48 protein-coding genes, 2 tRNA genes and 1 other RNA gene (1 of these 51 running past the window's edge) are annotated in these 57,671 nt (G+C 69.0%); 28 read left to right on the top strand and 23 right to left on the bottom strand.

Annotated features, from left to right (window positions below; genetic code table 11):
* On the bottom strand, positions 1-2,028 hold the 5' portion of the coding sequence (locus LR393_RS11735) for a hypothetical protein (protein ID WP_231483884.1). 87 nt of this gene lie to the left of the window's left edge; the window shows 2,028 of its 2,115 coding nt (coding positions 1-2,028); its start codon is at positions 2,026-2,028; its stop codon lies beyond the left edge, outside the window.
* A gap of 1,154 nt (positions 2,029-3,182) precedes the next feature.
* Between LR393_RS11735 and LR393_RS11730 the strand changes: the two genes are divergently transcribed.
* The 3 genes from LR393_RS11730 to LR393_RS11720 all read left to right on the top strand — a co-directional run bounded on the left by LR393_RS11730 (position 3,183) and on the right by LR393_RS11720 (position 6,245).
* Positions 3,183-5,261: an alpha/beta hydrolase gene (locus LR393_RS11730; RefSeq protein ID WP_231483883.1), complete on the top strand. Its 2,079-nt coding sequence runs from the start codon at positions 3,183-3,185 to the stop codon at positions 5,259-5,261.
* Positions 5,246-5,836: an LppA family lipoprotein gene (locus LR393_RS11725; protein WP_231483882.1), complete on the top strand. Its 591-nt coding sequence runs from the start codon at positions 5,246-5,248 to the stop codon at positions 5,834-5,836. The genes LR393_RS11730 and LR393_RS11725 overlap by 16 nt, the downstream gene beginning before the upstream one ends.
* Before the next feature lie 70 nt (positions 5,837-5,906).
* The gene (locus LR393_RS11720; protein ID WP_231483881.1) at positions 5,907-6,245 is read left to right on the top strand and encodes an Imm51 family immunity protein; all 339 of its coding nucleotides are present in this window, start codon (positions 5,907-5,909) and stop codon (positions 6,243-6,245) included.
* A 322-nt stretch (positions 6,246-6,567) separates the two neighbouring features.
* Here the strand turns inward: LR393_RS11720 and LR393_RS11715 are convergent, their stop codons facing one another.
* Complete coding sequence (locus tag LR393_RS11715) at positions 6,568-7,377, bottom strand: aminotransferase class IV (RefSeq protein WP_231483880.1); 810 nt, start codon at positions 7,375-7,377, stop codon at positions 6,568-6,570.
* A gap of 72 nt (positions 7,378-7,449) precedes the next feature.
* Here LR393_RS11715 and pabB point away from each other — a divergent pair, with 72 nt between their 5' ends.
* The 3 genes from pabB (at position 7,450) to LR393_RS11700 (ending at position 10,198) form a co-directional block, all read left to right on the top strand.
* On the top strand, positions 7,450-9,474 hold the full coding sequence (gene pabB / locus LR393_RS11710) for an aminodeoxychorismate synthase component I (RefSeq protein ID WP_231483879.1): 2,025 nt from the start codon (positions 7,450-7,452) through the stop codon (positions 9,472-9,474).
* A gap of 102 nt (positions 9,475-9,576) precedes the next feature.
* Positions 9,577-9,756, top strand: coding sequence for a DUF5302 domain-containing protein (locus tag LR393_RS11705; protein ID WP_231483878.1), 180 nt, complete (start codon positions 9,577-9,579; stop codon positions 9,754-9,756).
* 154 nt (positions 9,757-9,910) lie between these two features.
* The gene (locus LR393_RS11700) at positions 9,911-10,198 is read left to right on the top strand and encodes a Dabb family protein (RefSeq protein WP_231483877.1); all 288 of its coding nucleotides are present in this window, start codon (positions 9,911-9,913) and stop codon (positions 10,196-10,198) included.
* A gap of 4 nt (positions 10,199-10,202) precedes the next feature.
* Here the strand turns inward: LR393_RS11700 and LR393_RS11695 are convergent, their stop codons facing one another.
* From LR393_RS11695 to LR393_RS11685, 3 genes are all read right to left on the bottom strand, one after another.
* Positions 10,203-11,861 (bottom strand): serine/threonine protein kinase, encoded by a 1,659-nt coding sequence (locus LR393_RS11695; RefSeq protein WP_231483876.1) that lies wholly within the window; start codon positions 11,859-11,861, stop codon positions 10,203-10,205.
* 58 nt (positions 11,862-11,919) lie between these two features.
* Positions 11,920-12,675 carry a hypothetical protein gene (locus tag LR393_RS11690; RefSeq protein ID WP_231483875.1) on the bottom strand — a complete coding sequence of 252 codons (756 nt, stop codon included), beginning with the start codon at positions 12,673-12,675 and terminating at the stop codon, positions 11,920-11,922.
* 620 nt (positions 12,676-13,295) lie between these two features.
* Complete coding sequence (locus LR393_RS11685; RefSeq protein WP_231483874.1) at positions 13,296-13,634, bottom strand: hypothetical protein; 339 nt, start codon at positions 13,632-13,634, stop codon at positions 13,296-13,298.
* Between the two features lie 191 nt (positions 13,635-13,825).
* Here LR393_RS11685 and LR393_RS11680 point away from each other — a divergent pair, with 191 nt between their 5' ends.
* Positions 13,826-14,641, top strand: a complete 816-nt coding sequence (locus LR393_RS11680; RefSeq protein WP_331282940.1) for a helix-turn-helix domain-containing protein — start codon at positions 13,826-13,828, stop codon at positions 14,639-14,641.
* Positions 14,638-14,844, top strand: coding sequence for a DUF397 domain-containing protein (locus LR393_RS11675; RefSeq protein ID WP_231483872.1), 207 nt, complete (start codon positions 14,638-14,640; stop codon positions 14,842-14,844). The genes LR393_RS11680 and LR393_RS11675 overlap by 4 nt, the downstream gene beginning before the upstream one ends.
* Before the next feature lie 89 nt (positions 14,845-14,933).
* On the opposite strand, the gene LR393_RS11670 is transcribed toward LR393_RS11675, so the two are convergent.
* Positions 14,934-15,809, bottom strand: a complete 876-nt coding sequence (locus LR393_RS11670; protein WP_231483871.1) for a hypothetical protein — start codon at positions 15,807-15,809, stop codon at positions 14,934-14,936.
* Between the two features lie 191 nt (positions 15,810-16,000).
* Entirely contained in the window at positions 16,001-16,393 is a 393-nt protein-coding gene (locus LR393_RS36980; RefSeq protein WP_407937310.1) for a hypothetical protein, read from the bottom strand.
* A gap of 733 nt (positions 16,394-17,126) precedes the next feature.
* Between LR393_RS36980 and LR393_RS11660 the strand changes: the two genes are divergently transcribed.
* Positions 17,127-18,923 (top strand): S9 family peptidase, encoded by a 1,797-nt coding sequence (locus tag LR393_RS11660; protein WP_231483869.1) that lies wholly within the window; start codon positions 17,127-17,129, stop codon positions 18,921-18,923.
* Between the two features lie 92 nt (positions 18,924-19,015).
* Here LR393_RS11660 and LR393_RS11655 read toward each other — a convergent pair whose 3' ends face one another.
* The 7 genes from LR393_RS11655 to ffs form a co-directional block, all read right to left on the bottom strand.
* The gene (locus LR393_RS11655) at positions 19,016-20,083 is read right to left on the bottom strand and encodes an aspartate-semialdehyde dehydrogenase (RefSeq protein ID WP_231483868.1); all 1,068 of its coding nucleotides are present in this window, start codon (positions 20,081-20,083) and stop codon (positions 19,016-19,018) included.
* Positions 20,080-21,351: an aspartate kinase gene (locus tag LR393_RS11650; RefSeq protein WP_231483867.1), complete on the bottom strand. Its 1,272-nt coding sequence runs from the start codon at positions 21,349-21,351 to the stop codon at positions 20,080-20,082. Before LR393_RS11650 ends, LR393_RS11655 begins: the two co-directional genes overlap by 4 nt.
* Positions 21,352-21,505: 154 nt before the next feature.
* On the bottom strand, positions 21,506-22,240 hold the full coding sequence (locus LR393_RS11645) for a DUF5063 domain-containing protein (RefSeq protein ID WP_231483866.1): 735 nt from the start codon (positions 22,238-22,240) through the stop codon (positions 21,506-21,508).
* On the bottom strand, positions 22,233-22,832 hold the full coding sequence (recR, locus tag LR393_RS11640; RefSeq protein ID WP_231483865.1) for a recombination mediator RecR: 600 nt from the start codon (positions 22,830-22,832) through the stop codon (positions 22,233-22,235). The genes LR393_RS11645 and recR overlap by 8 nt, the downstream gene beginning before the upstream one ends.
* 79 nt (positions 22,833-22,911) lie before the next feature.
* The gene (locus LR393_RS11635) at positions 22,912-23,739 is read right to left on the bottom strand and encodes a serine hydrolase domain-containing protein (RefSeq protein WP_231483864.1); all 828 of its coding nucleotides are present in this window, start codon (positions 23,737-23,739) and stop codon (positions 22,912-22,914) included.
* Complete coding sequence (locus tag LR393_RS11630; RefSeq protein ID WP_231483863.1) at positions 23,736-26,522, bottom strand: DNA polymerase III subunit gamma and tau; 2,787 nt, start codon at positions 26,520-26,522, stop codon at positions 23,736-23,738. Before LR393_RS11630 ends, LR393_RS11635 begins: the two co-directional genes overlap by 4 nt.
* A 110-nt stretch (positions 26,523-26,632) precedes the next feature.
* Positions 26,633-26,729: signal recognition particle sRNA small type (gene ffs / locus LR393_RS11625), an RNA gene on the bottom strand.
* 130 nt (positions 26,730-26,859) lie between these two features.
* On the opposite strand from ffs, the gene LR393_RS11620 reads away from it, so the two are divergent.
* The 4 genes from LR393_RS11620 to LR393_RS11605 all read left to right on the top strand — a co-directional run bounded on the left by LR393_RS11620 (position 26,860) and on the right by LR393_RS11605 (position 28,647).
* Positions 26,860-26,947, top strand: a tRNA-Ser gene (locus tag LR393_RS11620).
* A 154-nt stretch (positions 26,948-27,101) separates the two neighbouring features.
* Positions 27,102-27,434, top strand: a complete 333-nt coding sequence (locus LR393_RS11615; RefSeq protein ID WP_231483862.1) for a type II toxin-antitoxin system VapB family antitoxin — start codon at positions 27,102-27,104, stop codon at positions 27,432-27,434.
* Between the two features lie 39 nt (positions 27,435-27,473).
* Complete coding sequence (locus LR393_RS11610) at positions 27,474-28,040, top strand: LytR C-terminal domain-containing protein (RefSeq protein WP_231483861.1); 567 nt, start codon at positions 27,474-27,476, stop codon at positions 28,038-28,040.
* A 106-nt stretch (positions 28,041-28,146) separates the two neighbouring features.
* Positions 28,147-28,647 carry a DUF4262 domain-containing protein gene (locus LR393_RS11605; protein ID WP_231483860.1) on the top strand — a complete coding sequence of 167 codons (501 nt, stop codon included), beginning with the start codon at positions 28,147-28,149 and terminating at the stop codon, positions 28,645-28,647.
* A gap of 22 nt (positions 28,648-28,669) precedes the next feature.
* On the opposite strand, the gene LR393_RS11600 is transcribed toward LR393_RS11605, so the two are convergent.
* Both LR393_RS11600 and LR393_RS11595 read right to left on the bottom strand, forming a co-directional pair.
* Positions 28,670-29,659, bottom strand: coding sequence for a hypothetical protein (locus LR393_RS11600; protein WP_231483859.1), 990 nt, complete (start codon positions 29,657-29,659; stop codon positions 28,670-28,672).
* Positions 29,649-30,068 carry a hypothetical protein gene (locus LR393_RS11595; protein WP_231483858.1) on the bottom strand — a complete coding sequence of 140 codons (420 nt, stop codon included), beginning with the start codon at positions 30,066-30,068 and terminating at the stop codon, positions 29,649-29,651. Before LR393_RS11595 ends, LR393_RS11600 begins: the two co-directional genes overlap by 11 nt.
* Positions 30,069-30,470: 402 nt before the next feature.
* On the opposite strand from LR393_RS11595, the gene LR393_RS11590 reads away from it, so the two are divergent.
* On the top strand, positions 30,471-30,809 hold the full coding sequence (locus tag LR393_RS11590) for a hypothetical protein (protein ID WP_269327084.1): 339 nt from the start codon (positions 30,471-30,473) through the stop codon (positions 30,807-30,809).
* Positions 30,810-30,900: 91 nt separating this feature from the next.
* Positions 30,901-31,830 (top strand): DUF4388 domain-containing protein, encoded by a 930-nt coding sequence (locus LR393_RS11585; protein WP_231483856.1) that lies wholly within the window; start codon positions 30,901-30,903, stop codon positions 31,828-31,830.
* 275 nt (positions 31,831-32,105) lie between these two features.
* Here LR393_RS11585 and LR393_RS11580 read toward each other — a convergent pair.
* Both LR393_RS11580 and LR393_RS11575 read right to left on the bottom strand, forming a co-directional pair.
* Positions 32,106-32,192: transfer RNA gene (locus LR393_RS11580), tRNA-Ser, on the bottom strand.
* A 93-nt stretch (positions 32,193-32,285) separates the two neighbouring features.
* On the bottom strand, positions 32,286-32,738 hold the full coding sequence (locus LR393_RS11575) for a nucleoside deaminase (protein ID WP_231483855.1): 453 nt from the start codon (positions 32,736-32,738) through the stop codon (positions 32,286-32,288).
* An 81-nt stretch (positions 32,739-32,819) separates the two neighbouring features.
* Between LR393_RS11575 and upp the strand changes: the two genes are divergently transcribed.
* Together upp and LR393_RS11565 are read left to right on the top strand one after the other, a co-directional pair.
* Positions 32,820-33,455, top strand: a complete 636-nt coding sequence (upp, locus tag LR393_RS11570; RefSeq protein ID WP_231483854.1) for a uracil phosphoribosyltransferase — start codon at positions 32,820-32,822, stop codon at positions 33,453-33,455.
* Positions 33,456-33,587: 132 nt separating this feature from the next.
* Positions 33,588-33,755 (top strand): hypothetical protein, encoded by a 168-nt coding sequence (locus tag LR393_RS11565; RefSeq protein ID WP_231483853.1) that lies wholly within the window; start codon positions 33,588-33,590, stop codon positions 33,753-33,755.
* 74 nt (positions 33,756-33,829) lie between these two features.
* On the opposite strand, the gene LR393_RS11560 is transcribed toward LR393_RS11565, so the two are convergent.
* Positions 33,830-34,600 (bottom strand): lysophospholipid acyltransferase family protein, encoded by a 771-nt coding sequence (locus tag LR393_RS11560; protein ID WP_231483852.1) that lies wholly within the window; start codon positions 34,598-34,600, stop codon positions 33,830-33,832.
* A 427-nt stretch (positions 34,601-35,027) separates the two neighbouring features.
* On the opposite strand from LR393_RS11560, the gene LR393_RS11555 reads away from it, so the two are divergent.
* From LR393_RS11555 to LR393_RS11530, 6 genes are read left to right on the top strand one after another with little or no spacing between them, the layout of a single operon-like run.
* Entirely contained in the window at positions 35,028-35,306 is a 279-nt protein-coding gene (locus LR393_RS11555) for a hypothetical protein (protein ID WP_231483851.1), read from the top strand.
* A gap of 3 nt (positions 35,307-35,309) precedes the next feature.
* Positions 35,310-35,690, top strand: a complete 381-nt coding sequence (locus tag LR393_RS11550; protein WP_231483850.1) for a hypothetical protein — start codon at positions 35,310-35,312, stop codon at positions 35,688-35,690.
* Positions 35,691-35,709: 19 nt separating this feature from the next.
* Positions 35,710-38,622, top strand: a complete 2,913-nt coding sequence (locus LR393_RS11545; protein WP_231483849.1) for an ATP-binding protein — start codon at positions 35,710-35,712, stop codon at positions 38,620-38,622.
* Entirely contained in the window at positions 38,619-40,835 is a 2,217-nt protein-coding gene (locus LR393_RS11540) for a DUF1700 domain-containing protein (RefSeq protein WP_231483848.1), read from the top strand. Before LR393_RS11545 ends, LR393_RS11540 begins: the two co-directional genes overlap by 4 nt.
* 37 nt (positions 40,836-40,872) lie before the next feature.
* Entirely contained in the window at positions 40,873-41,382 is a 510-nt protein-coding gene (locus LR393_RS11535) for a hypothetical protein (RefSeq protein ID WP_231483847.1), read from the top strand.
* A 4-nt stretch (positions 41,383-41,386) separates the two neighbouring features.
* Positions 41,387-42,415 carry a C40 family peptidase gene (locus LR393_RS11530; RefSeq protein ID WP_231483846.1) on the top strand — a complete coding sequence of 343 codons (1,029 nt, stop codon included), beginning with the start codon at positions 41,387-41,389 and terminating at the stop codon, positions 42,413-42,415.
* A gap of 1 nt (position 42,416) precedes the next feature.
* Here the strand turns inward: LR393_RS11530 and LR393_RS11525 are convergent, their stop codons facing one another.
* The 3 genes from LR393_RS11525 to ppk2 form a co-directional block, all read right to left on the bottom strand.
* On the bottom strand, positions 42,417-46,160 hold the full coding sequence (locus tag LR393_RS11525; protein ID WP_231483845.1) for a hypothetical protein: 3,744 nt from the start codon (positions 46,158-46,160) through the stop codon (positions 42,417-42,419).
* Positions 46,161-46,176: 16 nt separating this feature from the next.
* The gene (locus LR393_RS11520; RefSeq protein ID WP_231483844.1) at positions 46,177-46,986 is read right to left on the bottom strand and encodes a 4'-phosphopantetheinyl transferase family protein; all 810 of its coding nucleotides are present in this window, start codon (positions 46,984-46,986) and stop codon (positions 46,177-46,179) included.
* 102 nt (positions 46,987-47,088) lie between these two features.
* Positions 47,089-47,994, bottom strand: coding sequence for a polyphosphate kinase 2 (gene ppk2 / locus LR393_RS11515; protein ID WP_345718864.1), 906 nt, complete (start codon positions 47,992-47,994; stop codon positions 47,089-47,091).
* A 391-nt stretch (positions 47,995-48,385) separates the two neighbouring features.
* On the opposite strand from ppk2, the gene LR393_RS11510 reads away from it, so the two are divergent.
* From LR393_RS11510 to gndA, 3 genes are all read left to right on the top strand, one after another.
* Positions 48,386-49,813 (top strand): hemolysin family protein, encoded by a 1,428-nt coding sequence (locus tag LR393_RS11510; RefSeq protein ID WP_231483842.1) that lies wholly within the window; start codon positions 48,386-48,388, stop codon positions 49,811-49,813.
* Positions 49,814-50,148: 335 nt separating this feature from the next.
* Positions 50,149-50,748, top strand: a complete 600-nt coding sequence (locus LR393_RS11505) for a hypothetical protein (RefSeq protein ID WP_231483841.1) — start codon at positions 50,149-50,151, stop codon at positions 50,746-50,748.
* A 162-nt stretch (positions 50,749-50,910) separates the two neighbouring features.
* A complete protein-coding gene (gene gndA, locus LR393_RS11500) occupies positions 50,911-52,386 on the top strand; it encodes an NADP-dependent phosphogluconate dehydrogenase (RefSeq protein WP_231483840.1) in 1,476 nt (491 codons plus the stop codon).
* Between the two features lie 48 nt (positions 52,387-52,434).
* Here the strand turns inward: gndA and ilvA are convergent, their stop codons facing one another.
* Positions 52,435-53,685, bottom strand: coding sequence for a threonine ammonia-lyase IlvA (gene ilvA / locus LR393_RS11495; RefSeq protein ID WP_231483839.1), 1,251 nt, complete (start codon positions 53,683-53,685; stop codon positions 52,435-52,437).
* A gap of 199 nt (positions 53,686-53,884) precedes the next feature.
* On the opposite strand from ilvA, the gene LR393_RS11490 reads away from it, so the two are divergent.
* Positions 53,885-55,276, top strand: coding sequence for a hypothetical protein (locus tag LR393_RS11490; protein WP_231483838.1), 1,392 nt, complete (start codon positions 53,885-53,887; stop codon positions 55,274-55,276).
* A 179-nt stretch (positions 55,277-55,455) separates the two neighbouring features.
* On the top strand, positions 55,456-57,495 hold the full coding sequence (locus LR393_RS11485; protein WP_231483837.1) for a S9 family peptidase: 2,040 nt from the start codon (positions 55,456-55,458) through the stop codon (positions 57,493-57,495).
* Positions 57,496-57,671 lie beyond the last annotated feature (176 nt).

Here is a 57,671-nt window from a genome sequence, read left to right as displayed (position 1 = left end):
GTAGGCATTAAAACTCTTATTGTAACCGAAGTAGCCGATGCCATCATCAGTCATGGTCAGATCTCTCTGTTTACAACGCTTTATCAATGAAGGCGTGAGATCTGCAATTACGTAGCAGAAAGCCGGTATGCTTTCAGGCGCGTTCACTGGCCGGCCGGAAGCTGTCCGAACAATTCCGGCGCGCACGAGCTCCAAATAGTTGAGGCATTGCTCAATCGGATCTTTTTCCGAGCCGGCCGCCATGTCATTACGCATGGGACGTTTGATTTCGATTATGGATATCGACGCACTCTTGGCCGGTTCTCCATCGGCAATTAGGACACGATCAAACTGGCGAACGGCGAATAGATCCGGCTCCTTCGTGGAAGCGGAACCCGTAACCGGCATGGCACTCAATGTTTTATCTGAAGCAAGATAATTATGGAAGGTGAGCCGTTCATCGATAAGCCACAGGTTATTTGAAGCGAAAGATGCGTCGTTCGAAGTCGTGCCCATAGACATGATCAGATTATGAACCACATCCTCCCGAGAGTATTTTTCGTCGTCCTGTTTTTCAATTGCCTTGGCTAGAATCTCAATTATTACCTTGCGGTGAGATACATACCCGGCAAGATCTGACATCTTGATGTCCTCAACCTTGGCAAGATATCCCTTCAGACGCTCCTGATATCCATCGGTGTCGAAGTTCAGCAGGTTTATATCAAGGACCTCTTGCCCTTCTTTCAGAACTTCTAGCTCAATCTCCCTTAAGCCCTTGTGGAGCTCCAGCTCCAATTCTCTTTCATTGATCTTTGGATCGACCGTGAAGCCATTTTCGTCAATTCTTTGCAAAACGGGACGGTAGCGGGGGGCCTTGTTTTCGATGAACGCTTCGACTCGATCACGTATATCGTTTTGTGCACCGACAAGGCTCGCCATCAGAAAGGTCTGGATCTCAGACAAAATCTTCTCTCTGATTTCCGACTGCGAGATATCGACCTCCTCCATATCATCAAAAGCATCCTGGTCTTCATTTCTTCCCGGACTGGGCAACTCGTCCAAGTCGAACCCCGTCCTCTCGGACCGAACCTTATTATCCAAGAATGGGGAAACTAAGTAGCCAGAATAAGTAAATTTCCCGTGCTCATCTGTGAGCGCGCCGTGCAGACCCGGCAATTTTCCCGAGATGTTCTCGGAAATAACGACTCGGTTTGCAGCACACCAGTTGAGCTGCGGCACGTCTTGAGATCGAGCCTGAACCTTCAAATGCACAAGATCAAACCTTTGCCCGCGCACCTCAATGTCCTGGATTGATTCAACGGACTGAATGAAATCCGAATATTTAGCCTTTAGATCTATAGTCTCACCATTATCGACGACGAGAATATCCGGGACTCCACGCTGCCTGACGAAATACCAAAGACAATGCTCCAGCAGGTCACGCGCAATCGTGTCTGGAAGCTTTCTGGATTCACTCTGATACTTCTTGTGAAAGTTGACGAGATGAACGATGGTTTTAGGCGCAGCGTTCGACCCGGCGACCGCGGGCCATTCTTCACGCGAGATACCTTCTTCAGTGCTGAACCTAAATTTACGACACTTGAGCCCGTCTTCTGCTCTATAAATACTTTCTACGTCCACATGATCAAACGCCTTCAACCAGAGCAGTCGCCCTACACCTCGGCAGCCCTGGCTTTGCTTGTATTCACTGTCGAGAGTCTGAAAGGATTGCATATTTTCGTTATCAAATCCTGCGCCGTTGTCTTCGATAACGAATCCAATGATGGGCTCGCGAGCACTACGACCAAAGGTTGCCAGATCCCCAGGGAAGGGCTGCATAGTCCGTTCAATGGTGATCGTTATCTTGCCACTAGATAGATTGTCGAAGGTCGCGTCGATTGATTGAATCGCGTTGACCACAGCCTCAAACAAGGGCAATAAGCTGTGCGCTTTCGGTAGCGGCGTGTTCCTCAGTCGCCCACTTAGCGATGCACTGATCAGCACAAATCCCCCGTTGGGTAGTCCACGACCGCCACGATAATAAAACACGATTAGGCTACGCCAACTCTTGAGCAAGTGGGAGCCTTTCGAGACGTGTCCTCATTAGTGTCATGTCGCGACAATTTCGTCGCACCCAGAATCCTGGCGGCCACGTCAGTCACCCATCGGCACCCGCCCCAGTCAGCACCAAGGGTCATGGTGTCCCACCTGTCCCCACTGTCCCGAAATCGCCTTCACCTGCGCCGATGGTCAGCCGGTCGGGGATAGCTAGGCCCGAGTATCCCCAGCCAGTCTCCCTGTCGAACAAGCGTTCAAGGAGCGCTCGGCGATAGGCAAGGTGATGCGCGGTGGAGCTCGGAGTACCGCAACAGGTCCACCCTCAGGAGCGATCACGCGCGCGGATCCCGCGATCCCGGTGGTCGCCACCCTCCGTTGGTCCGGGGCTGGTCTCGGCTGGTGCCGGCCTCCGCCCAGGGCTGGACCGACGACGCTGCGCTGATCACTTGGACAGCGCCGCGAGGGATGACGCTGCTTGAGGGGTGGGTGTCCCTGGCTGACGCGTTCCGCGGCGCTGCCGCCAGGGCGCACCTTCTCGCCGCCGGGATACCGGCAGAACGGCTGGAGGCCGCTCAAGAGACGGCCAGGTGCTCCCAGTGCGCCTACGCAGAGTGGTTACGAGCTGAGGAGACTGCGCTCAGCCAGCCACCACACCGAGAGGGAAAGACCGGCTGAAACAGGCGCGCCGACTGTTTCAGCCGGTTCCGGAGTGTCGGGAGAATCTGGGGAGATGATCTTGGATTGCAGGCCGCACCCGGCCAACGCAGACCAACGGATCCCAACGCTCTGAACTGCGGAAACCTAGTGCTCCCGAGATGGCGTCAGCCTGCTAACGCTATTCGGGACGAAGAGGCCGCAGGTTCAAATCCTGTCACCCCGACAGCAAAACTGCCGGTCAGTCGCACGTCGACTGACCGGCGGTTGTGGTTTGTGGCCCTCGCACGACCCGGTGTGCGACACCTGGGCGATCCCAGCGACTTGAGCCGTACCGACTTCACCGATCCGGGCAGTCCGAGACCGGGCGACTGGGCACCGACAAAACCGATCCTGCGTCACGACGTTCTTACCCTGAGTGCCGTTTGCCTCATTTGATACTCTCTGACCTGCGGTTATGGGAGGGGTCCGATGAAATCGCGGGTGGGACGATGGCCATTGGCTGGGCGCAGGTACGCGAGTGGAAATCGTCCGAGGTGGAATTGGCCTCCAGGGCCCTGATGACCGTCGAAGAACAGCTGGTGCATGTCGGCGAAGACCTGGCCAAGGTCTTTCCCGAGCACTGGGACGGCGGCGCCGCGACGGCCGCTCGAACCGCGCTGGAGCAGTACAAGGAACTCCTCGAAGACCGGATCGCCGAGGTCACGGCTGTCCGGCGGGCGCTCGACGACGCGAGTGACGCGGTGCAGGGCGTCGAGCAGGCCGTGAGCATCGCGGAGAAGTTCGCCGAGGACAACGGCCTGGAGTTCGTCGGCAACAGCGTGTTGGACGTCCGCGGTGTCACCGATGTCTTCGAGACCGAGCACGACGCCGACCTGGCCCGCGAGATGCGCACGCGCCTGGTCGGGGAGTGCGTCGCCTACGTCGAGGAGGCGGTGCGCCGCGGCCAGGACATGGACACCGATCTCGGCAGCGTGCTGAACGGGCAGGTACTCAGCGGAGCCCTGGCCGCGATCGACTACCGCAGCCCCGACGATGCGGAAACGCGCGGTGAGAAGGCGGGTGCGGCCGACATCTACGGCCAGCCCGCGAAAGACGCCACACCGGCCCAGGTCAAGGCCTGGTGGGACGCGCTCACCGAGGACGAGCAGAAGGAGATCGAGGAGAAGCACCCGGAGTGGCCCAATAACCGCAACGGGCTTCCCTCCGATGTGCTGGACCGGGCCAACAAGGCGATGCTCCCGAAGTACCAGGAGCAGGTGAAGAACGACCTCGAGAAGGTGCGTGACAAGCTCCGGCACACGCTGCCCGACGACCTGGCGCGGCAGTACGAGCTGCGCCGGCAGCTCGGCATCCTGGAGAAGAAGCAGGCCTCGCTGAACGAGGTGCAGAAGATGATCAACGACGCCGACCAGGTGGCCGAGGAGACCGGCATCCCGAGCGATCTGATGGTGCTCAGCCTGGACATCAGCAAAGAACGCGCCCAGGCCGTGATCTCGCACGGAGACCCGGACACGGCCGACCACGTCGGAGTGTTCACTCCCGGCCTCACCTCGACGGTGGACGGGATGGGCGACTACGTCGAGCACATGCGCAACATGCGGGACAAGGCCGAGACGAGCCTGAACCGCGACGCCGCGACCAAGGGTGAGTCGGTCGCCATGATCACCTGGCTCGGCTACCAGGCCCCGCAGATCTCACCGGAGAGCCTCGCGAACCTGGACGGCACCTCGGTCGCCTCGTCGGGCACGGCGAAGGCGGGCGGCGCCTCACTGGCGAACTTCTTCCAGGGCATCGATATCAAGAACTCCGGCGCCGACATCACCGCCCTCGGGCACTCCTACGGCTCCACCACCACCGGGTACGCGCTGCAGCACGCCGGCACCGGCGTCGACCGGGTCGCCTTTTTCGGCTCACCCGGGCTGGGGACCGACGACGTGAACGACATCAACGTGCCCACCGGCCAGATCTACTACGAGGAGGCCCGGCAGGACGGGGTCGGCGACCTCGAGGCCTTCGGCAAGGACCCGACCGAGATGAAGGGCGTCACGCAGCTGAACCCGGAGGCGTACGACGATTCGGACGAGGGCCACCTGAACGCTGTCACCGGGCACACGGCCTACCTCGACGAGGGCTCCACGAGCGCCCACAACCTCGGGTCGCTCGTGGCCGGTCAGGAGGAGAAACTCGTGCTGGGCAACGACAATCCCCAGACCGGGGAGGCCTGGAAAGACCGCCTGGACAGCGCCGTGGACACAGCTCGTGAGATCCGCGACCTCCCCCGTAACCTCAGCGAGGCGGTCGTCGCCGGTGCCGAGCGCACGGCCGAGGCGGTGCAGAACGGTGCCCAGCGAACTGTCGACCTGGTACAGGAAGGTGCCGAGCGCACGGCCGACACGGTGCAGGAGGGGGCCGAGCGCGCCGCCGACGTGGCTGAGGAAGGCGCCCGCCGACTCGCCGAGGGTGGTCTCGAGCTGGCTCAGGAGGGCAACGAAATGCGGAAGGAAGCCGGCAGCATCTACGAACAACTGACCCGCGGGCTCGTCTCCGGACCGTGGGAGAAGCGGTGAGGCCGGGCCGGTTCCGGGCCCGCCGGGCGGGCCTCGTGATCGCTGTCGTGGGAATCGCCCTGATCGGGGCCGGATGTGGAGAGACAAGCATGATCAGCGAGTCGTCGTCGAAGGAAGAGGCCCTGCGGGAGCTGCAGAGCCGGCCCTCGTTCGAGCAGGCCGATCGGGACCAGAAGGCCATGCTGGGCGAGATCCGTTCCGTGTATGAAGATCTCGCGCCCACGGTGAAGTGGGACCGGCCTGGGCCGCGGGTCGTCTCGGGCGGCACCTGCCTGGCGCCCTTCCGGCAGATCGACGGGGTCCGGTCGTACACCTACGACGCCGGTGTCGGCGAGGGCAACACCCCTGATGCCGTCTGGCCCGAGGTCAAGCAGAAAATGCTCGACATCGCCGCGCAGTACGGGTACACCGAGGTCAACCAGATCAGCGACGAGCCCAGGAAAAGGGTGTTGACCGTGGGCAACGGCATCGGCGGCACGCTCGAGGTGGGCGAGTACGACAACACCACCATCACCGTGTCGGGCGCCTGCTACCTGAAAGACACCAAGGCGACGGAGGAGACGACTTCCTCGTAGCGCGTGCCCTGTTCGTGACCGGACACGTTCTCCCGGCCATTCTGTCGGTGGTGCCTGCCAGGATTCCCGTATGGATCCCCTGAAACTGATCGAGACCAGCCCCGGCAACTTCTCTCTGATCATGAACGCCGGGGGCACGCCCGCCGATGTGGTGGTCGGCGAGTCGGGGCACGAGCCCAACGGCTACTTCTGGGGCGGCATGGCCCAATGGCTGGTGCGAACCCAGGTACCGGAGGTGGAGGGGCGGGTGAAGTTCGACCCCGAGGCCGGCATGTTCTGCGCCTACGGCCCCGACCGCGAGGCGCTGGCCGTGCTCGGCACCGCCCTGGCCGCGGTCGTCAACGCCCCCGACCTGCTGCCCGCCCTGATCGCGAAGGGTGAGGCCGAAGGCATCGACTTCGACGACTGACGAGACCTCCGGCGGGACGGCCGACAGGGCTGAATGCGAGACCAGTAGCCGGACCGACCCTTGGCAAGACTGGTGGCAAGCTCGACGCCCTTCTCCGGTATCTCCGGCTTCGGCTTCGGCTTCGGCCAGGGCGCGTCCGGAGGTTGTAGCTCTCGGACTACAACCTCCAGGCCGGCATCGGCACGCTCCGGTCGGTCAGCTCGTGGGGTCCGGTCGGCAGTTCCGAGCCCATCAACGGGCCGTACTTCGGCACCTCCGTGCGCTCCCTGTACGACCTGGCCAACGCCGACGGGTAGGCCCCGACCGCGGCCGATCACTTCGGTCAGGGCAGAGGACGCGCGAGCTCCCGTAGCACTGCCTGCCAGGTGGGTGCCTGGTGGGCAGCGCCGGCGTTCAGGTCCAGGCCGCGCCAGCCGGTCACCGCCCGGATACCGTGCAGAGCACTCACCGACCAGACCTCCAGGCCCTCGAGTGCGACCGGTGGCACGTTCTCGGAGCGGGTCTCGACGCCCCGCCGTTCGGCGATCCCCTCCAGAAGCCGCCAGGTGACACCGGGCAGAGTCGCATCGCTGCGCGGAGGGCTGCAGAGCACGTCCCCCCGCCACCAGAGCAGCGTGCTCAGCGCACCCTCGAGCACCGCCCCGTCCGGTGACACCAGCACCGCCTCCCCCGCCCCCGCCAGGGCCGCCCGACGTCGCAGGTCCGCCAGCCGGGGCAGGTCCGGGCCCTTGACGCCCGGCCGGGTCCGCGGATCCGGCACCCCGGGCCCCCACAGCACCACCTCCGACGACGGTTCGGGGGCGGGACGGATCCACAGCGTCAGCTCGTCACCGGTGCGGTCGACCCGCGGGAACCACCGACCCGACCGGGGCAGAACGGCCAGGACATCGTCCATGAACCGGTTCGCCCACCCGGAGGTGAGGGACGGCACCGAAGGCGGATGGTCGTCCATCATTGAAACGCTCCGGACGAAACGTGCTCGGTGCTCATCGATGCCGCGACAGCGGCCTTCGTCGACGAGCCACGAGTCGGCGACCGGCGGCCCGGGCCCGGCCGGACGGGTGGCGGGCACGAACTCCCCCGGCCCTCGCCAGAGCAGGGGGCCGGGCGGGATCTCGCCGAACGGCTTCATCAACGGAGTCCAGAATCTTCAGGAAGTGACTGGGCCGTAAGATACCTGGCCCGACCCCGCCCGAGGAGCCCGATGACGCCCGACCCGCAGCCGGTCCGGACGCTGCTCGTGGACAACTACGATTCCTACACCTACAACCTGTTCCAGCAGCTGGCGGTGGCGAACGGCACCGAGCCAATCGTGGTGCGCAACGACGAGTGCGACTGGGACACCCTGATGTCGCGCATCCAGGGGACTTTCGACAACATCGTGATCTCCCCCGGGCCCGGGCGGCCGGAGAACCCGGAAGATTTCGGCCTGTCGGCGGCCGCGATCACCTGGGCCCGCACCTCGGGCCTGCCCCTGCTCGGGATCTGCCTGGGCCATCAGGGCATCGCCGTGGCCTTCGGGGCCCGCACCGAGCCCGCCCCGCGCATCATGCACGGGCAACTCAGCCGGGTGCGCCACGAGAGCCCCCTGTTCGCCGGGATCCCGCAGCACTTCGAGGTCGTCCGCTACCACTCCCTGGCGGTGCCGGAGCCCCTGCCGGCCGGACTGACCGCGACGGCCTGGTCCGAGGACGGCACCGTGATGGCGCTGGAGAATTCCGGGGCAACGCTTTTCGGGGTTCAGTTCCACCCCGAATCGATTCTCACGCAGCACGGATCCCGGATCATCGAGAATTTCCGCGACCTGACCGACGTCCACCATTCGGTTTCTGTCACCGAAAAAGCCTCCACGACAATGGACGAGAAAGAACGCACGCCGTTACGCCTCACCGTTCACCGGCTTCCGGGGCCGATCGACGCGGAGTCCCTGTTCGCCACCCTGCACCGGGGAGACGGGGCCGTCTGGCTGGACAGCGCGCGCACCGGACGGTTCTCCTACCTGGCCTGCGCCCCGGGTGGAAAGCTCTGGGAAATGCTGACCCCCCAGGCAGATTCGTTCGATCGAATCCAGCGACGACTGCGGTCGTTCAGCATCGACGAGCCCGATCTGCCGTTCGACTTCACCGGTGGCTACGTGGGATATCTCGGCTACGAGTGCGAGGCCGACCCGGCGACGGCCGGCCCGCACGCATCACCCCACCCGGATGCCGCGCTGGTGTTCGCCGACCGTCTCGTCGTGCTCGACCACGAGCAGGATGAGGTGTTCCTGCTGGCGCTCGACCTGAGGTCCGACCCTCGGGACGACGCCGGGCAGTGGATCAACCGGACCCGGCACATCATCGAGAACCTGCAGCCGCTAGAACCTCTCGCCGATCCACCCGCTTCTGTCGCCCGCCCGGTACGAGGCCGCCGCCAGTACCTGGCCGACATCCAGACCGTGCGGGAACACCTGGAGCAGGGCGACACCTACGAGGTCTGCCTCACCACCCGCTTCGACACCACCACGACGGAATCGCCCCTCACCGTCCATCGGCGCCTGCGGAAGCTGAATCCGGCTCCCTACAGTGCTTTTCTGGACCTGGGCGGGATCAGCGTGTCGTCCTCGTCGCCCGAGCGGTTCCTGCGGATCGACCGTTCGGGGCGGGTCAGCGCCAAGCCGATCAAGGGCACCCGGCCCCGGGGCTCCTCCCCCGACGACGACCGGCGCCTGGCCAAGGAACTCGAGAACGACGTGAAGGAACGCGCCGAGAACCTGATGATCGTGGACCTGCTGCGCAACGACCTCGGACGGGTGTGCCGGCCCGGTTCGGTCGTTGTGCCCGCCCTGATGCAGGTCGAGTCGTTCAGCACGGTGCACCAGCTGGTCTCGACCGTGGAGGGCGATCTGGCAGACGGGCGCGACGCGGTGGACTGCGTGCGGGCCGCCTTCCCGGGCGGATCGATGACCGGCGCCCCGAAGGTGCGCACCATGCGCATCCTTCAGCAGCTGGAGGGCCGGGCCCGGGGCGTCTACTCCGGCGCGATCGGGTTCCTCGGGGTGAACGGCACGGCGGACCTCAGCATCGTGATCCGCACGCTGGTGCACGACGGGAACGCCGTGAGCGTGGGAGCGGGCGGGGCCGTGACCATCCTCTCCGATCCTGAGCAGGAATGGCAGGAGGTGCGGCTCAAGGCCGACGCCGTGCTGCGGGCCGTGGGTGCGGTCAGCAGCGACGAGGGTCCTTCCTGAGGCGGCTGGTCCACGTGGGTGGAAATGCGCTGGCGGCTCCGTCGGTAGGCTGTCACCCTAGATCGGCGGGGTATGGATGCCGACCCGAAGAGGAGGGCACTCATGACTGACGACAAGCAGGTCAGCTCAGACACGAAGCGCAAGTTCCGCGAAGCTCTGGAGCGCAAGAACGCCAACGGCGGGCAGCACCAGGGCGAGGTCCAGGGAAACGGGAAGGTGGGCGGGTCCCACGGCCCCGAGACCTCGGGCTCTCAGCAGATGTTCCGACGTAAGTCTTCGTAGTTCCGATCGGTTCCGATCCGTTCTGACGAGGAAGGCGTCACCCGGAATCACCGGGTGGCGCCTTTCGTCACATCACGGCCCTCTCGGCCGGTCAGGTGGCACCGGGTTAGCATCAGCCGACCCGTGAGGCACCGCCACCAAGGAGAGTCGTCGCATGATCCGCAACGTCGTGACGGGCCGGCTCAAGCCGGACGCCGACACCACCCTTCTCGACGAGGGCCTGGCCGGCATCCTCGCCCTGGGCATTCCCGGGATGACCGACGTGAAGGTCGGCCGGGACGCCGGACTCCGCCCCGGGAACTGGGATTTCACCATCGTGGCCGACTTCGCCGATGTCGCCGCCTATCGGGCCTACGACGAGGACGAGGAACACAACCGTCTGCGCCGGGAGATCTTCGGGCCGCTGTCCGCCGAGATCGCCCGGATCCAGATCGAGTTCTGAGCGCTCAGCAGCCCTGCTCCGACTGGCTCTCCCGGCTGACGAAAAGGCTTGCCCCGACGTGACTGTTGTCGGGTACGGAGAACGGTCCCCGCTCCTTGAGCGGGTCCAGCGGCACCACGATCACCTCCAGCCGGTACTGCATCCCCAGGGGGTCGAACGGCAGGCCCACCGGCGGGCGCAGCTTCCAGCGGGAGAGTGATGCCGGGTGCTGCCAGCCCCGGATCGGCGTGATGTGCCGGACCCCGTCGCCGGCGCTGAGGTTCTCCACGGAGAACAGCAGCGTGCGGCCCGGCGGCAGGTGCGCGGTACCGCTGATCCCGGGGCAGCGGCCGATCCCCGCCCCGTTGCGCGGGGTGACGAAGGCGGCTTCCTTACTGGTCGAGGGTTTTCCGGGCCAGGGAGTAACCGCGACCCCGAATGACGGACGAGGTGGCCGCCCCTGCGGGTCGCCGGCGGTTTGCGGCCCCCCGATGATGGACGACGTACTCGCCGGCCGTGGGGTGTCGGTGAGTTGCGGTGTCTGCCGGGTGAACAGCAGGGGCGCCAGGATCAGGCCGATCGAGAGCAGCGGGATCAGCACCAGGGCGGCCAGGAACACGCTGGGGCGCGCCCGCCGGGCTGTCGCCAGAGCGCGTAACTGCCCGGCCCAGGCGCGGGGATCGGCCGGGCGGTCCGCCGGGTCGTGGGCCAGCAGCCGGGTCAGGTGGTCGGCGAAGGCCCGGGGGTCGCGCACTTCGGCATCACGCGCCACGATCTCCGCCCGTCGACGGGCCCGGTCGGGAGCGAACGGGTCGCGGGCGTGCGGCGGGTTCTCCCCGACCACGCAGAACCAGGCCAGGGCCCCGAGCGAGTACAGGTCGGAGGCCGGGTCGCGGGCCGCCATCGGGTCGGCCAGCACCTCCGGCGCGGTGTATGCCGGACTGTGCCGGCCGGACAGGTCGCGGCCGTCGTCCACTCGCCGCATCGTGCCGATGTCGACCAGCACCACCCCGCGCGACGGGGCGAGGATGCAGTTCGGCGGCTTCACATCGCGGTGCAGGCTCGGATTACCCGCCGAGGCGGTGCGCGAGTGCAGCGCTCCCAGGGCCGCGGCGACCTGCTCGACGTAGCGCAGCCGGGTCGTCAGGGTCTTTGCGGTGGCGGGTGTGCCGGCGAGTTCGTCGGCCAGCGTCGGGCCGGGCACCCACTCCATCACCACGTACGGAGTCACCAGTGGGCGCGGCCCCGGGACGGGGAGTGGCGCGTGCTGCAGATGTGGCGGGGGCCCGACGAACACGTCCAGCACGCTGACCATGTGGTCGATCCGCATGATCAGCAGCAGGGCCCGGAGATCTTCCCACCGGCGCAGATCGGCCGGGGTGGGCCAGTCGTCGCCCATGTTCGCGGGCCGTCGCAGCCGTTTCACCGCGACCTGCAACGGCGAGGTCAGGTCGCCGCGGTACCGGGCGCGCCAGATGTCTCCCTCGCCGCCGGACAGGCCCGGGCCAAGGAGCTCGTAGCGGTCCGGATCACCCGGGGGCCCGGCGAACCATCCGTTGGGCTGCGCCCCGCCCACCATCCGGGACCGGTCGTCGGTGGCGAGCAGGCCGGAGACGTCGATCGGGCCGCCGGCCGGTTCCGTCCGGTCGCCCCCGAGGGTGACGGCATCGGGCGACAGCGTCACGGGGACCGGCTCCACCGGTCCGAACATTTCCGGCCCGGGGATACCGGACCCGGGGAGCTCAGGCCGGCGCATCGAGTGCCTGCACGTCGGCCACCGTGATCGTGCCGCTGTTGATCGCCCAGCGGGCCAGCGCCGGACGGAAGTCCTCGTAGACCTTCTCCAGGCTGAACGTGACCAGGGCGGCCACCCCCTGGGCGGCGAGTTGCCCGCGCAGCCGGCGCAATACGGTGCGGGCGTAGTCGGGGCTGCGGCCCACCCGTTCCCCGACCTCCCGGTAGGTGGCGGGGGTGGCCCGGCTTCCCGTGCGGGTGAGCAGGGGTTCGCAGAGCGCGGCCAGCAACCGGCGCTGCGGTCCGGTCAGGCCGACCGCCACACCGTCCACCGTCTCGACCGGATCCAGCACCGGCCGCGGCCGGTCGGGGGTGAGGTCGCGGACGTCGACGTGCACGGCGTACTCGCGACCGAACCGGCCGGTCACCACAACCAGGAACTCGGGGAACGGCATGGACGTGGTGGCGGCCCCGGGCTCCAGCATCCGTTCCGTTCCGACCAGCGGGCGGAGCACGAGTTGCTTGCTGCGGGAACGGTTCCGGATCAGTACACAGTCGTCGAGCGTGCGCAGGGTCGCCGTCAGCCGGGAGACGTGCTCGTCGGCGGGCCGGTGGGCGATCCGGACGGCCGCGTCGGCACCCCGGCCGATGGTGAGTTCCTGCCCGGACAGCAACACCCGCCGGTCGGTGCCGTAGCTGACGATCGCATAGGGCGACACCGCGGGTGGCGGGGCCCACTGACGCGGCACCCTGATCCCGGTCATGACCACCTCCGGGGGAACTCGCCGGCCGGGCCGGCACAGGCTTGACACACGACCAATAGTTTTCCGCATCCTCCGAGTGCTTGTCAGAACAACTATCGGACTGACCCCCCGGAGTTCGACGAACGGGTCCTTCGACTGAACTCGACTGAGGGTAAACACCCTCCCCTGAAAACCTTTCAGTTGCCCGGAGCAATGGTGCCGACCCCGCCCGGCCCTCGGGAAAACGTCAGGGGCTGATCAGACCCCGCTGGCCCGATCAGCCCCTGACGTCCGTGGATCTACTCGCCCGTACCCGGAAATCTTTCCCGGACCGTGCATTTCGTGCGGCCGTCCGGACCCGGTGGATCCGGGTCGGCGGATCACCCTGCCGATGCGATGCTTTCGTCCCGCAGCCGGGCCAGCCGGCTCATCGGGGCCAGGAACTCGTGGACCAGCGGCCGGTCACGCCCCTGCCTCCGAGCGGTCGCGCACGGGTACACCGCGCCGCAACACGCACAGAAGCCCCCGGTGGGCCGGTGATCGACCGGGCCTCCGTCGGGGTGCTGACGTTCCGGACCCGGGCGGCCCGTACCCACTTCCAACGACGATGCGGATGACGAGGAGGTCATGGCGACCACGGCTCAGATCACCGCCGTCAGTTCACGCAACGACGCGTCGCCCATGCGGTACTCGGCGGTCCAGCCGATCGCCACATAGGTGGAGCCGTACTGGGTGGACCAGACCAGATCGTCCGCCGCCAGGCGGGTGCCGCGTGGATGAATGATCCATTCACGCAGCTCGTCGCGGTTCATCACCGCCAGGGCGCGGGACCCGAACCAGACCGTGACCGTCCCCGGCTCCACCTCAAGATGCAGCGAGCCGATAGACCAGTCCCGGGCATTACGCAGATCGACCTCGACCCGGCCGACCCACTCCCCGGCGCCCGGTCTTTCACCTTTCAGAGCTGCCTGCTCCTGCATGGGCGTAAACCCCCGTTGTGTGGCCTGGACCGATGCCTGGAACACATCGGCTCTCCCCCCGCCATTGAATAGTCTCAGCCGTTACCCCGAGCCACTTCAATGTAACGTTTTGTGACGGGGGGAGCGTGACGACATTCGCGCCCTCGACTTGTTACTCGCCCGTTGTTCAGGAAAATGCCAAACTCGCCGCCATGAGCAGTGGGTCGGGCATGGGGCGGCGTTCCCTCGGGCGGCAGCTCCGAAGGCTACGGGAAATGGCCGGCAAGAAGCCGGAAGACGTGCGGTCGGTCGGATCGCGTCAGAAGATCTGGCGAATGGAGGCCGGAAAAGGGCCCTTCAAGTACGCCGACATCCGCGCTCTCTGCTTCATGTACGGCGCCGACGAGGCCATGACCGAACGACTCACCGACCTGGCGGCCCGGGCCGACGCGGAAAACATCTGGGAAGACTTCACCGATGTCCTGATACCGGGGTTCGGGTTGTACCTGGATCTCGAGCAGTCCGCGGCGGCGATCAAGACCTATGACGCTGAGTTGATTCACGGCCTTCTCCAAACCCCGCTGTACCACGAACATCTCACGATCGGTGAGGGCATGGCGGAAAATGCGCGGCGACGTGACGCCGAGTTACGCATTACTCGTATGGAAACGGCTTTCGGCGGGGCCGACCCACCCCTCGTCACGGCTGTCATCGGCGAATCGGCGCTGCACCGGATCATCGGTTCGGCTGACATCATGCGCGAACAACTGCGCTATCTTCGTCGCCTGAGCGACGAGAAGACCAATGTCGAGGTTCGGATACTTCCCTGGTCCGGCGGTGCGCACCCGGGTTTACGCGGTGGGGCTTTCACCCTGCTGGAATTCACCGAACCAGACACCGACGTGGTCTATCTGGAGTCCCAAGCAGACGCCCGGTACCTGGAAAAGGAAAGCAAACTCCGTACCTACCGGGACGTCTGGGAAACGCTCAGGCAGAAATCCGTCCGACTCGAGGAGTACACGACATGAGTACGCAGACACCTTGGATCAAGGCTCAGGCCAGCGGCGGCGGAGGCCAGTGCGTGGAAATCCGGCGCAACGGACACGATGTCGAGGTGCGTGACACCAAGGCACACGGGAACGGCCCGACTCTCCGGTTCGCCCCGGTCGAGTTCTCGGCCTGGATCGACGCCGCCAAGGGCGGCCGGCTCGACGGCCTCAGCAGTCACTGACCTTTCGCACGGGTGAGGGCCGGGGAGCGGTCGCCCGCTCCCCGGCCCTCGCACTTTCCCGCTGCCGGAACAGTTCTCAGCCAGTGAAATCAGTTGGCGGGAACCGGGATCGGGGTGGGGTCGGTCGGCAGCGGGGGCACCGGCAGGGAACCGTGAATCTGGTTCTGCGCCTGGCACTTGCTGGTGCAGTTCGTCGCCCCCTGGGAGAGCTCGATGGCGTCTTCACCGAGCACGCCACCCAGCCGGCCGCCGGAGGTCACCGACCAGCGCGTCACCGAGCCGTCCTGGTAAAGCTTCGTGGCCACCTGCGGGCTGTCCTTGCCCAGCAGCATCTCGTGATAACCGGTGCTGCTCTGGGCCGTGGTCACCGGGTCCTTGCCGTCGCCGAAATTGATCTTCCCGGTGAACTCGTTGACGAAATAGAAGAGCTTCGGCCCGAGGGTGTGCACGATCTCCACGTTCGACCCGAACTCGGGCTCCTGCTGGAAGATCCCGCCCTGGGCGAAGTCCTTGGCCTGGAACTTCATCTTCCCGCCGGCGGCGCTGAGGATGATGGTGGCGTCGTCGTCCTTCACCTCGAGCCGGTCGATCTTCACCGTGCCGATCTGCGCCGGCGTCAGCACCGGCACCTTCGAGGCAAAGACGACGGTGGGCTCGGTGACCATGCGCTCCGGGTCGGCCGCACCGGTCAGCGTGTAGTTGTAGACGCCCAGCGTCGAGGGGTTGACGTCGAAGCCCACGTGCTTGCCCCGCACGGCGATCGGGCCGGCCACGGCCAGATCCTTCAGCTTCACGTCCTTACCCTCGGCCGGGTTGTACGTGGTGCCGTTGACCGTGACCGCGAAGTCACCCTTGGGGCTGGCCTTGGCCTGCGCCGCACCGGCGGGCACCAGGGTGAGGGCGGCACCACCCGCGATCAGCGCGGCGGTGGCCAGGGCGAGCGAGCGCGGCTTGCGGATGATCATGAGAACTCCTGTCGAGGGTGCCGGCGACACCCGTGTCGCCGCCGGCTCACCTCAGTTCTCTCGCACCCGGTGGCGTAAGCGGTATGCGCCGATGGTTCTAGTACCCCCGCCGCTTACCCCTGAGCGGCCATCACCAAACCTTAAACACTGCACTCTTACTGCACTTCCATTTCTTACGGACGGTGACGGGTCTACTTGTTCTTCCGGAGACCGTTCACACCGCGCAGCCCCACGCCACCGACACAGAATGCGCACCCGACACAGTCGCGACAGCCGATGCAGAAGGCACACCCGACGCAGTCCTGACAGCCGACGCAGGCGAAGGTGCCGTAACACCGCCGGATCCCGATCCCGAGCACGGTGAACAGACTGAGCAGCACGCCGAAGCTGCCGCTGGTGCCGATGCTCCCGGCCACCCCCGCGCTGCCGCTGGTCGCGATGCTGCCGGCCACGCCCGCGCTCCCCGCGACGGCGACGCTGCCCGCCACCCCGGCGCTCCCGGCCACCGCCACACTGCCCGAGACTCCGGCACTGCCGGTCACCGCCACGCTCCCGGCGACCCCGGAGCTCCCGGTCACACCGATGCTCCCGGCGACCCCGCTGGAACCGGCCACCGTGATGCTGCCGGCCACCCCCTGCGATCCGGACGTGTCGATGCTACCGGTCACCCCGCTCGAACCCGAGACGGTCGCCCCGCTGGAACCGGTGACACTGCTGTCCACGCCACCCGAACCGGCGACCACACCCCGGGAATCCGGGACGGCGCCACTGCCCGTCGAGTCGCCCGAACCGGCCACGTCGCTGTTCACCGCCGCCTCGCCACCCTGGTCGCCGCTGTTCCCGTCGCCGTTATTACCGTCGTCGAACGACCCTGCCACACCAGCATTCTCCATCGACCCAGCCTCCCCGTCCCGCTACCCGGCCCCCAGCATCCCCCACGACAAGGGCAGACCACACCCCTCGTGACCGGGGACAGACGACATCCCCCGTGACCGGGGACAGACAACATCCCCGTGATCATGCAAAACCTCCCCGGCGTTCTAGAACTCTAACCACCACCACAGTTCTAGAAGTCCGGGGAGGCTTTGCATGATCACGAAGAGGGAAGAGGAGGACGCGGAGCGGTTGACCTCGGTGCCGGCGCATTGCGGTGTGGTGAGGTTCAAGATCTGGGCCGGGCTGCCGATATGACCATCACGGTGCTCCGCCGTGGATTGGCTCGACCCACTGCGGCGGAGTGCCACCCAATCCGTCGCCGAGCGGGACACCCCCGGCGAATCAGGTCGCGCACGCCCGCTGCGTGCAAGGATTCTCGCCATGACCGCGCCGAATCCACAGGACAGTCCACTCCCCGCCTGGGAACGACGCTTCCGGGCCGGGCGCATCGCGATGCCGGTCTGGGCGACGGACGCACCCGACCGCTGCTTGGTGGTGGCCACCCACGAGGGTGTGCTGGAGATGCACAGCTGGAGCCCCGAGGCGGGGCTCACCCGGCTGACCGCGCGGAGCGAGGGTACGGCGCACGGCGAGATCGACCCGTCCGGTGAGTGGATCTGGTGGTTCGACGACGCGGCCGGCAACGAGCACGGCATCTGGCGCAAGCAGCCGTTCGGATCGGCCCCGGGGGCCGACGAGATCGCGATTCCCGGCCTGGAACCGTCATATTCGGCCGGTCTGGCGCTCGGCCGGGGTGGTCTGGCGGTGATCGGCCAGAACGACGACGGCTACGGCACCCGGATCCAGATCCAGGAACCCGGCCGGCCGCTGCGACTGATCTACGAGCACACCGAGGACGCCGGGGTGGGCGGCCTGAGCGAGGACGGCACCCTCCTGGCCCTGGCCCACAGTGAGCACGGCGACTCCCGCCACACCGCTCTGCGCGTGCTGGCGGTGAGCGACGGCTCGACCGTGGCCGATCTCTGGGATGGCCCCGGAAAAAGCCTGGAACCATTGGGTTTCGCCCCCGTGACGGGCGATCCGCGGCTACTGGTGCTGCACGAGCGCCGGGGCCGGGGCGAACTGCTGGTCTGGGATGCTGTGGCGGGCACCGAGCTCGAGGTGAAACTCGATGTCTTGGGCGAGATCTCGGACGCCGAATGGTTCCGTGACGCGTCCGCACTGCTGGTGAGCGTGGACCACGAGGCCCGCACCCGGCTCTACACCTTCAGCCTCGTCGACCTGACCACCACCGCCGTGGGCCAGTCCGACGGAACCGTGATGGACGCGACCACCCGCCCCGGCGGCGAGGTCTGGGCCCTGTGGTCGTCGGCGGCGCTGCCCGCGGCCGTACGCAATCTGCACGGTGACCTGGTGCTGGCTCCTCCGGGCGATCCGGCCCCGGCCTCGGTACCTCTTGAAGACGTCTGGGTCGACGGGCCGGGCGGGCGCATCCACGCCCTCCTGCGCCGGCCAGTGGGTGCCACCGAACCGCTGCCCCTGCTCATCGACATCCACGGCGGCCCGACCGCGCACGACGGCGACTGGTTCCGGGCCTACCCGAGCGCCTGGGTCGACCACGGCTTCGCGGTGCTCCAGGTGAACTACCGCGGCTCCACCGGGTACGGGTCGCAGTGGCGCGACGCCCTGGAGAAGCGGGTCGGGCACATCGAACTCGAGGACGTCGTCGCGGTCCGCGACCATCTGGTCGAGGTAGGCGTGGTGGCCCCGGACCGGGTGGTGCTGGCCGGGGCGTCGTGGGGCGGCTACCTCACGCTGCTCGGGCTCGGCCTGTACCCGGACCGCTGGGCCGTGGGGGTCGCCGGGGTACCGGTGGCCGACTACCTGGCGGCGTACGAGGACGAGATGGAGGCGCTGAAAGCCTTCGACCGCTCGCTCTTCGGTGGTTCACCGGACGAGGTGCCCGAGAAGTACCGCGACTCCAGTCCCATCACCTACGCGGAGAAGGTGGCCGCCCCCGTGCTCGTACTCGCCGGGGAGAACGACCCGCGCTGCCCGATCCGGCAGATCGAGAACTACGTCGGGGTGCTGGCCGAGCGGGGTGCGGAGCACGAGGTGTACCGGTACGACGCGGGGCACGGCTCCTTGGTGGACGACGAACGGGTGCGTCAGGTGCGGGCCGAGATCAATTTCGTCCGGCGGCATCTGCCGGCCTGACCGACCCGTCAAGGGGAGCCCATCCGCGTCCTCAATTGAAACTACTGCGGGCCGGTACCTTTCGGTACCGGCCCGCAGAGGTGCAGGTGAGATCAGAACTCGGAGGCGATCAGCTCGGCGATCTGGGCCGTGTTGAGCGCCGCCCCCTTGCGCAGGTTGTCACCGGTCACGAACAGGTCGAGCGTGTTCGGGAAGTCCAGCGCCTGGCGCAGCCGCCCGACGATGGTCGGGTCACCGCCCACGGTGTCGGCCGGGGTCGGGAACTGCTTGCCGTCCGGGTCGTCGACCACGAGCACGCTCGGCGCGGCCTCGAGTGTCTGCCGGGCCTCGTCCACCGTGATGTTCTCGGCGAAGGTGGCGTGCACCGCGAGGGAGTGCGTGGTGACGACCGGCACCCGGACGCAGGTGGCGGACACCTTGAGGTCGGGGATACCGAGGATCTTGCGGGACTCGTTGCGGACCTTCAGCTCTTCGCTGCTCCAGCCGTCACCCTTGGCCGAACCGGCCCACGGGACGACGTTCAGGGCCAGCGGGGCCGGGAACGGCGAGGGACCGTCACCCAGCTTGGCGGTGATCGCGTCGCGCACGTCGCCGGCCACCGAGCCGAGGGAACGGTCGGCCGCGACCACCTCGAGCTCGTCGTGCAGCCGGTCGATGCCGGGCTGACCGGCGCCGGAGGCGGCCTGGTAGGAGGCCACCACGAGCTCGGTGAGCGTCCACTTCCGGTGCAGGGCACCGAGCGCGTCGATCATGGTCAGCGTGGTGCAGTTCGGGTTGGAGATGATGCCGCGCGGGCGGTTACGGGCCGCCTCGGGGTTCACCTCGGGCACCACCAGGGGCACGTCCGGGTCCATCCGGAAGGCGCCGGAGTTGTCCACGACGATCGCGCCGCGCTCGACCGCGATCGGGCCCCATTCGGCCGAGATCTCGTCGGGCACATCGAACATCGCGATGTCGACGCCGTCGAACGCCTCGGGGCTGATGGCCTGCACCGCGACCTGCTCACCGCGCACGCTCAGCAGCTTGCCGGCCGAGCGGGCGGAGGCGATCAGGCGGATCTCGCCCCAGACGTCTTCGCGTTCGGTCAGGATGCCGAGCATGACGGTGCCGACAGCACCGGTCGCGCCGACGACGGCGAGAGTGGGCTTGCGGGTGCTCATCGTCCGGTACCTCCGTAGACCACGGCCTCGCCGTCGGCGCTGTCCAGGCCGAAAGCGGTGTGAATGGCGCGAACGGCGTCGTCCAGCCGCTCGGCGCGGGTGACCAGCGACAGCCGGATCTCCGACGTGCTGATCATCTCGATGTTGATGCCGGCCTCGGCGAGCGCCGCGAACATCTGCGCGGAAACCCCCGGGTGGCTGCGCATTCCGGCGCCGATCAGCGAGACCTTGCCGATCTGGTCGTCGTAGCGCAGGGATTCGAAGCCGATCTGCTCCTGGGCCCGGTTGAGAGCGTTCATCGCCGTCTGGCCGTCGGTCTTCGGCAGCGTGAAGGAGATGTCCGTCAGGCCGCTCACGGCCGCGGACACGTTCTGCACGATCATGTCGAGGTTGATCTCGGCGGCGGCGACCACCTGGAAGATCTCGGCGGCCTTGCCGGGCTTGTCCGGCACGCCGACCACGGTGATCTTCGCTTCGCTCCGGTCGTGTGCGACCCCGGAGATGATCGGTTGCTCCACCACTGCTCCTTCGACGGGCTGGTCAGTGACCCAGGTGCCCTCGCGATGACTGAATGACGACCGGACATGGACCGGCAGGTTGAACCGACGGGCGTACTCGACGCAGCGCAGGTGCAGCACCTTCGCCCCGGAGGCCGCCATCTCCAGCATTTCCTCGCTGGTGATCCGCGCGATCTGCTGGGCGGACGGGACGATGCGCGGGTCGGCCGTGAAAATGCCGTCCACGTCGGTGTAGATCTCGCAGACATCGGCCTCGAGCGCGGCCGCCAGGGCCACCGCCGTGGTGTCGGAGCCACCGCGGCCGAGCGTCGTGATGTCTTTCGTGTCCTGGCTCACACCCTGGAAACCGGCGACGATGGCGATGTGCCCCTCGTCCAGCGCGGCCCGGATGCGGCCGGGGGTGACGTCGATGATGCGCGCCTTGCCGTGCACGCCGTCGGTGATGACACCGGCCTGGCTGCCCGTGAACGATCGGGCCTCCTGACCCAGCGCGGCGATCGCCATGGCCACCACGGCCATCGAGATGCGCTCACCGGCGGTGAGCAGCATGTCGAGCTCACGGGCGGGCGGGAGCGGCGACACCTTCTCGGCGAGTTCGATCAGGTCGTCGGTGGTGTCACCCATCGCAGAGACCACGACACAGACGTCGTGCCCCTGCTTTCGCGTGTCCACGATCCGCCGGGCGACCCGCTTGACGCTTTCGGCATCCGCGACGGAAGAACCACCGTACTTCTGCACGACCAAGCTCACCGGGTCGCTCCTTGCTACTCGTGAAGGGAGTTTCGGACGTGGCTATCCTACCTGCGGCCGGAATGGCGACCGGGACAGTATTTCGGCAGGTGAGATGCACGGCGGATGCCGGGTTGCTCCCCAGATCGTGCGGGCAGAACCGGTCTTCGCCGGATCAATCGAGGTTGAGAGCCTCGAACTCCGCATTGGCCACCGTGTCCGTGTCGACGTCGAGCCGCAGGTGCCCGAGCATGCTCTGCAACACACGCAGCGCGCTCGTGGCCCGCACCCCCCACGTGGACAGGTAGGAGAACTGCCACCACCACAGCGCCTCGTCCACCCGGCCGTCGCGATAGTGCCTCAGCCCGTGGGCCAGGTCGGCGGCGACGTCGGCCAGGTCGTCGGACAGGATGCCGCGGATCAGCTCACCCGACGTCAGCGGGTCGACGATGTCGGCGTACTCGTCCAGGCCGTCGAGCAGGTTGGCCAGGCCGGTGCGCAGCGGGTCGATGTCGGGGTCCGGGCCCGCGTCGGGCTCGAACCGCTCGCTCGGGACCACATCGGTGATCGCGCCCAGCCGGGCCCCGCCGAGCAGGATCTGGGAGACCGCCAGCAGCAGCACCGGGATCGCCGTGTCGGGCGAGGAGCCGGCCGCCACCTCGGTGAGGGCGTTCAGGTAGGTCTGCGCGTCGGTGGCCGTCTCCTCGGCCAGTTGGTGCAGCTCGCGGGCCTCGTCGGCCCGCTCGTCGGTCAGGTCGATCGACGAGCTGCCGCGGGTGCGTGCCTGCGGGATCGCCGAAGCGCTGGCCTGGTGACGGCCCCGCGGGCCGGTGAGCCGGCCGAACGCGTCGCGCTCGGGGCGCAGCGGGTCTGAGCCGTTCCTGCGTGACTTCTCGTTCTCGTCAGACATCGAGCAGTCTCCTCCCCTCGAAGGCCCGGCCCAGCGTGAGCTCGTCGGCGTACTCCAGGTCTCCCCCGACGGGAAGACCGGACGCCAGCCGGGTGACCCTCAGACCCATCGGCTTCAGCAGCCGGGCCAGATAGGTAGCTGTGGCCTCGCCCTCCAGGTTCGGATCGGTGGCGAGGATGATCTCGGTGACCTCACCGGAGGCCAGCCGGGTAACGAGTTCCTTGACCCGCAGATCGTCCGGGCCCACGCCCTCGATCGGGCTGATGGCGCCACCCAGCACGTGGTAGCGGCCGCGGAACTCACGAGTCTTCTCGATTGCGACGACGTCTTTCGACTCCTCGACCACACACAGCACGGTGCCGTCCCGGCGGGCGTCGCTGCAGATCCGGCACAGCTCCTCCGCCGACACGTTGCCGCAGGAGACGCAGAACCTGACCTTGTCGATCACCTCGGTGAGGGCAGCCACCAGCCGGCGCACGTCCACCGGGTCTGACTGCAGGATGTGGAACGCAATGCGCTGCGCGCTCTTGGGACCGACGCCGGGAAGATGCCCGAGTTCGTCGATCAGGTCCTGCACCACGCCCTCATACACAAGCAGGAGCCTACGTGCTGCACCGGGCGGCGTCGCCCATCCCACGCCTGCAGTCGCGGTGGGACGTCCCCCGGACGAGTTACCCCGGCCCGCCGATCACCGCGTCGGTGAGGGGCGGCCAGGCCTGCTTGGACCAGTCACCGAAGTCCCGGTCGGACAGGCAGACGCAGGCCAGGCCGTGGTCAGGGTCGGCCCACAGGAAGGTTCCACCCGCCCCGAAGTGGCCGAACGCCTGCTGCGAGATCTGGGTGCCGGCCCAGTGGCCCGGCCGGGCGAAGTTCCGCTCGAAACCCAGACCCCAGTCCAGCGGGTCGAACCGGCCCAGGCCGGGAAGGATCCCGGACAGCCCCGGGAAGTGCACCCGCACGGCCTCGTCCAGGGTCTGCCGGTCGATCAGCCGCGGGTTCAGCAGCTCGGCGGCGAATTTCGCCAGGTCGGCCGCCGTGCTCCGGCCGCCCGCCGCGGGTGATCCCGGCAGCGAGGTGGCGGTCATGCCCAGCGGCGTCAGCACGGCCTCGATCAGGTAGGTGCCGAAGTCGATGCCCGTGACCTCGGTGAGGTGCCCGGCGAGCACCTCGATGCCCTGGTTGGAGTAGATCCGCCGGGATCCCGGCCGGGTCACCGCGGCCGAGCCGGAGTCGAACCCGTACCCGGCCGTGTGCGCCAGCAGGTGCTCGACCGTCGCCCCCTCCGGGCCCGCCGCGTCGGAGAGCGCGAAGGCCTCCTCCTCCAGCGCCACCAGCACGGCGTAGGCCGTCAGCAGTTTGGTCACCGAGGCCAGGGCGAACTCGTGGTCCTGGTCACCCCGGGTCTCCACCACGGTGCCGTCGGCCGTGATCACGGCGGCCGACGTGTTCGGCACGCCCCAGAGCTGTTCCCAGTCGTCGATGCCGGCGAGCGCGCTCACAGGTCGCGCTCCTCGATCACGCGGCCGCCGAGCAGCTGCTCGATGGCCTGGACGCCCACCAGCGGCGGGTTGTCGAGATCCTCGCCGCCCGTGTCCTCATCCAGGTCGACGACGTTCTTCCGTTCCCGGGCCGCGACGTTCACCGTGCCCGGGGCGGGGTCCGCCGGCTTCGGGGCCGGGTTCGGCCGGTTCTGCGGCCGGCCGCCCCGCGAGGGTGACCAGCTGCTGTCCGGCGGGGCCTCGTCCTCCCGCATCGGCTCGTTCAGGTCGGGCGGGATGTCGTCGTAGGGCGAGGCCGCGGGGGTGGGCATGGCGTGCTCGTCGTCCGGTGCGGCGGTCTGGCCGCGCTTGTCCTGCGGCTTCGCGACCGGGTTCGGGCCCGTCTGCCCTTCGGCCGCCCGGGCGGCGGCCGCCGCGGCTACGGCCCGGGCCGCGGCCGCACCGACGGAACGGACCGGGGCCTCCTGGATGACCTCGCGGGTGGCCAGTCCTACGCCTCCGGACGACTCCGGGGCGGCCGGGGACGTCAGACCGGCCGGCGGTTGCTGGTTCTGCGACACCTCGGTCCAGGCCGAGGCCGACGGAGGACTCGGCGGGGAGCTCGGGGCGGAGCTCGGGGCCGGGCGCTCGGCCCAGCCATTCCGGGGACCCTGAGAGCCCTGAGAGCCCTGAGTTTCCGGGGCCGGGCGGGGCTGCGGGGCGGAGTGCGGAGCTACCTCGGCCGGCGGGGCCGAACGGGCGGACGTGGTCGGTCCCGACGGCGCGGACGGTCCCGACGGCGCGGACGGTCCTGCGGCGGGCCGGCCGCCTCCCGCCTGGAACTCCGAGGTCACGGCGGCCTCGACGATGCAGTCCAGGCCGAGCACCTCGATCAGGGCCTGACGCACGAAGTTGGGGTGCGGGCCGCGGCCGAACGACTGGGCGCGACCGGCCGAGTCGAAGCCGAGCAGCAGCCTTTTGCCGTCGTAGTCGAGCACCTGGGCGTACTGCGAGACCAGGCTCCAGGTGGTGCGCTTGATCGAGGCGACCGCGTTGAGCACCTCGGTCCAGTTGCGCCGCACGGCCTCCAGGTCACCGGTGCCATTTGAGGACGGCTGGGTCGCCTGAGGATTTTGGGTCGCCTGAGGAGCCTGGGTCGGCCGAGAGGCCTGGGCCGGCTGCTGGACCGGTTGCTGCTGGACGGGCTGTTGCTGGACCGGTTGCTGGACCGGTTGCTGGACCGGTTGCTGGACCGGTTGCTGCTGGACGGGCTGCGCGGGTGCGGCTGGGGTCTGTGATGCGGCAGCCGGCTCCGGAACGCTCTCCCGGTGCGGTGGGGTCGCCGGTGTCGACGTGCCCACCGGGTTCCGGGCGATCGGCTCGGACGAGGCGGCCGGAACGGCCGGGGCCGCGGTCACTGATGCGGTGGAGGTGTTCGTCGTCCTCAATTCCGGGACGGCCGGGGCACCCGCGGAGGCCGCCCCCGGACCGTTCTCGGGTACAGTATCGGTTCCCCCCTTGCCGATCGCCGCGCGGACGGCGGCGAGGCCGGAGGACCGGGACGGGGGGCCGGGCGACTCGGCGTAGGCCGGACCCGACGACCCGGCCAGGGGCGCTCCGGGGGCCGCGGCCACCACGGCCCCGGAACCGATGCGCTTCTCCAGCCGGTCGAGACGGGCGCCGAGACCCCGCTGCTCGTCGTCGGCCGCGGGCAGCAGCAACCGGGCGCACAACAGCTCCAGCTGCAGGCGGGGTGAGGTGGCACCGGTCATCTCGGTGAGCGCGGCATTGGTGACGTCGGCGGCCCGGGACAGCTCGGAGGAGCCGAACCGGCCGGCCTGGCTGCGCATCCGTTCCAGCTGGTCGTCGGGCATGCCGCGGAAGACCGCGTGCCCACCGTCCTTGACCGCCGCGACCACCAGCAGGTCACGCAGCCGCTCGAGCAGGTCCTCGACGAACCGCCGGGGGTCGTGCCCCGACTCGATCACCCGGTCGATCACCCGGAAGACCGTGGCGCCGTCCCCGGCAGCCAGGGCGTCGGCCACGTCGTCGAGCAGGGTGGAGTCGGTGTAGCCGAGCAGGCCGATCGCGGTGGCGTAGGTGAGACCGTCTTCTCCCGCGCCGCCCATCAGCTGGTCCAGCACGGAGAGCGTGTCACGCACCGAACCGCCGCCGGCGCGCACCACCAGGGGCAGCACGCCCTTGCCGGCGGGCACCCCCTCCTGCTCGCAGAGCTCGGCCAGGTACTGCACCAGCCGCTCCGGCGGGACCAGGCGGAACGGGTAGTGGTGCGTGCGCGACCGGATGGTGCCGATGACCTTCTCCGGCTCGGTCGTCGCGAAGATGAACCGGATGTGTTCCGGGGGTTCCTCGACGATCTTCAGCAGGGCGTTGAAGCCCTGCGGCGACACCATGTGCGCCTCGTCGATGATGAACACCTTGTAGCGGTCGCGGACCGGCGCGAAGGCCGCGCGCTCACGCAGGTCACGGGCGTCGTCGACACCACCGTGGCTGGCCGCGTCGATCTCCACCACGTCCAGGCTGCCGGGACCGCCACGGGCCAGGTCGACGCAGGACGGGCAGGTACCGCAGGGCGTGGGAGTGGGACCCTGCTCACAGTTCAGGCAGCGCGCCAGGATGCGCGCGCTGGTGGTCTTGCCACACCCACGCGGGCCGGAGAACAGGTAGGCGTGGTTGACCCGGTTCTTCGTCAGGGCGACCGAGAGCGGCCCGGTGACCTGCTCCTGACCGATCACCTGGGCGAAGGACTCGGGCCGGTAGCGGCGGTAGAGAGCGGTCGTCACGGCCGTCAGCCTAGGACAGTTGGGGTGGACGCTTCAGGCTCGAATCCAAGATGTGGAGAAGTCCACCTGATCGCCTGCGGTCCGATCGCCGGCGGGCCGGACCCGGGCATGAAAAGGACCCCCCGCACACCCGCCAGAGCCTGCCTACCCTTGCTGCCTTCCGGCCCTGGGGGAGTTCAGCTGGGTGACGCCGCACGAGGGGTCTGCGCACCACTGTACCGAATCCCGGCCCGGGGCTGAACCAGCCCCCCGCCCGGGAGCCTCCCGGGAGTCCTTCGGCCACGCCGGGGGACCCCGCGTGCACAAGCACTCCCCGGATCTGGCTAGACTCTCCCACGGAGGATTCGCCTAGTGGCCTATGGCGCTCGCTTGGAAAGCGGGTTGGGTTAACGCCCTCAGGGGTTCAAATCCCCTATCCTCCGCCAGCTACGGCGGCCTGTTTCTGCACCTCAGCGTGCAGGAATCGGCCGCCGTACGTCGTTCGGGCCCCGGCTCCGACCATCTACGGATCGTCGCAATTCGGTTGCACAACGCCATGAAAGTGGCGCAGGCGACGACAGAGACGACACAATCCTGAGGGTGATTTTCAAGGCAGTCGGCGAGGGCCGTCCGTATCCCGATCACGGGTACAGCACGTCCAAGCAGTGGTCCGACGTGCCGCCCAGCCAGGTCCGGCTGGACGACCTGGTCACCACCAAGCGCACCCTGGACCTGGATGCGCTCCTGTCCGAGGACTCCACCTTTTTCGGCGATCTCTTCGCCCATGTCGTTCAGTACCAGGGTGAGCTTTACCTGGAAGATGGTCTGCACCGCGCGGTTCGTGCCGCGCTGCACCAGCGTCCCGTGCTGCACGCCCGGGTCCTGGTGATCGATGCTCAGGACGGCCAGGTGGGGGCTGCGCCCCGGGGCTGACCCGGCCGACCCGTCCGTGCCCGAGGGGGGCGTTGGCCGATGGGGTCCAGCACACATGTCCCGACCCGCGAGGAGAGGGCCCGGCGCCGGCGCCGCCGGCAGGGCCTGACCTTTACCGCACTGTTCCTCGGCGTCCTGCTCGCCGGCGTGGGAGCCCTCGGGAACTCCCTGGGCTGGTGGGTCGTCACCGCACCGGGGCGCAACCGTCCGGTCTGCCCGGAACAGACCGTCAGCCGGCCGAACCAGACCTCGGTGAACGTCTACAACGGCACCGACCGGCGGGGCCTGGCCGGGGCGGTCGCCGACGAACTGCGCCGCCGGAAGTTCCGGGTGGTCGACGTCGCCAACGCCCGGGACGGCGCCCAGACGATCGCGGTCACCGTCCGGTACGGCTCCGGTGACAAGGTCCTGGCGCGCACCGTGGCCCGGCAGTTCCCGGGCCGGGTGAAACTGCTGCCGGACGGACGGGCCCGCGACGACCACTCCGTGGACGTGGTGATCGGCAAGCGCTACAAGGCGATGCGGGAACGCACGCAGGCCGCCGCGGCGATCGCCGCGGGACCCACCCCGCGCGGCTGCCGGATCTCGACCGACTCCTCCGTGTAGGCGGGACGACGGCCCGGTCCTCCGGCCCGGGCAAGACTGTCGGTGGTGGCGCTTAATGTCGTCAAACGTCATCAGGTGGTGTGGAAAGACATCACCGAACGGGTTGATGAGCAGGCGGGGGGTCGCCATGTGTCTGAAGTGCGATGGGTGGAGCGATGAGGCCATCCTGGAGAAGAGCCGGAGCGACATCGAGCTCCACGGCTGGGGCTACGTCCATGTCGAGGGCGGCGGCGGGAGCCCCTGCCTCACCTACACGGTGGGGATGACCCGCTTCCACGGGCATCCCGAACTGGTGGTCACCGGGCTGGACGCGTGGCAGGCCACCACGCTGCTCGACGACCTCGCCGACCAGATCCGGTGCGGGCTCCGGCTGATCGCCGGTGACCAGCTGGTCGAGCACTGCTGTGAGATCCACCAGCTCCAGCTGGTCGGGGTGGACGACCCGCGCCGGCTGGTGCAGGCCCAGAAGATCTACGCCAGTGCGGCCGGCCTGGTGCCGGCCCTGCAGGTGGTCTACACCGACGACCAGGGGCACTGGCCCTGGGAGTTCGACTGGACCGGGGGCACCTGGTGGCAGCCGCTGCTCGGCCGGCCACCGCACGCCTGATCCACCCTTCCGGACGGGCCCGTTACACCTGGGCCCGTCCGCGCTGGCGCTCCTGCGCCTCGTCGAGATCGATCCGGAGTGGACGGGAGGGCAGGAACGACGGGATGTGCCGGGCCGGGCGCGGGGCCCCGATCCCGGTCCGGATCCCGTTCGGCGAGGTCTCCGGCACCGTTCCGGGCGCCGGCACGGAGGTGGGCACGGCGCTCGGGGGCACCGTGACCGCAGAGGTGGGGGCCGGGCCGGCCTTGATCACGCCGAGCCGGGCCAGCTGGTGGATCGCGACGGTGGTGGCGAAGACGCCGTGCCCGAGCATCCAGGCGATGTCGAGAGGGGTGGTGGTGCCGTTGGCCAGGGCGGCGATGTTCCACTGGGTGGCCGTCAGGCGGATCCGCTCCACCGGCAGCTGGGGCGAACGCTGGATCGGCGCGTCCATCCGCACGCCGCGGGTCATCCGGCCCAGCACCGCCTTCCGGCGCTCGACCTCGGTCAGGACCTCGGCGACGCTGAAGGTGCGCACGGGTTCGCACCAGTGCCAGGCGCCGGGGCGGAACCGGGCGACGGCGCCGGTCGCGTCGGGCACCACGGCGCCCAGGGTGACCAGGGCGGCGTCCGCCAGAGCGGTCCGGCGCAGCACCTCGGCGTCGAACGCCGAGGTGGCGTCGCCGCTCAGCAACTGCGAGGCGGCCGAGACGGCCGCGTCGATGCGGCCCCGGCGCAACGACGACACCAACCGGGCCCAGCTGCGCTCGTCGGTGTAGGTCGGCCGCAGCAGCAGCGCCTCGATCCCCGGGGTGAGCACCGACTCCACGTAGCCGATCCGGCCGCTGACCAGGTAGACCGTGCCGCCCCAGCGACCGTTCAGGTAGAGGGCGCCGGTGGCCTGGTCCTCGGCCAGGTCGAAGAGCCGGTCGTACGCGGTCTCTTCGGACTCGGGCGGTGGTGCGACCGGTGGCGGCGTGCTGTCGCCGGCCCGCCCCCGGCCGGTCCAGCGCCCCCAGACGCTAGGAGCCATGGTCGGGTTCGATCGCCGGAGGCTGGATCGCGTGGCGCAGGAGCGGGCCGAGGGCGCGCAGTTGCTGCCGGGCCAGCGCAAGGTTGGTGCGGGCCCGGTCCAGGGTCACGACCACGAGCAGCCCGTCCACCCCGGCCTCGGGCAGGGGCGTGATCAGGTGGTGCTTACGCCCGAAGGTGATCGTGACGTCCTCCAGTTCGTCCGGGTCGCCGAGGCTGGAGGTCATCAGGCCGATGACCTGGACAACATCGCTGGCCGCGGCCGAGATGGTCGCCGCCACGGCCCCGTCGTCGGGCGCCTCGGCCGTGGTGTCGGCCTCGGTGGCCGGCTTCCCCACGACGGTGTCCAGCACGAAGGCAGAATCCGGCTCGACCAGGCAGGCCGTGACCAGACCGTCGAGCCCCTGCAACCGGGCCAGGACAGCATGGACCGCATCTGAACCACCCGATGGAACGCCCAGGGGGGACGGTGGTGCATTCACCGGCATCAAACCCTGCTCAGCAGCTGCTCTGACAACCGGCAAAGCACTATCACATCGCTATCACGAGGCACAGATATCGAACTCGATTCTCTTTCGTCTTCTACCCGACTTCTTGACGCTGCCCCCGCCTGAGTGCAGTATTCTGCCGCTTACGAATTGTTACAAGCGCCCCGATAGATCAGGTTCGATCAGCTACCCACCGGCCACTTCGATGAACTAGCGAGATGCGCCGAAACGGGCACTCTGACCTTACCCGACACACCCTTGTGTCAACGTCGAAATGAGACTGGAGATCTTCCTGTGGACATCGATACCGCGCTGAAAGAAGCGATGGAGATCGACGGAGCGCTGGGCGTCAGCCTGGTCGACTACGGAAGTGGAATGTCGCTCGGAAGTCTGGGCGGCGGCAAGTATCTCGACCTGGAGATCGCGTCGGCGGGCAACACGGAGGTTGTCCGGGCCAAGATGCGCACCCTGGAGTCGCTCGGCCTGACCGAGACGATCGACGACATCCTGATCACCCTGGGCCGCCAGTACCACCTGATCCGGCTGGTCCGGGGGCAGGCCGCAAGTGGGCTGTTCATCTATCTGGCGCTGGACAAGACCAAGGCCAACCTGGCCCTGGCCCGTCATCACCTCAAGCGCATCGAGGGCGAGCTCACAATTTGACCCCCGCCCGGTCCGGTTCGCGTCGGCCCACCCTGGTCGTCGCGAACCGGTCGCTCCGCCAACCCCTTTCGAAGAGAGTCGGCTCCCCGCGATGACGGTCCAGGAAACCGAGCATCCGGCCATCGACGTTCTCCGGGTGCTCGCCATCAGCCGTAGTTCGGGTGCACTGGAAGTGCGTGGTGTACCCGGCGGCGCCTTCTTCCTGCACGAAGGCGACGTCACCTACGCGGAGACCATCGGCGTACCCCCGGTACCGGAGACCGGCGACCCCGAACTCCCCTCGCTGATCCGCTCGAACATTCTCGAGGCCGGCGTCGAGATGCTCTCGGCCCCGCGGGTCGAGGGTGACCGCCCCCTCTTCCGGCCCGGCCGCAAGCACTGGACCGGCCGGCGCTACCGCTTCGCCGTCGAGCATCTGCTGGCCGAGATCACCGATCTGATAGACCATTTCAGAGCGCTCGGGGTGGCCCCCGACGACGAGGTGAGCCTGTCCTGGCTGCCCCGCGGGAAGACCGTCGTCATCGACGCCCAGCAGTGGGCCCTGACCTCCCGGCTGACCAGCGCCCAGAGCCCGCGCACCCTGGCCCGGCGTTCCGGCATCCCGCTCAGCGCGACCCTGAGCAGCATCGCCTCGATGATCACCTCCGGGGTCGCCCGGCTCGTGCAGGCCGATTCCGTAGCAACCGATCTCGCGCCGGCCGAGGTGACGGGCCCGCCCGCCGAACCCCCGGTCCTGCCGCCCGAGACCGGGCCGCTGGAGACCGATCGGGTCGTCTCCGCATCGTCCATCCTGACCGCGTCGAAGCCGATCACGACCCCACCGCCCCCCGACCGGCTCCCCCGGCGCCGGCCCCGCCCGATCGACGCGGATCCGGCCGGTGACAGCCTCTCTCCCACTCCTCCGGCTACCCCCGAACGACCGGCGGAACCACCGCGTCCGGCCGCTCTTCCCGAAGACCTGGACCCGAACAGCCGGGTGGCCATCGCCCTTCGAGTTCTCGAAGGACTCAAACGGCTCTGACCTTGCCGTTAATAAATCCGACCTCGCCGGATCGTCATTCACAGGGGCGGACGCGTTCACCAGTCACTGCACAAATCCGCAGCCACTTCAGCAACGGGCGTGACTTCCTTCGGAAGGCCTCTCGGCAATCACACTGATACGGACGGGCATCGCCACTGCAATCCTCGGCGACGCCGCTTCTAAATCCGTGATCAGGAATTCCGGATAAAGAACCTGAGGCCAAACGCAATGAAGGGTGTGGCTCTCCAGTACTGGAGAGCCACACCCTTCAACAGCGGTGGCGGTGGGATTTGAACCCACGGAGGGCGTAAACCCTCACACGCTTTCGAGGCGTGCTCCTTCGGCCGCTCGGACACGCCACCGTGGAGAACCTTACCGAACCAGGGGCCGCTTCATCCAATCCGCCCCCGGCAGTTCTCGCCGCGTCCAGGCCCAGAAGCCCGAAAGCCCTTGTGCTACCGGCGTTCCGCGAAGAAATTCGTCAGCAGGCCGGCGGCCTCGCCACCGCGCACCCCACCGACCACCTCGACCCAGTGGTTCAGCCGCGCGTCCCGCACGATGTCGCGGGTCGAGCCGGTCGCCCCGGCCTTCGGGTCCCAGGCGCCCAGCACGACCCGGGAAACCCGGGCCAGGACGATCGCCCCGGCACACATGGCGCAGGGCTCCAGGGTCACCACCAGCGTGGCGCCGTCCAGCCGCCAGCTCCCGGTCGCGGCGGCGGCCTGACGCAGCGCGAGGAGCTCGGCGTGGGCGGTCGGGTCCTGGACCGCCTCCCGCTCGTTGCGGCCCCTCCCCACGACCCGCCCGGCGCGATCCACGACCACGGCCCCCACCGGCACGTCCCCGGTCGCCGGCGCGAGCGCGGCCTCCTCCAGGGCCAGGCCCATCCAGGCCTCCAGCTCACTCATCGAGACCTTTCCTTCCTCTCGACCCGGATACGGGACTCAGGCCACAGGGCCCCAGGGCCCGGACACCGGTAGGTTGCCCGCATGCGCCTGCACGTCGTCGACCATCCTCTCGTCGCCCACAAACTCACCACGCTCCGGAACCGGGAGACCGACTCGCCGACGTTCCGTCGCCTGGCTGACGAACTGGTCACTCTCCTGGCCTACGAGGCCACCCGTGGGGTCCGGGTGGTGGAGCACGAGATCTCCACCCCGGTGGCCCCGGCCACGGGCGTGAAACTGACCCAGCCCAAACCCCTCGTCGTGCCGATCCTGCGGGCCGGCCTCGGCATGCTGGAGGGCATGACCCGGCTGATCCCGACGGCCGAGGTCGGCTTCCTCGGGATGATCCGGAACGAGGAGACCCTCGAGGCCAGCACCTACGCCAACCGTCTTCCGGACGATCTGACCGGGCGGCAGGTCTACGTGCTGGACCCGATGCTCGCCACCGGCGGCACGCTCGCCGTGGCGATCCAGTACCTGATGGAGCGCGGCGCGGACGATGTCACCGCCATCTGCCTCCTTGGTGCACCGGAAGGCGTCGAACATGTCCGAAAGGCCGTCGGCGAGGAGGCTCCCGTGCAGATCGTTCTGGGCGGAATGGACCCCGGGCTGAACGAACTCGGCTACATCGTCCCTGGTCTTGGGGACGCGGGCGACCGCTTGTACGGCGTAGTGTGATCGCCGCCGCTACTATCAACCTCAAGCCGAGGTTGAGACTGGCGCAGTAGCCATGCGTGACAAGCTCGACACGGATAGAACATACTCGTAGCGCTACATTTGTCCTGAGTACACCACTCTGGGGAGGCCGCAGTGACGAGGACCCGGCGAGCGCTCGTGGTCATCCTGGTTGTCTTCTTGATCTACGCGGTCGTCAACGACCCGCGCCAGTCCGGAAACTTCGTGGGCGACATCTGGGACTGGCTTACCAGTGCCGCAGACTCGATCGGGACGTTCTTCGACACGATGCTGTCGAACTGACGTTCCCTCAAGGACGCCGGCTGACATCTGTCAGCCGGCGTCCTTGTTTTGCCCTGGGTCCACAGACCCGGGGGCTACTTCTTCCGCTTCGCCTGGGCCTTGAGGCGCTTGGCCACGGCGGCGGCCGTGTCCAGCTTCCGGCCCTCTTCCGGGGTCGGTGCCGACCCGCCGCGGTTGGCCGGCACCCACCAGCGGTCGGCGTCGTCCGCGGGCTGCTGCGGGTACCGGTCCTGCAATTCCCCGAGCAACACGCCGACGCGACTCTGGATCTCGGCGGTGATCTGGAACGCCTCCATGCCGGGCTCGGGCCGGAACGGCTCGCCAGCCTTCAGCATGACGGCCTTGCCCCGCCGGAGGTCGGGCTTGCGGGCCTTGGTGTAGATCCGCTGCCCGCCCCAGATGGCCATCGGCACGATCGGGACGTCGGCGGCCACCGCCATCCGCGCCGTGCCGGTCTTGAAGTCCTTCAGCACGTACGAGCGGCTGATCGTGGCCTCCGGGAAGACCCCGACGATCTCGCCGGCCTTGAGGGCCCGGACCGCCTCGTCGAACGCGCCGGTGCCGGCGGCCCGGTCGACCGGGATGTGGTGCATGCCGCGCATCAGCGGACCGGCCACCGGGTTCCGGAAGACCGATTCCTTGCACATGAATCGCACCAGGCGCCGCTGCGGGCGGGCGACCAGACCACAGAACGTGAAGTCCAGGTAGCTGATGTGGTTGCTCGCGAGCACCGCCCCGCCCTCGACGGGTATGTGCTCAGCCCCCTCGACCGTGAACCGGATGCCGAGGGCGCGGAACGCCGTGCGGGCCAACGTGATGACCGGGGGATAGACCAGCTCTGCCACGGACCGAACTGTAGGCGGTCCACCCCGGGGGCCGGTAGGGCGGTGGACCCGGGCCGCGCGATGCATCCCACATGCGGCCCGGCCGGGTTGCCCGTCCGACCACGACCCGTCGGCCACCTGCGGGAACACCGGTGACACCGGCAAATCTATGAATCAGGTGCCACATCGGTACACCACCGGTGTGGCGGCCACCGATGACGTCTGGTTATGCATAGCTTTAAGCTGACACGAGCGACATGGAACGGCGGATCGGCTGGGCGGCGCTACTCTGTCACAACGGATTATTCGGTAAATCGTGACAGAACCCCTACCATCGACCTGACCTGGCGTGGCAAGGTCGTAACAGAACGTGCGGATTCAGCGGAGCCCGAAGCAGCGTGACGGCGCCGAGGTTACGGAGGGGTTCACCGGTGCCCTGGAGGTACGAATGGCCGTCATCACGTCGGTAGTCATGCTCGCGACCACTACTAACGATGGACCCTCGCTCAACTCCAACGGAGTGGTCGAGTGGGGCGTCAAGAACATCATCCCGCTGGTCCTGCTGGTGATCGGGATAGGCATCATCGCCTCTGCCCGAAAAGGCAGGATCAGCGACAACGCCAACACCCTGACCAACGTGATGCTGGGTATGGGGGTCATCGCCGGCGCCGCAGTGCTCTACGGCTTCGCCGGTCAGTTGACCGAACTGGTGTTCGGGAACGGCTGAGACATGCGGGTATCGCCTGATGACGAGGTCTATCGGGTCAACACCGTGTGGCTCGGCCCGAGCGGACTGACCTTTCCCTGGACAGCCAGGTACAGCGCGTATGCGGCCTGGCTGGTGGCTTTCCTGCTCATCCTGCTCGTCGAGGCTGTCACCCCGCTCAAGGTGCACATCCCGCCGGTGTGGGAGCTCTGCATCGCCACGCTCGGAACGTACGGGCTGATGGGTTTCATCGATCATGAGCGCCCAGCCAGGGCGGTCTGGCAGACCTTCGTCTCGGATCTCACCGCTCCCCGGGCAGGCCGCGCTAGTAAGTACCGGCTGCAGCCCAAGGTCCGGGTACGGGACAAACGCACCTCAGCCCGGGCACGCAGGGCCAGCAGCTAGGGAGAGACGCGGCCACCTCATGGGGATCTTCAGCAGCGGCCAGACCCGGGCCGCGAACATGGCACTGGCGTTGCGGACAATCGAGGGCAATCTGGCGTTCACGGATCAGGCCGCCTGGGCCTGGTTCGCGCTACCCACGCAGCGCTGGGCCTTCCGGGCCGATGGTGACCGACTCAACCTGATCATCGACACGGCGACCCGGATGGCTGCGCTGTCCGGCCGTCGCCTGCACCTGCGGGTGACATCGCGACCCTACCCGGCCGCTTCCTGGGCCCGGGCGCTGGATTCGCGCACGCCGGACCCACTGCCCGGCACCGACGGGAACACCTGGGCCGATCACCTGGTCAGCGCGCAGCAGCACGTCCGCGCGTCGACCATGGCCGAGAAAGAGGTGTACCTCGGCGTCCAGGTGAGCGAGCGGTCCCAGATGGCGAGCTTCACCCAGCGGGTGCTGCGCCGTCCCACCCTCGGCGAGCTGCAGAAGGTGGACAAGGACGCCGCGCTGGTGGCCGAGGCGATCGCGGGCCCCGGCCTGGAGGGCCGGCCGGTCACCCCTCGGGAGCTGGAGTGGCTGATGCGCCGTTCCCTGGGGCTCGGACTGCCCGCTCCCGGTGCTCTCTCCCCGGTGCAGGACGGCCGCTGGGAGACGGAAGACCTGTACGAGCTCACCGAGGGCGTCGTGCACGAGGCCGAGCCGTTCGCGCCGACCGTGAAGGTCGCCCGCCGCGACCCCGGCGGCTCCGGCACCGAACGTCACGTCAGCGTCCTCACCGTCGGCCGGGTCGACGAGATCGAGATCCCCGACCCCTCGCACGAGCCCTGGCTGGTACACGCCGACCGCCTGCCGTTCGCGGTCGAGTGGTCGATCCGCCTGGACGTCCTGGACGGCGACCAGGCGCTCGACGCCGTGCAGCGCAAGCTCCTGGTGGTCCGGGACATGCAGCGTCACTACCGCGACCACGACCTGGACGAGCCGCTGGCCCTCGAGCGTCAGGCCCGGCAGGCCCGGGCCATCGAGGACGAGATGACGACCGGCGGCGACACCACGGCCTCCCGGGTGCACGGCTGGTTCCGGATCGCCGTGTCCGGTGCCACCCAGGAAGAGGCCCTGGAACGGGCCCGGCAGGTCGTCGACACGTACCGCAAGCGACAGGTCACGATCGCCCACCCGAAGGGGCAGCACGGGTTGTTGCGCGAGTTCATCCCGGGGGAACCGCTCTCGTCCACGGCCTACCGCCGTCGGCTGCCCACGCTCTACTACGCGGCCGGGGTCCCGGCCGCCTCGTCCTCACTGGGTGACCGGCGGGGCCCGTACATCGGCCACACCGCTGCCTCCAGCCGGCGGGCCGTCATGTTCGACACCCACTTCGCCACCGAGGTCCGCGAGACCTCCGGCCTGGTGCCGATCGTCGGTGCGCTGGGTTCCGGTAAGTCGGTCCTCGCCGGGCTGATCACCTACGAGGCCGTGCGCCGCGGCATCACCTCGGTGATGCTCGACCCGTCCGGCCCGCTGGCCCGGCTCACCGAGCTGCCCGAGCTGCGCGACCGCTCCCGGCACATCGACCTGACCTCGGCACCCTCCGGCACGCTCAACCCGTACGCCGTGGTGGTCCAGCCCCGGCCGGAAGATTACCCGACGCTCGACGCTCTGGAAGAGGCCCGCACGCTGGCCGCGCAGGACCGCAAACTCCTGGCCCTGGACGTGGCCACGATGCTGCTGCCGCCCGGTCTGGCCGCCGCGCCACGCACCCGGCTCGTGCTCACCGAGGCGATCCGGTCGACCAAGGGCGCACCGCAGACCAGCCTGTGGACGGTGGTCGAGTTCCTGGAGTCCCGGCAGGACGACCACGCCGCCGACATCGCCGCCTACCTGCGCGACATGGCCGAGATGCCGCTCGCCCGGCTGTTCTTCCCGATCGGGCCGAGCACCGAACCGATCCACGACGAAGCCGTGCTGACCGTGCTGACCATGCCCGGCCTGCTGCTGCCGCCCGGTTCGGTGCCCCGCGAGCACTGGTCCACCCAGGAGCAGATGGCTGTGCCCCTGCTGCACCTGGCCTCCTGGTACGCGACCCGCACGATCTACGGTCGGCCGCGCAACGAGCGCAAGCTCGTAGCCCTCGACGAGACCCACTTCCTCGGTGAATGGGGCGCCGGCCGAGCACTTTTCACCAGGCTCGGCCGAGACAGCCGAAAGTGGAACACCTGCGTCCTGGCCGCTTCCCAGAACCCCGCCGACGTTCTCGGCATGGAAGTCTCCAACTTCATCTCAGCCGCGTTCGTCGGACGGATCGAGGACGATCAGGTGGCCGCTGACGCCCTGCGCATGCTGCGGGTTCCGCCCGGGGTCGGGTACGAGGGTGTCCTGGCCCGGCTGTCCCCCCGGTCGACCACCGGAACCCGTTCCGGTCTGCGTGAATTCGTCATGCGCGACGTCGACGGCAATGTCGACCGGATGCGGGTGGACCTGGATCACCTGCCACAGGTCCTGGCCGCCCTGGACACCACCGCCGCACCGTCGACGCTGCCCCGGCCACCGGAGGAGTCGCGGTCGATCCGCGAGCCCCGCACCGACCAGATTGACCTCACCGCAGTGGAACTCGACCCGTCCGGCGCCCCCGTGGGTTCCGGCCGGCCGGTTGCCAGCGGCGTGGGCGGTTCCTGGAGCTCGCGCGGCGGGCTGCGGAACGGCACCGATCCGCAGACCCCGCCCGGCGGGTCCCGGCACGCCCTGCCGGTCGGCGCGTCCCGCGCCCGCCGGGGTACGCGACCCCGCAACGGCACCGCCACCGGTGAGCACGCAACTCTCAGCACCGGGTCGCACCGGGTTCTCGACGGCCCGGCTGATTCCCCCTCCACGAACGGGAACGGCTGGCCGGCCGCTCCTTCGGACAACGACCGTCGTTCCGACGAGACCGGTGGGCAGCGATGAGGCACCGTCGGCGCGCCGTTGTCATTGCCGCCGCAGCGCTGGCCCTGGCCGTCGCCGGTGCCATCGCCGCCCCCGCGGCCCTGGCAGCCGGAGGCAGCCCCACCGCGAAGACCGGCAGCACCACGGCTGCCCCCGCCGCGCCCTTCTCCGACTGCGCCGAGGCACCGGTGCCGGAGGTGCCCGGGCGCGGTGTGGTCGGGTTCTTCGAGTCACCGCCCAAAACTCTTCCGGCGGATGAAGACCCGTTCGTCGACAATGCCAAGGTCTCGATCTACGAGGTCTACGGGTACGCCGGGGTGCGGTGGAACACGTACGACCTCGGTTGTGGCTCGGACATCGTTCGCAACCCCGACGCCTCGATCGGCACGGCCATCGGCAACTGGATCCTCGAGGTCCCGACCACGATGGTCGCTGCCACCGGCGCCGTGCTCGACGCCGCGTTCTCCCCCGACTTCCTCGGCGTCTTCGACCCGCTGATCACCAATGTCGTGGACACGCTGCAGCGCACCGTGTTCGAGCGCTGGGCGTTCGTCGTGATCGCCGCGCTCGGCCTGCTGCTCATCTGGCGGTCCCGGCAGGCCTCACTGGCCTCGTCGGCCGGCGCCATCGGCTGGGCGCTGTTCGTGATGGTGCTGGTCACCATGGTGTTCCGCTGGCCCCTGGTGGCCGGGCACGCTGCTGATCAGACCGTCACCACCACCCTCTCCGCGGTGTCCAGCGGGCTCAACGGGAAGTCGGCCGACGGCAACGCCGGCGCGGGCACCGAGGCGACCTCCGGGATGCACCAGTCCCTGCTCTACGAGTCCTGGCTCGGCGGCACCTTCGGCAGCACCGATTCCGACGTCGCCGAGAAGTACGGTCCGGTCATCTTCGACGCCACCGCGCTCACCTGGCGCGAGGCCGCGGTCATGCAGTCCGACCCGGCGCAGGGCAGGAAGATCATCGAGGCCAAGGAGAAGAAGTTCGAGACCGCGGCCAAGGAGATCAAGTCGGCCGACCCGGACGCCTACGAGTACCTCACCGGTAAGCGCTCGGACAGCCGGGTCGGCTACGCCATGCTCGCGCTCATCGCCACCCTCTGCACGGTGCCGTTCCTGTTCATCGCCGGTCTGCTCGTGCTCGGCGCGCTGATCATCGTCCGCTTCGGCGTCATGCTCTTCCCCGCCTTCGCCACGCTGGGCCTGTTCCCGACGATGCGGACCCTGGTGACGGGCATCGGCAGCACGGTCGCCGCGGCCCTGATCAACGCCATGGTGTTCGGCATCGGCGCGTCGGTCACGGTGCTCGGGATGGGGGTGCTGCTCTCCCCGACCAGCGCCACCCCGGGCTGGCTGAGCGTGATCCTCATGCTGCTGCTGACGATCGTCATGTGGGTGGCGCTGCGCCCGTTCCGGCGGCTCACCCAGATGGTCTCCAGCCGGGAGAACCACTTCGCCGGCGCGGCGGGCGGGGTCACCACCACGGCCCGGGGCGCGGCCCGCACCAGCACCCGCATCCTCACCGGCGCCCTCAGCACCTTCCTCGGTGTCTCGGCCGCCCAGCGGGCCAACCCGGCCCAGGCGATCGCCGACGCCCAGGCCGCGGAAGGCCGTGCCCCGCAACGCATCGAGGCCATCAGCAACTACCCCGTCCCGGCGACGGCCGAGGGTGTCCTGCCCGCCGAGGCCCAGAGCGCACCGGCCCCGGTGGCCCAGCCGGCGGCTCTCAGCAACGGCGTCACGGTCAACACCAGCCAGGTCACCGTGGTTCGCGGACCGGCCGCCGGAGCGGCTGCGAGCCGCGGCGAGGCGGCCGCGGCCCCGGCCGTTCCCAGCGAGGGTGGCGAGATCTACGCCCCCACCGTCGCCCCCGGCAGCCGGATCGAGTCCGCGACGGTCAGCCAGGGCAGTGGAGCCGGCCGCGCCGCCGCCCGGGCCGCGCTCTCCGGATTCGGCGGGCCGGCCGAACGCGAAGACACTTCAGGGCGTTTCGAGACCGGCAGCACTCCCGGTAGGCCGAAGCGCGAGTTCGCCACCGAGCCCGCGGCCAAGGTCGGCAGCGAGGGCTGGCGGCCCCAGGACGATGGCGCCCCGGTCGTCCGCCCCGGCGACCGTGGCTTCCAGCGCCTGGAGAGCGAGCCCTCGGACAGTTTCGAGACCGAGCTCGACGAGGTCTTCCGCCCGCACCGTTCCGGGGCGGAGTCCGGCTCCGACGACCGCGCCGGGCAACGGTAGGGCCGGGCTCGGATGACGACCGGTACGGCAGGTTCCCATGGTTGCTGACTTCATCACCTGGCTCTGCAAGAGCCCGCGCCGCCTGGTGGTGGTCAGCCTCAGCGCGATCATCCTGATCTTCGTGATCGGCAGCGCCGCCGTCGGCAACGACGGCAAGACCGGTAGCGGCAACAGCAGCGACGACGACATGTCCCAGACCGCCGTGACCGCGGCCGTGGTTCCGGCGTCCGACGGATACGTCACCACCGCGGTCAATTTCGTGCGACTGTGGGCCGAGCTGAAGCCGGGTGAGACGTCGGCCGACTGGCTGGCTGCGCTCACCCCGCTGGCGACCCCGGACTACGCCACGGCCCTGGAGACCACCGACACCTCCACCCTGCCGGGCACCCAGCCCGAGGGTGAGCCGGTGGTCCGGTTCCTCGCCCAGGAGTCGTCCATGATCGCCGTCCCTCTCGCCGACGGGTCCTCGGTGCTGGTGACCGTGGTCGCCGGAGAGGGGACGTCCGAGCCGATGGTGTCCGACGTGCAGCCCAACACCGGAGACTGAGCCCATGGAACGGCGTGTCCCGCTCAAGCTGGTAGTCGCTCTCCTGGCGGTCCTCGCCTTCCTCGGGGGCGGCCTGGTCCTGGTTCCGGCGATGATGATGATGGGCATCGCCGGGGTGTCGGAAGACGAGGCCGCCGGGATCACGAGCACCACCTGCAGCCCCATCGCCCAGACCGGTAACACCAATGTCGTGCTCAACGAAGAGCAACTGGCCAACGCCCAGACGGTGATCGAGACCGGGGTCTCGCTGCACGTCCCGTCCCGCGGGCTGGTCGTGGCCGTGGCCACCGCCATGCAGGAATCGACGCTGCAGAACCTCTCCGGGGGCGACCTGGACAGCGTCGGGCTCTTCCAGCAGCGGGACGCCTGGGGCTCACAGGCCCGGCGGACGAACCCGGAGCAGGCCGCCAGGATGTTCTACACCGGCGGTCAGGGCGGGCAGCCCGGCCTGCTGGACGTCCGCGACTGGGAGTCGATGCCGGTCACCGACGCGGCCCAGGCCGTGCAGGTGTCGGCCTTCCCGTTCGCCTACGCCCGCTGGGAGTCGATGGCCGCCTCGCTGGTGGAGTCCGTGGTCGGCGACAACCCGCTGGGCTGCGACAAGAACGTGGTCGCGGCGAACCTGCCCACCGGATCGGTCGGGAAGATGCTCCAGACCGCGCTGGAACAGCAGGGCGACCCCTACGTCTGGGGCGCCGTCGGCCCCGAGTCGTTCGACTGCTCCGGCCTCATCGTCTACTCCTGGCGCAAGGCCGGTCACCCGCTGAAGATCCGTACCGCGGCGCAGATGATGGACAACTCCACGATCATCGAGCCGGGCCAGGAGAAGCCGGGCGACCTGATCTTCAGCGCGCTCGGTGAACGGGGCTCGGCCGGCCACGTGATGATCGTGGTGGAACCGGGCACCGCCGTCCAGGCACCCCGAACCGGCCTGGACGTGAAACTCACCAAGTACAAGGTCGACGGCGTGAACAACAAGATCGGCCGCCTCAACGCGTCCGCCTTCGCCGCCGCCGTACCGGCCGCGGCGTAGGTCAGCCGGTCGTCCGCATCAGCTCCACCGTGATCACCGTGTCGTCCATGATCGCCACCGCACCGCCCATCGCCGCGTCGTTGCCCTCACCCCGCGCGGCCTGGGCGGACGCCTGACTCATCGACCGTTCCACGGCCGACCAGTCCACCGCGGCCCAGTCGGCCCAGGAGTCCGGCTCCCCGGGAAGCCGCACGGTGAGGTGCCCGCGGAAGGTGCGCCCGTCGGCGACCTCCATGGTCACGAACCAGACGTCGATCTTCTCCAGCGTCTCGCCGTACGCGTGCCCGGCGGGGCCGTACATCTCCAGCGCCCGGGCCAGGTTCCGGAGTGTCTCGCGCAGCACTCCGGGCCGGTCGGGCGTCCTCAGGAAGATCTGCAGCAGAAGACGTTCCCGCTGGCCGGAGGCGCCGTCGAGCATCCGCGCACTGAGCCGCCGGTCGACCGCGACGATCAGCCGGTCGGAGGGCCGCATCCAGCGCGGCAACGCGCCCCGCAACGCGTCGTCCCGCGCGGGAGCCCCGGAAAGACGTTCCCGCCCGACCAGGAACAGCACCGTCTGCCCGTACACCCCCTCGACGGTCAGGCTCGCCAGCTCGAAGTTCGGCGCCTGGGTGGCCAGCCCGGTCAGCACGTCGCGCAGCAGGCCGACCCGGGAGTGCGCGGTCAGGGCCAGCGTGCGCCAGTTGCGTTCCGGGTCGCCGGCCGCCTCGTCGTCCGGCACCACGTCGAAGTCCTTGTCGCTCAAGGGCTTCGACGAAAGCAGAGCCGGCAGCGGCGGGCGTTCGGCATTGATCTGCACCAGCACCGAGAGCTTGCCCCCGCCGTAGGCCATGCCGTCCATGCGGTGCACCCGGTAGAGGAAGGAGCCCAGCCCCCGCAGCGAGTCGCCCCGGCGGTAGGTGACACCGACGCTGAGCTGGATCCACCGCAGGCCCTGACCGGTGTGGCCGGGCGGTGGCGGGGCCGGCAACTGCACGCCGCTGACCTGGAAGTTGTAGCGGGCCGCGGCGGAGACCACGGCCATCACCGGGTGCCGGGCCAGGGCGATGGCCACCGGGGACACCGGCAGACCGATCATGATCTGCAGCACCCACTCCGGCGGTTCCTGCGGTGCCACCCGGTCCGGATCGAGAGGCACCGGGGCGACCACATCGTCCTTGTCCCCACTGAGGGTGCGCCAGTCGTCCATCGGCTGGTCGCGGAAGACCAGGTAGGTCATGGCCCGCCCGGCGGTGGCGGACTGCACGGCGCCGAGCAGGTTCACCGGGTCGGGAGCGGCCGCCCGCACGTCCACGCCGCGCGCGTTGAGGAAACGCACCACCGACCGCCGGGCGGTGGTCACCGGGTTGCCGCCGGTCTGGCTGCCCTCCAGCAGACGCAACAACTGCCCCTCCCCGGCGGGGCGGGTGACCACGTAGGCGAACGCGTCCCGGCCCAGCAGCAGGGCCTCGGTGATCAGGGCCCGGCTGCGGCGCCCGCGCAGCATGTCCACCCGGGCGTACTCGGGTGAGTAGGCACTGGTGACCCGCATCCGGGCCGGCCGGGACCGCTGTCCGGGCCGGGACCGCAGAGGCTCGGTGCGGCGGAACCGCAGCATCAGCAGTGACTGCACCACGAAGGCAGTGACGGCGGACCCGGTGGCGTAGTGCAGGGGCAGCAGGGCCAGCGCCATGGCCAGCAGCACGGTGGGCAGCACCGAACCGAACATCAGCCAGTAGGTGGCCCGGGTCATCAGTCCGCGCAGGGTGGAGGCGTGCCCGAGTTCCACCCGGCCGGCCAGCACCGCCGAGAACAGCGTGAGGATGGTGGCCAGCACCTGCACGGTGTCACCGGCGCCGTCGCCCTGGGGCGGGTAGAGGCCCAGCAGCACACAGAGCACCCCGAGCACGGCCAGGTTCAGGCCGCCGGTGTACCGGGCCACGTCGGAAACCTCGGACAGCGCCAGGTCGGCCTCGATCCGGGCCCGGATCGGCCGGGCCCGGATCGCGATGTCGTCGACCGAACTGGCCCGCAGCATCACGAGATTCACGCTGGCAGTGTTCACGTCGACGCGGCGCCGCATCCAGCGGGGGAACCAGGAGCCGGAGTCCCAGGCCTGCCACAGCCCGGCCATACCGTCGCCGAGCACCCCGTCGGCACGCACCCGGTCGAGGTGTCCGCGCAGCTCACGCAGGCGCGAGTCCAGCCGCCGGGTGAGCTCCTCCCGGGTCGGGCGCCGCGACCCGCGGGAGAACCACCCGCGCGGCCCACCGTCGTCCGCCAGTTCGTCGTGCGTCGCCTCGACCAGGTAGTAACGCAGGCTGTCGAGCGCGGAATCCACCTTGTGCAGCGCCATCTCGGCAATCTGCACGTCCACCCAGGAGGCCGGGCGGTCATGCGGCATCTGCCGGGGGAACAGGCGCCGCATCAACGCCTCGAGGCGCTCGAACGGGCTGGGGAGTTCGACGTCGATACGTCCCTGCACCCGGTCCCCGCGACAGACCACACCCTCGGGCAGCACCAGCCGGATCTGCCGGTCGGCGTGGGCGGTCGGGGCGAGCAGGTCGATGCTCAGCAGGGCCCGGGGCTGGAACCAAGCACGCCCCTGCCGCACCAGCCGGCGCGAGGGCACGTGCACCGTGTACGACATCGGCTTGCCCTCGTCGCGGATCGCGATGACGACCAGGGTGGTGCCGACCAGCGCATCGAGGATCTCCCCGACGTGCGAGCCGAGCGCCGGCCGCAACCGGCCACCGTCTTCCAGCCAGGAGTCGACCCGGGAGCCGGCGGCGATCGGACCGGTCTCCGGTCCACCCGGGACATGAGATCCGGTCAGGACTTTCATGATTTCGGTGTCCAGCCCGGGTCGCGGTCCGCCAGTCCGCTCCGGCACCTCCACCGCGGCAATGGTGGACGTCGGCGGGCTCGGCTCGGGCGGGGTGTCCGCGTCCGAGAACTCCTGGGCCAGCAAGATGTCCGCGGCCAGAATGGCGTCGAGCAGGTTCCGGGCATCGCGGATGCCCTCCGGCACCGTGCCCCCGGCGGGCAGCTCACCGCCCTCCGCCATCGGCGAGGCGCCCGGCAGCATGCGCCGGATGGCGGCCGACAGCAACAGTTTCTGGGTGCGCTGCACGACCGCGCCGGGCTCCGGCCCGGTCTGCTGCGGCCGGCGGGTCATCACGTTGATGATCATCTCGGCCAGCGCCGCCGAGAGACGCTGTCGCACCTCGGCCTGGGTCAGCCGGTGGATCCGCTGCCCGTTGGCGTCGCTGACCTCCAGCGAGGCGATCGGGTCGGCCTCGTCGTCGGCCCACCGGTCGAGCGGCACGTCCAGCCGGTTCTGCCGGAACTCGGCCAGGAACCGCGGGTCCCGGCTCTTCGACGGCTCCCGGGGACGCATCGGCGGCAGGGCCAGCAGCGGCAGCCAGGTCAGCCCGGCGTCCAGCTCGAACGCCTCGTGATCGGCGTAGGACAGGTCGACGTCCACGACCACGTCGGTGTCCACGGCCTGGGCCAGCTGGACGTGCAGCACCTCGGTCGTGCGGCGGCACCAGGAGTTGTTCGCGACCAGGTAGAGCAGTTCCCGCCCGAGCCGGGAGTCCCGCTCGAACCGGACGTCCTCGCTGCGGTACTCCTCGAGCGTCACCTGCCCCAGGGCCGCGCGCAGCCGTTCGGTGCGGGAGACCACCGCCCGCCGCTGCTCCTCCTGCGTACCGGCCGCCTCCGCCATCCAGCTCTCCACCCGCGTGTCCGCCCGCTCGACCACCAGCCGAAACTACCGATCAGCCAATCGAAATGCGCCGCACCACGGGCGGATCGGGCCACCCCTCGGGGCGCAGCACCGCCACCGCCGCGGCCACGTCGGGCGCCAGGTCGAGGTCGGCACCCGCGACCCGCCCGACCCCGGACGGCATCGAGGCCGACCAGGTCGCCCCCTCCGCGTCCGAGGTGACCACGTGACGCAGGGGCAGCGACAGCCCGTGCCCGCTGGCCTTGACCGACGACTCCTTGCGCGCCCAGGTGAGCAGGCGCCGGTACTCCCGGTCGGTGCGGCGCTCGGTGGCGGCCCACTCCTGGTCGGCGAAGATCGAGTTCCGCAGCGCGTTCCAGTCCACGGTGCGCCCCTGCTCGGCGTCCACACCCACCTGCACCCCGGGGGCGGCGAGCGCCACGATCACCACTTCACCCGAGTGCGAGAGGTTGATCTCCACGTCGCGGTTGCCGTCGGGGGCGTCGAGAAAGGGCTTGCCGTGCCCGGTCTCGCCGCACGAGATGCAGAACGACCCGAGCTGCAACTGCGCCGGTGGGGTACCGGTGACCGCCGAGAGCAGCCGCCGCAGCATCGAGTGGGCGGCCAGGCCGCGGTCCCGGTCCTGCGCCCGGCGGTAGCGCTCGATCTTGGCCAGGCGGGTCTCGCTCAGGTCGGCCGCGAGTTCGGTGCGGACGTCGTCGGCGAGATTGCCGACGTCCACCCGGGACCACCAGATCTCGATCTCCGTGCCCCGTGGCGCCGGGTGGCTGCCCGGGGACGGGATGGCGTTCAGGACGTGCTCCCGCGACGTCGTCGTCGGGGGTGTACGGGCTTCAGACACCCGGACAGGATGCCCTGATCGGCGTGGCACTGCCACGAAACATCACAATTCCCGATCCACCCCGTGTCCATCGACTGATCATGCCCGACCCCGGGGAACCGGTCAGAGGCGGGGGAAGTACCGCGAGGTGTGCTCGCCGTTCTCGTACACCTCCGCGGCCGAGCCCACGATCAGCGGATCCGGAGTGCCCACGACTTCCTGGTCCTTCCCCTCGTAGGGGAAACGGTGCAGCACGTGCCGCATGGCGTTGAGGCGGGCGCGCTTCTTGTCGTTGCTCTTGACCACCGTCCACGGGGCATCGGCGGTGTCCGTGTAGAAGAACATCGCCTCCTTGGCCTCGGTGTAGTCCTGCCACTTGTCCAGCGAGGCGAGGTCCATCGGTGACAGCTTCCACTGCCGTACCGGGTCGACCTGGCGGATCAGGAACCGGGTGCGCTGCTCGTGCTGCGACACCGAGAACCAGAACTTCACCAGCCGGATCCCCGAGCGCACGAGCATCCGCTCCAGCTCCGGGGCCTGCCGCATGAACTCCAGGTACTCCGGGGCCGAGCAGAAACCCATCACCCGCTCCACGCCGGCCCGGTTGTACCAGGACCGGTCGTACAGCACGATCTCCCCGCTGGTCGGCAGCGTCTGCACGTAGCGCTGGAAGTACCACTCGCCCTGCTCGCGCTCGCTGGGCTTCTCCAGGGCCACCACCCGGGCGCCGCGCGGGTTCAGGTGCTCCATGAACCGCTTGATGGTGCCGCCCTTGCCGGCCGCGTCGCGACCCTCGAAGAGGATCACCACCTTCTCGCCGGAGCTCTTCACCCAGTTCTGGAGCTTCAGCAGCTCGATCTGGAGCAGCCGCTTCTCCGCCTCGTAGACGTCGCGGCCCAGCCGCTCGGAGTACGGGTAGCCCTCGCGCCAGGTGTCCACCGGGTCGCCGGTGGGAGTGATCAGCACCGGGTCGTCGTCATCGGAGTCGTCGACGCTCAGGCCCTCCACCGGCTGCCCGCCGCCGGGCATCCGCAGGTGCTCGCTGAGTTCGGCCATCTGCTCGTCCGCCGGGAGGTTCTCCATCCCGCGACGTTCGCACCGCGCACCGGCCGTCCGACAGGTCGCGGGCCGGAGTTTCACGGCCACAGAACCAGGAGTTCACCGCTCGTTGGCCAACGGTTGCGCGTTGTTCCCCTTGCCCGCGCGGGTCGCCCTGGTCGGGGCCGACGGCAACAACAATAATTTTGGCCGCGGACGGGCACCTGACCTGCCCGGGAACCGTCCCGAGGGCCAGACGTGCCAAGGTTCTCAGGAGGCGGCGTGATCATCGCTGCCGGATGATGGCAGCCCCATGCTGACCTCTCCGCCCGGTAGGGCCGGGAGGGGGCCCCAGTTCAGCCCCGAAGGAGCCGAGCACACCATGTGGGTCGAGATCGCCCTGGTCGCCGTGCTGATCCTGATCAACGCCGCGCTCTCGGGCTCCGAGATGGCTCTGGTCTCGTTACGTGAGAGCCAGGTCAACCGCCTGGCCACGGAGAGCGAGAAGGGTCGTCGGCTGGCCAGTCTGACGAACGACCCGACGCGGTTCCTGTCCACCATCCAGATCGGCATCACGCTGGCCGGGGCGCTGGCGTCGGCCACGGCCGCCGTATCGCTGGCCCAGCCGCTGATCGAGCCCCTCGGCTTCCTCGGGAGCGCGGCCGAGCCGGTCTCGGTCGTCGTGGTGACGATCGTGCTGACCTACGTGACGCTGGTGATCGGCGAGCTGGCCCCGAAGCGGATCGCGATGCAGACCGCCCAGTCCTGGGCCCTGCGCGCGGCCGGCCCGATCAACCTGATCTCGGTGCTGGCCCGGCCGCTGGTCTGGATCCTCGCCAAGTCGACGGAACTGGTCGTCCGGATGGTCGGCCTGGACCCGAAGGCGGCGCGCGAGGAGGTCTCCGAGGAGGAGATCAAGGACATGATCGCCGCCCAGGAGTCCATTCCGCAGCAGCAGCGCTCGATCATCGAGGGCGCGCTCGAGCTCGACGAGCGCAAGCTCTACCAGGTGCTGGTGCCGCGCACCGACGTGGTGTTCGTGAACGCCGGGCAAGACGCCTCGACCGCCCGTGACCTGCTCATCGAGGCCGGTCTGTCGCGGGCCCCGGTGATCGGCGAGACTGAGGACGACGTCATCGGTTTCGTGCACCTGCGGCAGCTCGTGGCGGGGATCGGCACGGTCGCCGACTACGTGCGCCCCGCCCTGGTCCTGCCCGACTCGGTCGGCGTGCTCCAGGCCCTCGGCCGCATGCAGCAGCAGCGCGGTCAGCTGGCCCTGGTGATGGACGAGTTCGGCGCGGTCGCCGGCATCGTGACGCTGGAAGACCTGCTCGAGGAGATCGTCGGCGAGATCTACGACGAGTTCGACCTGGACACCGCGCAGGTCCTGCACCGGCCCGACGGCGACATCGAGCTGAACGGCTCCTTCCCCGCCCACGACCTGACCGACCTGGGCATCGACCTGGACGCGGGCCGCAGCGCCACGATCGCCGGGATCATGCTGGAGGCCCTGGGCGAGTTCCCGGCCGCCGGCACCGAGACCGTCGTGGGCAACTGGCGCCTCACCGCGCTCGAGGTCACGCCGCGGGCCATCCTCCGGGTGCAGGTGCACCCGCTGGACTCCGACGAGCTGACCCAGATCGAGACCGCCAAGGAGACCGCGCGCCAGGCCCGCGAGAACCGCGACCTGCCGCCCGCCCCCGAACTGCCGGCCGAGGAACCCGCCGTGGCCGCCACGTCCACCCCGGCCGAACTGGCAGCCCTCGACCTGACCCCCGCCGACCCCCCGGCCCACACCGACAAGGCCTGATGATCTGGCGCCCCTCCCCCAAAAACCTTGTTCGTGATCATGCAAAACCTCCCCGGAGTTCTAGAACTCTGAGGGGGAGAGTTCTAGAACTCCGGGGAGGTTTTGCATGATCACGGAAGGAAGGAGGGGGTTGTGGGAGCCCGCGGGGGGTGGCCTACCTGCCTTGGCATCCAGGAAGGCGCAGGTCAGGGGGCTTGGCCAAAAGCGGTGCAGAGTCGGTGCCGGACCTGCGCAGCGCGGCGGATTGATATGCAACCACCGGGTCCGGGATAATTCTTCCGGCTGCCCAAACAGCCACAACCGGGTTTTCCACGGCCGAAAGGGTTGTTGCGCTGATGGCAGGCGAGCGGACCGGTCCGAGCACACCCACGATCGTGCTGATCGCAGTACTGGCCACGCCCGTCGTGCTGATCCTGATCTTCTGGATGATCGGCAGCGGCGGGGGTGACAGCGCGGCGGCCAAGTCCAATCTGCCCCAGCTGGTGGGCAAGGGGCTGGAATGGGCCAAGGACAAGGCCGACAAGTCCGGTTTCGGCAAGGTGGAGACCCACGACGCCCTGGGCCGCGACCGGCGCTGGAGCGACGACAAGGAATGGGTGGTCTGCTTCCAGACCCCCGCCGCGGGCTCGCGTGACGAAAACTCCAAGGTCGAGCTGGGCGCGGTGCAGCTCGACGAGAAGTGCCCCTCCTCCGACCAGGCGCTCTACAAGGTCGCGACCACCGACATGCCCGACCTGAAGAACCGCACGGCCTACATGGCCGGCCAGATCCTCGGCGAGAAGGCCAGCGTGCGCTTCATCGACCGGGAAGACGGCGACACGGTCGACGGCAACCTCGGCGACTGGCGGGTCTGCGACCAGCGGCCCAAGGCCGGCGACACGTTCGACGGCGTGCCCGTCACCGTGACGGTCGCCCCCTACGAAGAGCGCTGCTGAACCGTATTCCTCTGACAGGGGGGACCAACAGAACCACCCTCGGCCCGGCTCAACGCGCAAAGTCGCAGGTAGCCTGACCGAGCGTGGTTCTGATCCAACCCCGCCGGCTCGTCACCGGACAGGACAGCCTCTGCCCGGTGACTGCAGAGACTGAGGAGAACGGTGAGTACCAGTACAGATAATGACGTCACGAAGAAGACCGGGTCCGCCAACATCGGTGTGACCGGCCTCGCCGTCATGGGCCGCAACCTGGCCCGTAATCTGGCCCGCCACGGCCATCAGGTAGCAGTTCACAACCGCACGAACGCCCGCACGCAGAGCCTGGTCGAAGACCACGGCGACGAGGGCACCTTCGTGCCCAGCGAGTCACTCGAAGACTTCGTCGACTCCCTCCAGAAACCCCGCGTCGTCATCGTCATGGTGAAGGCCGGCCCGGGCACCGACGCCGTCATCGACGAGCTGGTGCCGCTGCTGGAAGAGGGCGACATTGTCGTCGACACCGGTAACGCGCACTTCGCCGACACCCGGCGGCGGGAAGAAGCTCTCAAGACCAAGGGCCTGCACTTCGTCGGCTGCGGTGTCAGCGGCGGCGAGGAGGGCGCGCTGCTCGGGCCGAGCATCATGCCCGGCGGCTCGAAGTGGGCGTACGACCGGCTCGGCCCGATATTCGAGTCGATCGCCGCGCAGGTCGACGGCACCCCTTGCTGCACGCACGTCGGCCCGGACGGCGCCGGTCACTTCGTGAAGATGGTGCACAACGGCATCGAGTACGCCGATATGCAGCTCATCGCGGAGGCCTACGACCTGCTGCGTCAGGGGCTGGGCGCCACGCCCGCGCAGATCGCCGACATCTTCCGCACCTGGAACGAGGGCGACCTGGAGTCGTTCCTGATCGAGATCACGGTCGACGTGCTCAGCCACATCGACGAGCGCACCGGCAAGCCCTTCGTCGACATCGTGCAGGACCAGGCCGAGCAGAAGGGCACCGGCCGCTGGACCGTGCAGAACGCGCTCGAGCTGGGCGTTCCGATCACCGGCATCGCCGAGGCCACCTTCGCGCGCTCGCTGTCCGGCCACGCCGCCCAGCGCGCCGCCGCGGGTGAGGCGTTCGGCTCGGGCGTCACCGACGGCTGGGTCGCGGACGGCGACCGCGACGCGTTCGTCGAAGACGTCCGCCGGGCACTGTACGCGTCCAAGGTCGTCGCCTACGCCCAGGGTTTCGACCACATTGCCGCGGGCAGCGAGGAATTCGGCTGGGACATCGACCGCGGGAAGACCGCGACGATCTGGCGGGGCGGCTGCATCATCCGCGCCCGTTTCCTCGACCGGATCCGCGAGGCCTACGACGACCAGCCGAAACTGGAAAGCCTGCTGGTGGCGCCGTACTTCGCCGAGGCGGTGTCGAACGGCTCCGATGCGTGGCGCCGGGTGGTCTCCGCCGCCGCACTGAACGGCGTTGCCACCCCGGCGTTCTCGTCGTCGCTGGCGTACTACGACGGTCTGCGCCGCGACCGCCTGCCGGCCTCGCTGATCCAGGGCCTGCGTGACCTGTTCGGCGCGCACACCTACCGCCGCGTCGACGCCGGGGGGTCGTTCCACACGTTGTGGGCGGGCGACAAGTCCGAGATCCAGAGCTGAGATGAAAGACGAGGTGGGCACCCCAGGTGCCCACCTCGTCCTTCATTTTCAGAGGAGGTAACGGAACAGCGGACTGTCGGCCGGAATCTTCTCGATGTCCGGCGGCGATGCCTCCATCCGGGCGAGCAGAGCCGGAAGATCGGCCGGGCTACCCAGTTCGATACCGACCAGCGCGGGCCCGGTCTCCCGGTTGTTGCGCTTCACGTACTCGAACAGCGTGATGTCGTCGTCCGGGCCCAGCACGTCGTCCAGAAAACGGCGTAGCGCACCGGGTTCCTGCGGAAAACCGACCAGGAAGTAGTGCTTGCGGCCCTCGTGGATCAGCGCCCGCTCGACCACTTCGGCGTAGCGGCTGACGTCGTTGTTACCACCGCTCAGCAGGACCAGCACGTTCGCCCCCGGCTGGGGCCGCACCACGTCACCGAGAGCGGCGGCGGCCAGCGCTCCAGCGGGCTCGGCGATGATGCCGTCGGACTGGTAGAGGTGGAGCATCTCGGCGCAGACCCGGCCCTCGGCCACACTGACCACCTCGACCTTGGCGTCACGCACGATCGGGAAGGTGACATCACCGGCCCGGCGCACCGCGGCCCCGTCCACGAAACCGTCGATCTCCGGCAGCGTGACCGGCTCTCCCGCCCGCAGCGCGGCCGCCATGCAGGCCGCGCCGGCCGGCTCCACCCCCACCAGGCGTACCTGCGGATGCCGTTCGGCCAGCCAGATCGCGGCGCCGGCGAGCAGACCGCCTCCCCCGACCGGGATCACCACGACGTCGGGCCGGGCCTCGCCCAGCTCGTCCAGCTGGGCGAAGGCCTCGGCGACCGCCGTGCCCTGACCCGCGACCGTCCACGGATGGTCGAAGGCCGGCACCAGCGTGGCCCCGGTCCGCAGTGCGTCGGCGGCGGCCTCGGCCGCGGCGTCGTCGTAGGTGTCACCCTTCACCCGCACCTCGACCAGGTCACCACCGAGCACGGCGATGCGGTCGCGTTTCTGCCGGGGTGTCGTGCGCGGTAGGTAGACCCGGCCGTGCACGCCGAGCTTCCCACAGGCGTAGGCCAGGCCCTGGGCGTGGTTGCCGGCGCTCGCGCAGACCACCCCGGCCTCCCGCGCCTGGTCGGACAGCTGGGCGATCAGGTTGTAGGCGCCCCGCACCTTGTACGAGCGCACGGGCTGCAGGTCTTCGCGCTTCACCCAGACCCGGCCGGCGATCCGGGCGCCGACCCGGTCGAGCGGTTGCAGCGGAGTGGGTGACAGAACACTCGAAAGCCGTTGTGCTGCCTGCTCCACGTCGTCCGCGGTCATCGGTCCCGATGATTCCGTTGTCGTCGCCACGAGGGCAGCCTAGGCGCAGGCCCCGACCGCGTGGAGAGTCGTCTCACCTGCCGTCACGGATGTGTCTTCCCGCCGTCATCAGGCTGTCCGGGTGACGCCGGGTTCAGGTCCGGTGCCGGGATGTCGAGACATGGGAGTCCCTGCGCACCGGAGCAGAAGGAGATGCACGATGATTCGCCGCGTCCTCGTCACTGGTTCGGTCACGCTCGCCGTGATGCTGACCTCCGGCTCCGGCCTCGCCCTCGCTGCGGCGCAGGACGACACCGCGGCCGCGCCCACCCTCAGCGCCACCTCGGTGCGCCCGGGGACCTCGTTCACGGTCACCCCGCCGCAGCCCTGTCCCTCCGCGGGCGGTGAGCAGGACGTCTTCGTCACCTACACCGATTCCGAGGGCACCACCTACCAGCTCGACCTGCTGACGACGGACGAGAACGGCGCCTGGGACGCCACCACCGTGCGGTTGCCGGTGACGGGTCCCGACGAGAACGGCGCCTGGGACTCCGCGGAAGTAGCGGCCGGTCCGGGCACCGTCGACGTGCTCTGCCTGAGCTCGGCCTATGTGATGGCCCGGAACGTCAGCAGCTTCTCCGCCACCGCCCCCGACCGGCTCGGGCAGCAGGTGATCGACTCCGACGACCCGGGCGACGACGAGGGCGGCGTCACCCTGACCTACGCTCCGGCCGCACTCACGGTGTCCGGCAGCGCGGCGCGGGTGAACCTGACACCAGGACTGGCCGGGCCGGGTGACACCGTCACCGTGTCCCCCGTCGATGTCTGCGCCGCAGCCGCCACCACCGCCCGGATCCAGGTGAGCCCGGCGGCCCTGAGCGACGACGACAATGGCGACGACGGCGACGTCACCGGTCTGGGTGCCGAGGCCGACCCGAACGCGATCGTCACCACCGAGGTCGACATCGCCGGCAACACCTGGCCGTCCACGCAGCTCCCGATCCCTGACGACGCTGACCTCGGCGACTACGGGGTCACCGTTGACTGCCTCGCCGCGGACCAGGAGATCAGCAGCCGGTACGAGTCCGCGCCGCTGGCGCTGGGCACTGTGACCGCCGGTACGCCGGTCTGCTCGGCCAAGGGCGCCGCGGTCCGCCTGACCGGCACCTACCCGGACACCCTGGTGACGGGTGGCGACGACGAGCTGGATCTGCCGGCCACCCTGCGGCTCACCGGCGCCGGCCCCTGGTCGGTCTCGCTGGCCTCCGCCCTCACCGACGGTGTCGTGCTGAAGCAGAAGTTCACGTGCCCGGCCCCGGACTACGAGCTGACCGTGCCGAAGACCGCGGTGTCGTCGGGCGGGGCTGTCCGGGCCCGGGTCTGCAACACCGGCGACGCGGCCGCCCGCGCAGTGCTCCAGGTCGCCACCAAGGGACGCTCCTTCGCGACGGTCGAGCGGCAGGTGCTCGAGAAGGGTGAGTGCACCTGGCTGGACGGCGGCTCGGTGAAGAAGGGCGATTCGGCCCGCGGCCGGGTCCTTCTCGACCCGCCGGGCAAGGGCTCGACCGACCAGGAAGTGGCCCATACCTTCACCGTCCGCCGGAAGGGCTGAACCCCCGGAGCTACCGACGAGGGACGCCGGGACACGGCCGGCCGGTTCCGGCTCCCATCCCTGGTATCCGTTGTGGCGCAGGGGTGTCGCGCAGGCCCCCACCCGCGTCCCGCGTTCGGGTTTCTCACGATGGGCTCTCCGCAGGGGTGGGCACCACCCGTTCGCAGTAGCGTTCGGGCATGAACGACTCCACGGGTACACAACTCCCGGTCGTGCCCTACGGCACCTGGCCGTCACCGATCAGCGCAGCCGACCTGGTCTCGGGCGTCGTGCGCCCGGTCGAGGCCTGGCCCGGTGACACCGGCACCTGGTGGTCGCAGAGCCGCCCCGATCAGGGCGGGCGCGAACAGCTGGTGTTCCGCACGGCCGACGGCCGGGTCACCGACGTGCTCGGGCCGGACTGGAACGTGCGTACCCGGGTGCACGAGTACGGAGGAGGCGGCTGGTGGGTCGCCGGTGACGTGGTGTTCGCGGTGAACTGGGACGACCAGCGCCTCTACCGCGCCGAACCGGGGAAGCACCCGGTGGCGATCACCCCCACCCCGCCGACGAAGGCGGCCTGGCGCTACGCGGACGGACGCCTCACTCCCGACGGCAAGACCGTCATCTGTGTGCGGGAGACGCACGAGGGCAACGACGTGCGCAACGAGATCGTGGCCATCCCGGCCGTTCCCGGCGACACCGGCGATCCCGCTCCGCGGGTGCTCGTGAGTGGCGCCGACTTCGTCGCCGCCCCGCGCATCAGCCCCGACGGGCAGCACCTGGCCTGGATCGAATGGCAGCACCCGAACATGCCGTGGGACAGCACCGCGCTGTGGATCGGCGAGCTGGTGGCCTCGGACGCGGGGCTCTCGATGGTGGACGCCCACCTGCTGGCGGGTGCCCAGCGGGTCGGTCACGGGCGGGCGGCCTCGCGCGACGGACAGTCGCTCATGCAGCCCGATTTCGGACCCGACGGACAGCTCCACGTCATCTCCGACACCTCGCAGTGGTGGAACGTCTACCGCGTCGACGACACCAGCGGTGACCTTGCTCCGGTATTGCCCCTGCGGCACGAAGTGGGCAGTCCGGCCTGGGTTTTCGGCAACAGCAATTACGCGATGGACGCCGGGGGCCTGACCTGGCTCACCTACTCGGACGACAAGGGCGCGAACCTCGTCCGGCTGCAGGATGATTCGATCCAGACCGAGGCGCTCCCGTTCCCCTCCCTCAACCAGCTGCGCCTGTCTCCCGACGGCTCCCGGCTCACCGCCATCGCGGCCCAGACCACGTCCGAGCCCGCCGTCGTCGAGTTCCAGGTCAACGAAAAGGGCGCTCTGGCCTGGACCGTGCTCAATGAGGTACCCGACCACGGCCTCGACCCGGCCGGCATCTCGGTACCGCAACACGTCACTTTCCCCAGCGTCGGTGGCCGTAACGCGCACGCCCTGCTCTACCTGCCGGCCTCCGCCGCCGTGCGCGGGCCGCAGAACGAGCGTCCGCCACTCATCGTGACCGTGCACGGCGGTCCGACCAGTGCCGCGAGCTCCGCCTTCCGGCTGAGAACCCAGTACTGGACCAGCCGTGGATTCGCTGTCATCGATGTGAACTACGGCGGGAGCACCGGTTACGGACGCCCCTACCGGAAGCTCCTCGACGCCTCCTGGGGAATCGTCGACGTCGAGGACGCCTGCGCAGCCGCACTCTGGGTCGCGGCCCAGGGACTGGCCGACCCGGCCCGCCTCGCGATCCGTGGGGGAAGCGCCGGGGGCTACACGGTCCTCGCGGCCCTCGCCACCCGCAACGTGTTCACCGCGGGTGCCAGTCTCTACGGCGTGGCCGACCTGGGCGCACTGGCCCGGGACACGCACAAGTTCGAGTCCCGCTACCTCGACGGACTGGTCGGGCCGTGGCCCCAGGCCGAGAAGATCTACACCGAACGCTCTCCGCTGTCGCACATCGACGGCTTCGACCGTCCCCTCATCGTGTTGCAGGGTGAGGAGGACGAGGTCGTTCCGCCGGCCCAGGCCGAGATGATCGTGGCCGCGCTCGCCGCGAAGAAGGTGCCGCACAGCTATTTACTCTTCCCGGGCGAGCAGCACGGGTTCCGCCGGGCCGAGAACATCATCCGGGCTACCGAGTCCGAACTGTCTTTCTACGGCCAGGTCTTCGGTTTCGAGCCGGCCAACCTGCCCGAGCCGGTGCCGATCCGCTTCGCCGAGACCCTCAAACCCAACTGACCCCGGTTTGAGGACGAGGCAAGCGACCCTCGCGCTTCCGGTCACCAAAACCCGGCCAGCGCCCTTCTTCGTTCGTGATCATGCAGAACCTCCCCGGGGAGGTTCTGCATGATCACGAACAAGGGATGAAGGACGATGTGCCCCTGCCGTGCGGTGGTGGATACCGGCCGGACCTG

This window comes from Kineosporia mesophila (assembly GCF_021129235.1).
GTDB lineage: Bacteria > Actinomycetota > Actinomycetes > Actinomycetales > Kineosporiaceae > Kineosporia > Kineosporia mesophila.
The sequence above is the reverse complement of the archived record's forward strand: the minus strand, read 5'-3'. Positions and strand labels throughout refer to the sequence as shown.

Coding starts and splice junctions, on each gene's coding strand:
- LR393_RS11730 (WP_231483883.1), top strand. CDS start 3,183: ATGGCCATTGGCTGGGCGCAGGTACGCGAGTGGAAATCGTCCGAGGTG.
- LR393_RS11720 (WP_231483881.1), top strand. CDS start 5,907: ATGGATCCCCTGAAACTGATCGAGACCAGCCCCGGCAACTTCTCTCTG.
- LR393_RS11715 (WP_231483880.1), bottom strand. CDS start 7,377: ATGAAGCCGTTCGGCGAGATCCCGCCCGGCCCCCTGCTCTGGCGAGGG.
- pabB (WP_231483879.1), top strand. CDS start 7,450: ATGACGCCCGACCCGCAGCCGGTCCGGACGCTGCTCGTGGACAACTAC.
- LR393_RS11705 (WP_231483878.1), top strand. CDS start 9,577: ATGACTGACGACAAGCAGGTCAGCTCAGACACGAAGCGCAAGTTCCGC.
- LR393_RS11700 (WP_231483877.1), top strand. CDS start 9,911: ATGATCCGCAACGTCGTGACGGGCCGGCTCAAGCCGGACGCCGACACC.
- LR393_RS11690 (WP_231483875.1), bottom strand. CDS start 12,675: ATGACCGGGATCAGGGTGCCGCGTCAGTGGGCCCCGCCACCCGCGGTG.
- LR393_RS11685 (WP_231483874.1), bottom strand. CDS start 13,634: ATGCAGGAGCAGGCAGCTCTGAAAGGTGAAAGACCGGGCGCCGGGGAG.
- LR393_RS11680 (WP_331282940.1), top strand. CDS start 13,826: ATGAGCAGTGGGTCGGGCATGGGGCGGCGTTCCCTCGGGCGGCAGCTC.
- LR393_RS11675 (WP_231483872.1), top strand. CDS start 14,638: ATGAGTACGCAGACACCTTGGATCAAGGCTCAGGCCAGCGGCGGCGGA.
- LR393_RS11670 (WP_231483871.1), bottom strand. CDS start 15,809: ATGATCATCCGCAAGCCGCGCTCGCTCGCCCTGGCCACCGCCGCGCTG.
- LR393_RS11660 (WP_231483869.1), top strand. CDS start 17,127: ATGACCGCGCCGAATCCACAGGACAGTCCACTCCCCGCCTGGGAACGA.
- LR393_RS11655 (WP_231483868.1), bottom strand. CDS start 20,083: ATGAGCACCCGCAAGCCCACTCTCGCCGTCGTCGGCGCGACCGGTGCT.
- LR393_RS11645 (WP_231483866.1), bottom strand. CDS start 22,240: ATGTCTGACGAGAACGAGAAGTCACGCAGGAACGGCTCAGACCCGCTG.
- LR393_RS11610 (WP_231483861.1), top strand. CDS start 27,474: ATGGGGTCCAGCACACATGTCCCGACCCGCGAGGAGAGGGCCCGGCGC.
- LR393_RS11605 (WP_231483860.1), top strand. CDS start 28,147: ATGAGCAGGCGGGGGGTCGCCATGTGTCTGAAGTGCGATGGGTGGAGC.
- LR393_RS11600 (WP_231483859.1), bottom strand. CDS start 29,659: ATGGCTCCTAGCGTCTGGGGGCGCTGGACCGGCCGGGGGCGGGCCGGC.
- LR393_RS11590 (WP_269327084.1), top strand. CDS start 30,471: ATGGAGATCGACGGAGCGCTGGGCGTCAGCCTGGTCGACTACGGAAGT.
- LR393_RS11585 (WP_231483856.1), top strand. CDS start 30,901: ATGACGGTCCAGGAAACCGAGCATCCGGCCATCGACGTTCTCCGGGTG.
- LR393_RS11575 (WP_231483855.1), bottom strand. CDS start 32,738: ATGAGTGAGCTGGAGGCCTGGATGGGCCTGGCCCTGGAGGAGGCCGCG.
- upp (WP_231483854.1), top strand. CDS start 32,820: ATGCGCCTGCACGTCGTCGACCATCCTCTCGTCGCCCACAAACTCACC.
- LR393_RS11555 (WP_231483851.1), top strand. CDS start 35,028: ATGGCCGTCATCACGTCGGTAGTCATGCTCGCGACCACTACTAACGAT.
- LR393_RS11550 (WP_231483850.1), top strand. CDS start 35,310: ATGCGGGTATCGCCTGATGACGAGGTCTATCGGGTCAACACCGTGTGG.
- LR393_RS11545 (WP_231483849.1), top strand. CDS start 35,710: ATGGGGATCTTCAGCAGCGGCCAGACCCGGGCCGCGAACATGGCACTG.
- LR393_RS11540 (WP_231483848.1), top strand. CDS start 38,619: ATGAGGCACCGTCGGCGCGCCGTTGTCATTGCCGCCGCAGCGCTGGCC.
- LR393_RS11535 (WP_231483847.1), top strand. CDS start 40,873: ATGGTTGCTGACTTCATCACCTGGCTCTGCAAGAGCCCGCGCCGCCTG.
- LR393_RS11530 (WP_231483846.1), top strand. CDS start 41,387: ATGGAACGGCGTGTCCCGCTCAAGCTGGTAGTCGCTCTCCTGGCGGTC.
- ppk2 (WP_345718864.1), bottom strand. CDS start 47,994: ATGCCCGGCGGCGGGCAGCCGGTGGAGGGCCTGAGCGTCGACGACTCC.
- LR393_RS11510 (WP_231483842.1), top strand. CDS start 48,386: ATGTGGGTCGAGATCGCCCTGGTCGCCGTGCTGATCCTGATCAACGCC.
- LR393_RS11505 (WP_231483841.1), top strand. CDS start 50,149: ATGGCAGGCGAGCGGACCGGTCCGAGCACACCCACGATCGTGCTGATC.
- ilvA (WP_231483839.1), bottom strand. CDS start 53,685: ATGACCGCGGACGACGTGGAGCAGGCAGCACAACGGCTTTCGAGTGTT.
- LR393_RS11490 (WP_231483838.1), top strand. CDS start 53,885: ATGATTCGCCGCGTCCTCGTCACTGGTTCGGTCACGCTCGCCGTGATG.
- LR393_RS11485 (WP_231483837.1), top strand. CDS start 55,456: ATGAACGACTCCACGGGTACACAACTCCCGGTCGTGCCCTACGGCACC.